The organism is Bordetella sputigena, assembly GCF_965137885.1.
Lineage (GTDB): Bacteria > Pseudomonadota > Gammaproteobacteria > Burkholderiales > Burkholderiaceae_B > Bordetella_C > Bordetella_C sputigena.
The window spans coordinates 57,672-113,197 of sequence record NZ_CBCSCA010000007.1 but is presented as its reverse complement, the minus strand read 5'-3'; the positions used below and the strand labels follow the sequence as shown (position 1 = coordinate 113,197).

Sequence of the window (55,526 nt, the reverse complement as noted above, 5' to 3'; positions counted from 1 at the left end):
ATTCGGTCGCTCGGGCGAAGCCGGACGGCCATACCCTGGTCATGGCGCAGACCGATAACGTGGTGCTGAACCCGTGGCTGTACAAGAAGCTGACCTACGACACCTTCAAGGACTTCAAGCCGGTGGTGCTGGTGGCGTCGTCGCCGAGTGTCTACGTGACGATTCCCAAGTCGCCGTATCGCACGATCGACGACATCGAGAAGTTCGCCAAGAAGAACCCCGGCCGTCTTTCCGTGGGCGTGCCGGGCGTGGGCTCCAGCGGCGACCTGATCAGCCAGCTGTGGCGCAAGGAAGCGGGCATCGATTTCACCACCGTGCCTTATCGCGGCTGGGCCCAGGCCTATCCTGACCTGTCCAGCGGACGGATCGACATCTACAACGGTTCGGTCGCCACGCTGCTGTCGCAGATCAAGGGCGGCGCCGTTCACGCGATCGGCGTCGTGGCGGACCAGCGTTCGCAATCCCTGCCCGACGTGCCGACCTTTGTCGAGAAGGGCTACAAGAAGATCGACCAGACCATCTGGTGGGGCTTGATGGTGCCTGGCCAGACGCCCGACGATGTGGTGCAGCAGTTGAACGCCGCGGTGAACAAGGCGATCGCCAAGCCCGAGTTCGTAGCGAAATTGCGCGAGGCGGGCTACCAGGTCCTGGGCGGCACGAGCGCGGAGTTCGCCAAGCGCTACAAGCAGGACTACGACGCTTTTGGCGCGGTCATCACCGAGTCCGGCATCGAGAAGCAATAAGGCCGGCAGGCCCTGCCCGGCTTTCCATCGAAAAGGAACAGACGCGATGATAGGTTTTGAGATCCATACCCGCCAACGTGCGGTCAGCGCCAAGACCGTGGCGGATTTTCGCGGCCTGCCGGTGGCCAACGTCAGCGACGTGATGTCGCGCATGGCGGCCGGCGGACCCACGCTGCGGCCCATGCACGACGGCGCCTACATGGCCGGTCCCGCGCTGACCGTGCGCTGCCGGCCCGGCGACAACCTGCTGGTGCACAAGGCGCTGGACCTGGCGCAGCCGGGCGACGTGATCGTCGTCGATGCCGGCGGCGACCTGACCAACGCCATCATCGGCGAGATCATGGTCGCCTATGCCACCCGGCGGGGGCTGGGCGGCATCGTCATCAACGGCGCCATACGCGACGCGGCCACGCTGCGGCGCGGCAGCTTCCCGGTATTCGCCGCCGGCGTGACGCACCGTGGCCCATATAAGGACGGGCCGGGCGTCATCAATGGACCCGTGGCCCTGGCCGGCATGGTGATAGAGCCCGGCGATCTGGTGATCGGCGACGAGGACGGCCTGCTGTGCGTGCCTTACGGACAGGTCGACCAGGTGCTGGCGGCGACCCGCGAAAAGCATCATGTCGAAGAAAAGATGATGGCCGACATCGCCGCCGACCGGCTGGATACCAGCTGGATCGACGCACGCCTGAAGGCCCTGGGCTGCGTGGGAGTCTGAGCGCGGCGCGGCGGGGAACGTCGGCGGCGGAGGCGCGCCGACCTTTCCCGGGGTTTCCCGCGCGCTTAAAGATCCGGTCATATAAGGCGCCTACAATCGCCGCTGCGCGACCCAGCGCAACGCGCCACGCCCCTGGGGGCGGCCGGCATTGTCCGCCTTTCCATCCCGTCCACCCATGACCGCCTCCGTCGTCGCCGTCAGCGCCAGCCCGGCTCACGCTTTCTCCAAGCAGGTTCTGACATCCATCACGCTGGTCGCCGGCCACGGCGTGCAAGGCGATGCGCATTGTGGCGTGACGGTGAAGCACCGGTCGCGCGTGGCGCAGGATCCCACGCAACCGAATCTGCGGCAGGTGCACCTGATCCACCGCGAGCTGTTTACGGAACTGGCCGGCAAGGGCTACGACATCGCGCCGGGGCAGCTCGGGGAAAACATCACGACGATGGGGATAAACCTGCTCGCCTTGCCCGTGGATACCGTGCTGTATATCGGCGAGCAAGTCAGCCTGCGCGTGACCGGGCTGCGCAATCCCTGCAAGCAGCTGGACGGTTATCGGCCGGGCCTGACCGCGGCGGTGCTGGATCGTACGCCCGACGGCAAGCTGGTGCGCAAGGCGGGGGTGATGAGCGTGGTGCTGACCGGCGGAACGGTGCGGGCGGGCGATGCGATCCGGGTGGCCTTGCCGGCCGAGCCTCATCGGGCCTTGGAACGCGTCTGACCTCGCGCTTGCCTGCCCTGTTCCTGCCGCATGCGGGCTTGCCGCCCTATGCGATCCTCGAAGAACTCGATCAAGGCCTGCACCCGCGCCGTGCGGCCGCTGCGCGTGGGCACCAGCAGCACGATGGGCGCGCTATCGAATTGCCAGTCCGCCAGGACGCGGACCAGCCTGCCTTGCGCCACCGCGTCCGCGGCATCCCATTCGGATCGCAGCACCAGCCCCAGGCCTTCTTCGGCCCATTGGCGCGCGACCACGCCATCGTTGGTGGAATAGGCTGGCGAGATCCTCAGGGTTTCCTGTTCGGCGCGCTGCTGCCCGCGTCCGGCGGCGCGCGGGCGGACATGCCATAGGGTCACGTCCTCGTTGTTTTCCCGTATGCAGATGCAGCTGTGCCTGACCACGTCGCGCGGCGTGCGCGGCAGGCCACGTGCTTGCAGATACGCCGGGCTGGCGCATAGCCAGCGTTCGTTGGCCGCCAGGGTGCGCGCGATCCAGGATGAATCGCGCACCGCGCCGATATGGATGATGGCGTCCGCATCGTGCTTGTCGGGCCACGGCGTTTCACGCAGTTCCAGCTCCAGGCGCAGGCCAGGATGCGTCCTGGCGAACTCCGCGATCAAGGGCGCGATGTGCTGGCGTCCGTAGCCGAAGGGCGCCGATACGCGCAGCGTGCCGGTGAGCTGGCGGGCATCCTGTTGCAGGGAGTCGCACAGGCCGTCCAGCTGGGCGAGCAGCGCGCTGGCCTCGCGGGCGAAGCGCTCGCCTTCGGCCGTCAGGCTCAGTCGCCGCGCGGTGCGCGACGCGAGCGTCACGCCCAGTGCGGCTTCCAGCTTCCGCAGCCGTATCGACAGGGCCGGCGGCGTCACATCCAGCGCGCGCGCCGCGGCGCTCAGCGACGTTCCGTTCAGCAGCGCGGCCGCCAGCCGCAGGTCCTCGATCTGGATCATCATTAAATCGGGTTTAACGATAGATGTCGAAGCATTAAAACACAGCGACAGTTCGTAAAGGTAGAGTGCCGCTCATGAACACGACCCCCACACCCACCTATCCGCGCGCCGTGCTGTTCGATCTGCTGACGGCATTGCTGGACTCCTGGACCGTCTGGAACGCCGCCGCCGGCTCGGCGGAAAAAGGCCGCGCGTGGCGCGCCCGGTATCTGCAGCTGACCTATGGGTGCGGCGCGTACGAGCCCTACGAGGACTTGGTCCGGCAGGCCGCCCGCGATACGGGCCTGCAGCCGTCGGCGCCCAACGCGCTGGAAGCGCGCTGGGACGAGCTGCCGCCCTGGGACGGCGCGCGCGAGCTGCTGCGGGCGCTGCGGCCGCATTGCAAACTGGCCGTGGTGACGAACTGCTCCCGCGGGCTGGGGACGCGGGCCGCGGCGCGCATGGGCGTCGATTGGGATGTGGTGGTGACCTCCGAGGAAGCCGGCTTCTACAAGCCCGATCCGCGTCCTTACCGCATGGCGCTGGAGCGATTGGGCGTCGAGGCGGAGGACGCGGCCTTCGTCGCGGGGTCGGGCTACGACATGTTCGGCACCGCGGCGGTGGGCCTGCGGACGTTCTGGCACAACCGCGTCGGGCTTGGGTTGCCGGCCGGCGCCAAGGAGCCGGAGATCCAGGCCGCGACATTGGAGCCCGCGCTGCCGTGGCTGCAATCCTTCCATGCCGCCCCCGCGGCGCCACGTTGATCTGGAGCCTGCCGTGCATCGTCGCCATTGCATCCGTTCATCGATAGTCACCGGTCTTTTCGCCGTCGCGGGCGCGCTGGGGGCGCCTGTGCAGGTCCAGGCCCAGGGCTCCAATGACGCCTTTCCGAAGCGCGCGGTGACCTTGATCGTGCCTTTCCCCGCGGGCGGCCCCAGCGATGCGCTCGCGCGCGGCTTCGCGCAGCAAATGGGCAAGCGGCTGGGCCAGGCCGTGGTGGTCGAGAACCTGGCCGGCGCCGGCGGCACCATCGGGCTGACGAAGGTGGTCCGGGCGGCGCCGGACGGCTATACCTTGGGCTTTGGAACGATAGGTACGCACGTGGCCAACGTCGCGCTTTACAAGAAGCTGCCCTACGATCCGATCGCCGATTTCCAGCCCGTCGGCCTGGCGGGCTCCGCGCCTATGCTGCTGCTGGGCAAGGCCAGCCTGCCCGCCAACAATCTGCGCGAGTTCGTGGCCTGGCTGGGCGCCAGCAAGGACGGCGCTTCCTATGGCAGCGCCGGCGTGGGATCGATTTCGCACTACGGTTGCGTGCTGCTGCTGGCGGCGCTGAAGGTCAGCGTGACGCATGTGCCCTATAAAGGCGTGGCGCCCGCGATGAATGACCTCATGGGTGGACAGACCGACTTCATGTGCGATCAGACCACGACGGCATTGCCGCAGGTCGCCGGCGGCAAAATCAAGGCCTTGGCGGTGCTGTCCTCATCGCGGCTGCCGCAATTGCCGAACGTCGCCACGGCGGGCGAGGCGGGCTATCCGCTGAACGTACAGGCCTGGAACGCGATCTTCGCGCCGCGCGGTACGCCGGCGCCCGTCATGGCGCGGCTGACCGCGGCGTTGACCGAGGCCGCCGCGGACCCGGATTTCCGCAAGCAGATGCAAGCGGTCGGCGTCGACCTGCCGAGCGGCGGCGGCGCCGCGCCCGCGGTCGTGACCGGACTGATTACGCGCGGCCTGCGCGACGACGTGCCCGCGCTCAAGGCCAAGGTCGACACGCTGGACTAACAACATCATGAAAGCTGATTTGCACCATATCGATACCCCCGCGGCCGTCATCGACCTGCCGCGCGCCCTGCGGAATATCCGCCGCATGCAGGACCGCATGAATTCACTCGGCGTCGCTTTCCGGCCTCATGTGAAAACCTCGAAGTGCGAGAACGTCGTCCGCGCGCAGCTCGAAGCGGGCGCGCGCGGTATCACCGTGTCCACGCTGAAGGAGGCCGATCAGTTCTTCGCCGCCGGAATCACGGACATCCTTTACGCGGTCGGCATGGCGGCGCATCGCCTGCCGCATGCCCTGGAACTGCGTCGCCGCGGATGCGATCTGACCATTATCACGGACAGCGTCGTTTCCGCCCGCGAGATCGCGGATTTCGGCCGGGCGCATGACGCGCGCTTTCCAGTGTTGATCGAGGTCGATACGGACGGCCACCGGTCGGGACTGCACCCCGACAGCGACGAGCTGGTGAAGGTCGCGGCCGTTCTGCATGAGGGCGGCATGCAGGTCAAGGGCGTGATGACCCATGCGGGATCCAGCTATGAGCTGAACACGCCGGATGCATTGGAAGCCTTGGCGGAGCAGGAACGCGCGGGGTGCGTGAGCGCGGCGGAAAGAATCCGCGCCGCCGGCATTCCTTGTCCCGTGGTCAGTGTCGGCTCGACGCCGACCGCGCTGAGCGCCAGGGACCTGCACGGCGTGACCGAGGTTCGCGCCGGCGTCTATGTGTTCTTCGATCTGGTCATGCACAACGTGGGCGTGTGCGCCATCGACGACATCGCGCTGAGCGTCCTCGCCACCGTGATCGGCCACCAGACGGAAAAAGGCTGGGCCATCGTCGACGCCGGCTGGATGGCCATGAGCCGCGATGTCGGGACATCGAAACAGCAGCACGACTACAAGTACGGCCAGATCTGCGATATCCACGGGCAGCCCATGGAAGGTTACCTGCTGGTCGGCGCCAACCAGGAGCATGGCATCGTCTCCCGCGCCGGCGGCGGGGCGAACGACACCGGCGACATCGCCGCCCGCTTTCCCATCGGCGCCCGCTTGCGCATCCTGCCCAACCACGCCTGCGCCACCGGCGCCCAATTCGAGCACTACCAGGCGCTGTCGGCGGATGGCGCATTGGCAGCCTGGCCGCGTTTCCACGGGTGGTGAGGAAGTCGGTTCAGGATCATCGATCGGGCGAGTTTGCCGGCCTGTCATTCCGGCCGCCGACTAAGCTCGTTAGCGCCGACTTAACGCCCCTGTTTTCTGCCCGTTGCCCGCTGCGTTGCATCGTCGAGCGGGAAATCGTGTAACTTTGCGGCCTTGCATGAGGGCCGCGGCATGGTGCACGGTCCACGGATAGGCAAGGCAGCGGTTTCAGCCATGGGTTCAATAAGTGGTCCGGGGCGCGCGAGCGCTCGGGCCGGCGCACGAATCGTCATCGTGGGCGCCGGTATCGTCGGCGCGTCGGCCGCCTATTTTCTGCGGCAGGCGGATTGCCAAGTGACGGTGCTGGATGCGGCGACGCCGGCGGCCGGGGCCTCGGGGGCGTCCGATGGGCTGGTGTCGGTGGGAAGCAAGAAGCCCGGCTTCCTGATGAATATCGCGCGGCATGCGCGGGATTTCTATGTCGAACTCGAAAGTGAAGGTCTGCTGCGGGGATTGTTCCAGCAGCGCCCGACTTTCCTGTTCGCGCGCAATGAGGCCGAGGCCGAGCTGATGGCCTTGCATGGCCAGGACCTGCAAAGCGCCGGCGTGCGCGTGGAAAGCCTGGGTGGCGCGGCCTTCGCGCGCGCGGTGCCGGGCGTGTCTTCCAAGGTGGTGGCGGCTTTGGCGGTGCCGGAAGATGGGCACGCGCTGGGCTACCAGATCGTCGACCGCATGCTGAAGCAATCCGCCGCGCGCGTGGTACGGCACGCGGCGGTACGCCGGATCAAGGTCGCCCACGGCCGGGCTGTCGGCGTGAGCACCGATGCCGGCGATCATGACGCCGATGCGGTACTGATCGCGGCCGGGCTGGGGTCGACCGCGCTGGCGGGGTTGGGGGAGATCCTGGTTCCGCGTAAAGGTCAGATCATCATCACCGATCGCGCCGCGGACAATGCCGCCGCCTTCGCCGGACCGCTGATGTCGGCCGCCTATCTCGCGGCCAAGCGCAACGCCGATGCCTCGCGGCGCGATCCGGTCAGCCTGGTGATCGATCCCCTGAACACCGGCCAGCTGCTGATCGGCGGCACCCGCGAAGACGGGCTGGCCGACCGGGAGACCACCGTGAACCACGTGGCCCGCATTCTGCGAGAGGCGCTCGCCGTGTATCCCCCGCTGGAACGGCGCCGCGTGATACGCACGTTTTCCGGCGTGCGCACCGCCAGCGTCGATGGACTGCCCATCGTCGGCCGTCATCCCGCCGTCGACGGGATGACGATTGCGACGGGCTTCGAAGGCGACGGCATCTGCCTGGGACCGTTGATGGGTCGGCTGGCGGCGCAAACCGTACTGGGCCAGCCATGCAGCCTGGATATCGAGGCACTGTCGCCGGCGCGTTTCGCCGCCGGCTCCACGGCGGCTGGAGCCGGAACATGAGCCACTTCTACTGGAACGACATGGCCATCTCTTTCCGCGATGGCGAAACGGTGGCGCTCGCCATGCGGCGCGCGCGGGTCGACGACTTCGGACAGGCGGCCGGCGCACAGCAGGGCCGCTATTTCTGCGGCATCGGGCAATGCCAGGGTTGCCTGGTTTCGATCAATGGCGGCGCCGCGGTCGAGGCCTGCCTGACGCCGGCCCGGCCCGATGCCGTGGTCACGCCAGGCGCATTCTGAGGGGAACGGAGTGTCACCGGACAAGGGCTTGTCATCGCGCAACAAGGGGTCGCCGGATCATGCGGGGCCAGGCGCCGGTGCGGCGGCGGGCATCGATGTACTCGTGGTGGGCGCCGGTCCCGCCGGTGTCGGCGCGGCGGTGGAAGCGGCACGGCGGGGGGCACGCGTGCTACTCGTGGAGCAGCGCCCCCATGCCGGCGGCGCCATCCATCGCGCGGCGCATGACGGTGGTCCCAGCGCCGTGCCCATGCCGGCGCGGCACAAGCGCAACTGGGCCCGGTTGCTGCGCGAGCTGGATGCGTTTTCGGCACGCATCCGCCTGCTGACATCCGCGGTGTTCCTGGGCATCGACGGCGATGGCGTCTGCATGATCGACAGCCGCGCCGATGGACCGGTGAAACTGGTCCGGGCGCGCGCCATCATCTACGCCATCGGCGCGACGGAGCGCGCGCCGCATATCCCCGGCTGGGAATTGCCCGGCGTCGTCACGGCCGGCGGCCTGCAGGTGCAGATGAAGGAAAGCGGCCAGGCCCCGCGGGGCCGCATCCTGGTGGCCGGCAATGGTCCCTTGCCGCTGGCCCTGGGCGCGCAGCTGGCGGCGCTGGGGAATGCGCCGGTGGCGGTATTGGAGGCCGCCGATCCCTATCGGGGCCTGTGGCGCCGGCCCGCGGCGGCCTTGGGCCTGGCGGCCGGTCCGAAGCAGTTGATCGAGGCGGCGGGCTACTTCCGCCAATTGCGCCCGGCGCGGGTGCCATACGTGACGGCCACGACCGTCAGCACGGTAAGCCGCCAGGATGACGGGTTGCGGGTGCGTACAGTGGGGCCGCGTGGCGATGCACGGGACTACCTGGTCGACCTGCTGGTGCTGCATGCCGGCCTGGCGTGCAATGACCGCGGCATCCCGTCCGGCGACGTGCATGGCGTCATCGTCGCCAAGGCCGGCGATTGCAATCGCGTGCTGGGCGCCGACGCCGCGCCCGGCGAGGGCCGTCGCGTGGCGGCGATGGTGATGGCCAGGCTCGATGGCGCGCCGTCGTCGCCGGCCGATCGGCCGTTGCCATGGGGCATACGGGCCGCGGCGGTTTTCCAGGCATCCCTGCGGCGCCTGTTCGCCAGCGCCCGTCCGCCCATGGACATGGATACCATCCTGTGCCGTTGCGAAGGCGTGACCGCGCGCGACCTCACCGTCCGGGACCTGCGTTCCGCGCGCGAGATCAGGCTGGTGGGGCGTGTCGGCATGGGGCTGTGCCAGGGACGCTACTGCGCGCATGCGGCGACCATGGCCGCCGATGGCGATGCGGGCGCCCTGACCCTGGCCGATATCGACGGCCCGATCCCGCGCTGGCCGATTCGCCCGGTGTCGGTAAAAGCACTGGCGGATGCCCAGGAGCTGTGAACGAATGAGCAATAGCGCTACGCTCCCTTAACCGATCAATAACCGATCAAATCATCATCCGGTTCGCCATGACTTCCAATCCCTCTTCCCGCCCCGTCGTCCACGGCCTGACGCTGGGCGTGCTGATGCTCGATACCCGCTTCATGCGCTTTCCTGGCGAAATCGGCAATGGCGCGACGTGGTCCGTGCCGCTGCAATACAAGATCGTGCGCGGCGCGACGCCGGAGCGGGTGATCCAGGACCAGGGTCGGGGCCTGCTCGACCCCTTCGTCGACGCCGCGCGGGAGTTGATAGACCTGGGCGTGCGCGGCATCACCACCAGCTGCGGTTTCCTGGCCCTGTTCCAGCGGGAGCTGAGCGAGCGGCTGCCGGTGCCGGTGGCGACCAGTTCGCTGCTGCAGGTGCCCATGGTCGAGTGCATGCTGCCGGCCGGCAAGCGCGTCGGCATACTCACCATCGACCGCGGCGCCCTGACCGCCGCGCATCTCGCCGCCGTCGGCGTGGATCCGGCCACGCCCATCGTGGGCATGCCGGAGGACAGCCTGTTCCGCCGCGTCTTCACCGACCGCGCCGGCCCCGAGGACGCGGACTTCGCCGTCCTGGAAAGGGAAATGGTGACGGCCGCGCGGGCACTGCGGGATCGGCATCCGGACGTGGGCGCCATCGTCTTCGAATGCACCAATATGCCGCCCTTCGCCGCGGCCGTGCGCGCGGCCACCGGGGTGCCGGTGTTCGATGTGGTCGGCATGCTGAAGTGGTTCATCGACTCGCTGCGGTAGCCGGCGGGTATTCAGGGTTTGCCCGCATGGATGCGAGGAAGGGATGGGCGCGATTAGAATGCCTTCCGGTGGACAGGGCCGGGCTTGAGCGCCGGACCGTCCTTAACGTTTCCAGGCTCTTTACGCATTCAGGAGAATCCCGTGATTACACGCAGAAGTTTCGTATCGGCCACCTGCGCCTTCGGCCTGGGCTCGATGATTTCGATGCCGGCGCTGGCGCAGACCGAATCGACGATGGCGCGCATCAAGCGCACCAAGGTATTGCGCACCGGTTTCGTCGCGGGCGCCGCGCCGTACTTCGTCAAGTCGGTCGCGACTGGCCAATGGCAGGGCTTCTGCGTCGACTTCGCCAATCAGTTGGCCGAGTCCATGGGCGTCAAGCTGCAGCCCATCGATACCACGTGGGGCAATGCGGTGCTGGATCTGCAATCCAACAAGATAGACTGCATGTTCGGCCTGGCCCCCACGGAACAGCGCAAGAAGACCGTCGGTTTCACCGATCCGCTGTTCCAGAACACCTTCACGCTGGTGGCCAAGAAGAGCTTCGATCCCAAGACCTGGGACGACGTCAATAAGCCGGAAGTGCGCCTGTCCGTGGACCAGGGTTCCAACCAGGATACCTTCGCGACACAGGCGCTGGCCAAGGCGACGCTGAATCGCTTCGAGACCTCCGGCGACGCCACGCTGGCCTTACAGACCGGGCGGGTGGATGCGCAGGTGCTGGTTATCCTGCTGGCCGTGACCGTGCTGTCGAAATCGCCGCAGCTGGGCCACCTGGTGATACCCACGCCGGCCGCCACCGCGCCCACCGCCATCGGCGTGCAGAAGGAGCCGGACCAGGCCTTCACCGAATACGTCAATCAGTGGCTGAACACCGAGCGTTCCAAGGGCCTGATCAAGCAGACCATCGTCGACAACATGCAGAAGCTCGCGGGTGTCGATCCCAAGCTGTTCCCCAAGGAAGCCACGTTCTGAACCTGGGGCGGGCGCCACGGCGGCCCCGCCCCCAAGCACTGGCCGCGCCGTGCCCGGGGCGCGGCTCACCATAGCGGGAATATCAAGGAGTCGTTGTGTACCACTGGGACTTTGGCGCCGTCTGGGTCTACCACAAGCTGTTGTTGAGCGGCCTGGCCTATACCGTCGTGTATACGGTCATCGTCGTGGTGGCCGGCCTGGCCGTCGGATTGCTTGTCGGCATTGGCCGGGTTCGCGCGCCGCGCTTCATCGCGGGCATCCTGCGCGCCTATGTGGAGGTCTTCCGCTGCACGCCGGTGCTGGTGCAGCTGATCTGGTTCTACTACGCCCTGCCCATCCTGACGAATATCGAAATGTCGCCGACCAGCGCGGCGGCGCTTTCCCTGACCTTGTACGGCGGCGCCTTCTATTCGGAAATCGTGCGCGCCGGCATCCTGAGCGTGGAGTGGGGCCAGACCGAAGCGGGGCTGGCCATGGGCATGCGGAATAAGCAGGTCATGCGTCGCATCATCCTGCCGCAGGCCTTTCGCAGCATGGTGCCGCCCTTGATGAGCCAATCCATCATGCAGTTGAAGAACACCTCGCTGTTGTCGGTGATCGCGGTGCCGGATCTGCTGTACCAGGCGCAAACCGCGGCGCATGATTCCTATCGCCCGCTGGAGATTTATACGATCGCGGCGGTGTGCTATTTCATTGTGCTGTTCCCCGCCACGTTGTGGTCCAAGCGCATCGAGACCCGGCTCGCCAGGCAGGACAGGAGCGCGGCATGAGCGACGCGATGATCGAGGTCAGCAATCTCAGCAAGCGCTTTGGCGATCATGTCGTGCTGAAGGATATTTCGCTGCGGGTGCCCAAGGGCACGGCGGTGGCGATGATAGGGCCGTCGGGGTCGGGCAAGTCGACCCTGCTACGCTGCATCAACCTGCTTACCATGCCGGACGGCGGCACGATACGCGTGGGCGAGCGCAGCATGGACTTCAACAGCGGCCAGGGTCGCCGCATGCATGAGAAGGAGCTGGCCAGCTACCGTGCGACCACGGGCATGGTGTTCCAGCACTTCAACCTGTTCCCCCACATGACGGTGGTGCAGAACGTCATGGAAGGCCCGGTGACGGTAAAGAAGGTGCCCAAGGCACAGGCCCGCGCGCAGGCCATGGATCTGCTTACGCGGGTGGGGCTCGCGGCCAAGGCCGACAGCTATCCCGATATGCTGTCCGGCGGCCAGAAGCAGCGCGTGGCGATCGCGCGGGCCTTGGCGCTGCGGCCCGAAGTCATGCTGTTCGACGAGGCCACGTCCGCGCTGGATCCCGAACTGGTGGGCGAAGTGCTGGCCGTCATCAAGGCGCTGGCGGAAGATGGCATGACCATGATCCTGGTCACGCACGAGATCGCCTTCGCGCGCGAAGTCGCCGACCAGGTGGTCTTCATGCGCGACGGCGTCGTGGTGGAAGCGGGGCCCGCGCGGCAGGTCATCGACAATCCGGCGCAGCCGGCCACGCAGGCTTTCCTGGCGCGCTTCAACAAGTCCTGAAGACCGGGCTCCGAGCCCGGCGGGTAAGGTCGGCGGGTGTCATGCCATGCGGCGCGGCGGACACCTGGCCCCGCGACGGCGTGGACGCGGGCGAAGGCGCGGGGATTTCCGGCGTGCCAGGAACGCGGTTCTTGTCCGGGTCAGTTGTCGTCATCGTCGGCCTGGCTCAGTCCCAGATAGCGGCGCACGTCCCGTGTCTTCACGCCGGCCACGCCGACCGCGGCGCGCAGCTGTTCCGGCACCACATTCAAGGCGGCACACCAATAGGCGAACTCGCGCGGATCGCCGGGATTGATGCGCGTCCGATCGGCGGGCTCACGCAAGCTCAACTCGACGGGCATGGTGTTTCTCCTGTGTGCGGATAGTGTTGTAGAGGCGCCAAAGGCCACGCGCGCGCGGCATCGGATTCTTCGACCATGCTGATGCTCCAGGCATGGGAAACATGCGGAACAGCGCCGGCAGCAATCGCTGTACCGGCCTTCCACCGCTTCAAATTCCAGCATTTATTGTCCCGGCAAGCACGCGTGGCGCGGCCTGCCCCGCGTCCTGCGAGCATGCCGGCTGGCATGTCCCGTGCTGACTCGCGCGCTCGAACCCGACTATCCCGGAGCCAAAGACCATGAAACTCTACCGTGCTGTTTTGCTGTGTTCCTTCGTCGCCGTCGCCGGCCTGGCCGGCTGCGCCATGCACGACAATGGCGGTCGACAGACCATGCTGTCCAGCAGCGACCAGACCTTCCTGGAAAACGCCGCGCAAGGCAACCAGGCGGAAATCCAGGGCAGCCAGATGGCGCTGGACAAGGCCAGCAGCCCCGAGGTGCGCGCTTTCGCGCAGGCGATGATCAAGGACCATACCGCCGCCAACCAGAAGCTCACCGCCCTGGCCACGCGCAAGGGCTATAACCCGCCCACCGCGCCATCGGTGCTACAGGCTACCGAACTGAAAGGATTGAACCTGTTCTCCGGCAATGCCTTCGACAAGGCCTACGTCGATCGTATCGGCGTGGCGGCGCACGAAGCCACCATCAAGCAATACGAAACCGCCGCCCAGAGCGCCGACGACGCGGACATCCGCAGCTTCGCGCAAAGCATGCTGCCGGCTTTGCGCCACCATCTGGAAATGGCGCAGCTGCTGAACCAGCAGCAGAAGTCGCAATAAGCCGGCGACGGCGCGCAAGCCCGCGGCCGCCACGCGCGATGCCGGCTAAACGACGTCCTCGGCCAGTTCCAGGCGATTGCCACCCAGCGATTTCGCGCGATACAGGGCGCGGTCCGCGGCGGCGAGCGCCTCCGCCAGCGCGGGGCCTATGCCGCCGCCTTGTCCAGGGCCGCGCGGATCGCGGTCGCATCGCGCCAGCCCTATGCTGACCGTGGCCGGGATGCACAAGGTGGTGATGCGGTCGGAGATCGTCTCCGCGAAACGCCGCGCGACGGCTTCACCCAGGGCTTGCGCGCGCAACGCATCCTTGCCCGCCAGCAAGGCGGCGAATTCCTCGCCGCCGATGCGCGCCAGTATGACGTCCGGACCCATCACGCCGCGCGCGATCGCAGCGAAGAACTTCAGTACTTCGTCGCCGGTCTGGTGGCCATGCAGATCGTTGATCGCCTTGAAGTGATCCATGTCGAATGCCAGTATGGAAAGCGGCTCCTGACTATCGCCGCTGGCGACGATGCGCGCGCTTTCTTCGAAAAACCAGCGGCGGTTGCCCAGCCGCGTCAGATAGTCCGTGCGCGACTCGCGCAGCAGCAGGCTGTGGGATTCCTCCCGGATGAGCTTCAGCAGGCTCATGGGCAGCAGAACCGAATACAGCACGCCTTCGTACATCGTGATCTTGCTGGCCAGCAACTGTATCGCCGGGCCATGGTCGGTCACCACCCATGGCAGGACGACCGCCCTGGCCGCGTAGGCGACGGCATGGATGCCCGCCACGGCGGCGACGATGTAGCGCGACGGCAGGGACTTCATCGCGGGGCATCGCAGCATCTCCCACGCCGTCATTGCGCTGACGGCGGCGATGGGCAGCGCGCTCACGTAATTCCATATGATGTCCTGCCAGCGCGTGCCGCCGGCCAGCCATACCAGCGCCATGCCGGCCAACAAGCCGGCCGACGTGATGCGGTAGCGGCGGCCGCTCAATGAAGCGACGCCTTCCAGTACGAGCAGATATCCAGCCAGGATGACGAGGTTGCTGATGGCCGAGCCGGCCACGCCGGGCAGGTCGCGGCGAAACAGCGCGGCGGCGCAGCCGATCGCGATCACCGCGAAGGCGGCGGCCAGGGTCCGCAGCGTGTCGCCGCGAGCGGGATTGCCCCGGTGCTCCCAGAACATCATCCCGGCGCTTGCCAGGAGCGTTCCCACGGCGAGCAGATAAAGAGTCAGAAGGTCGAGGTGCATCCGGGGTGTAGAGGCAATGCGGCGGGTTGGCACATGACGGGGTGAGTCCGACGAAGTGGCGAAAACGCCTGGGCCGCTGTGCAAGGCTTGAAGCGGGGCAAGTGCCCGGGCCGGAAATCGGCAACTTCTTATTATTGCTCGTAAACAATGTAATTATTTGCACTGCCGTAATTTTTGACGGCATGTTGGTGGCGTTCGGCGCTATGGCCTTGTGGATGAGCATCGTGGCCCGAACATGCTGGCCGAGGCGCCTTGTGCGCCGGCGCGGCCACCGCCCCCGGGCGGTTAACTGCGCGAAACATCTGAAACGGGCCCCCGGCTAGGAATAGGACGGATGCCAGTTACCCTGGGGGCGTTCATCCCAAGGCTTAAAACATGGCACGCAGGTTGTCTCCTAAGCGCTACACCCACGCCGATCGTTCACCCGCGCCGGACATGAGCGGGGCGCGGCCCGCAGGGGCCTGGCGGAGCCTGCGGTCGCCGCCGGCCGGCTGGTCCGCGGCCGCCCTGGCCCTGGCATGCGCGGCCCTGGCCGGCTGCGCCACTAGCGCCAAGCAGGCCTACCCGGAAACCTTCCGGGATACGGACACCTATTCGCGCGCCTTTCCGGCGAGCGATGCGGCCACCTGCGAGGCCGCGCGGCGCGCGCTGCTCAGCCAGGGCTACACCATAGGCAAGGCGCAGAAGGACGGTGTGGAGGGCCAGAAGAACTTCCAGGTGAAGGACGACGATCAGCAGCACCAGGTGATTTCCTTTCATGTGGTCTGCACATCGGATCAGCAGGCATCGCCTCATACCACCGTGTTCGTGAACGCGGTGCAGGACCGCTACATCATCAAGAAGACCAGCGCGTCGGCGGGCGTCGGACTCAGTGTGCTGGGCTCGGTGTCGATGCCCTTCGGCTCCTACGACGATTCGCTGGCCAAGGTGAGCAGCGAGACCATATCCGCGCCCGGCTTCTACGAGGGATTCTTCGATCTCGTGCAGCGCTATCTGCCACAGGCCGCCGCCAGCGGGCCGGCCACGCCGGCGGCGCCCGCGGCGCCCGCGGGGAAGGATGCGGCATCTTCCCGAAAGGACGCCGGCGTGCCGGCCAGCGGCGGCGCGTCGGGAGCAACCGACGCAGCCCAGGCGCCGGCCGCGAATGATGCTGCCCAGGCCACGCCGGCCGCGAATGACGCTGCCCGGACGACGCCAGCCGGCAGCAGCCCCGACCGCCCCGCACCGGCCGCCAATGGCGCCAGCAGTCCCGCCCCGGCGGATGCCGCACCGCCGGACCGGGACCAGGACCAGGACCCGGACGCGGGCAAACTCCCCGCCCAGTAACTACGCTGCGATGGTGGCGGCGCGGATCCGCGCCACGATCGCATCGGCGATGCGCCGGGCGGCCGGTACGGGTGGCGTTGCGCGCGCGCCCTTGCCCGCTTCGATGCTGCCGTCGCGCCGCAGCACCGCGATCCCGCTTTCCGCCGCGATGGCATCCGCCGCGCGCCTTTGGCTGTCGCCCATCGATGCCGTTTCGTCGATCACCATGGCGCCGGGAAGCATGGACGCGACTTCGCTCACCATCGATACCGAATCGCCGGGCACATGAATACGGCCGGTAGGACCGGATGCCTGCCGGTATGCATGCAGCAGCGGCCGGTAGGCGCTCGGCGATTCGTCGTGCTGGAAGTCGAACACATCCACCCGCACATCGGGATAAGCGCGCAGCGTGTCCTCGAAAGCCTGCGTGACGGCGTCGCGCGTCCGCGTACGGTGCGGATTGGGCGATGCCTCGGAGCCATCGGCCAGGAACTTTCCGCTGCGCGGACTGCTGACGATCAGAAAGTGGCAACGCTTGCGGCCCGCCAGCTCCATATCGGCGATCAGGCGGGCTTGCCGGCGCGCGTCGCGCGGCGCCAGGCGGCGCAAGGTGCGGACATCCGTGGCTTCGTCGCGTTCGACAACATCGCCGCCGACCAGAATCGTCACCGTGTCGCCGTCGATGGCCGGCAAGGGCTTGTAGCCCTTGGCCTGATAGTCGCGCGCGGCGGCGGCGACGGATTCCGCGCTCATGTCGTGCGCCACGCCCGGCGTGAGCACCAGCGTGCTCTTGTCTTCGAGCGTATGGCGATCGGGGCCCGTTACTTCGGACGCGGGCAAGGCCACGACCGCGGGCAGCCGCCGGGCATGCTTCATATCGGCGGTCAGTTTGTGGCCGGTGAACGCCGTCATGATGACGTCATCCACCGGCACGGCGCCCAGTGTCGGCGCCAGGCCATAATCCGAACCGGCCAGGATGAAGATCAGGCGTTGGTACTCGCCGTCGTCCATGCGCGCCACCCAGGCCTCCAGCATGGTGGACAGGGTGCGCCGCACGCTGGCGGGATCGCGGCCGCCGATCGACACGGTGTCGCAAGAGAGCTCGCCAGGTTCATGGATTCCCGCCTCGTAAAGCGCGCGCATGGTTTCCGCGGCGATGGCCTGCGCCTGCCTGCGGTCTCCCACATGTTCGTGCGGGCCCGCCGCGATCAGCTTGACCTGCCTGGCTGGCGCGGTGTTCGCGTCGCGGCGCGCCTGCGCGCAAGCCGCCGCCGCGCGGCCGGCATCGGGCTTGTCGCGCGTCGCGTTCAGTGGATGGGGACCGACCGCGCCCGGGGGCGCCGTGGGCACGATAGCGTCGGTCGAGGAACCGGTGGATCCGGAAACCAGCATATGAATATCCTTGCAGGCAGGGGCGCGCGGCGGCGCGCGAGGCGCCGTGACGATAGGCGGCGCCTCGCCCCCTGCCCAGGCCGCGGGCGTCAATTCGGACGGATTCGAAGCGCCGTGCCCTGCGTGTCCAGGTCCTGCACTTCCTCTACCGAGGCCCGCGTGCCGGGAATCTCCGAACCCCGTATCGAATGCCCGGCGGTTTCGACCACGTGCCGGAGCGCCCAGGCGCCGATGACGCAGGCACCCATCATGTAGTACGCCGGCACCAGGTTGCTGCCGGTACGCGAGATCAACCAATCGTTGATCGCCGGCGCGGTGCCGCCGAACAGCGACGTCGACACGTTGTACGCGATGGCGAAACCGGCGAAGCGCACATGGGTGGGGAACATGGCGGGGAAGGTCGCCGAGATAGTCGCCAGCTGCGGCACATAGAACAGGCCCAGTACCGCATACCCGATAACGGCGCCGGCCAGGCCCGCGGCCATCAGATGGAACATGGGTATTGCCAGTACGAACAAGCCTATCAGCGATGCCCACCATACCGGCTTGCGGCCGATCCGGTCCGATAGCCTGCCAATGAAGGGCAGGCAGACCATCATGAATATCATGCCGATGATGGGCACGATCAGCGCTTCCTGCGTGCTCAGGCCCAGCTGGTTGGCGAAGTAAGTAGGCGCGAAACTGAGCAGCGTGTAGTTGACGACATTCAGCGCGACCACCAGTCCCGCCATCGACAATACCTGGCCCTTGTAGTCGGTGCATACCTCCTTGACGCCGCCCTTCTGCTGCTCGGCTTGCGGGGTCAGGGTCTCTTCCGCTTCGCGGAAGACCGGTGTTTCCTTCAGGCGCGAACGCAGGTACATGCCGACCATGCCCATGGGCAGCGCCATGAAAAACGGAATGCGCCAGCCCCAGGCATGCATGGCCGCATCGTCCAGCGCCACGGAAAAGCCCAGCATCAAGAGCGCGCCCAGCGAAAAGCCGCCCAGCGTGCCCAGCTCCAGAAAGCTGCCGCAGAAGCCGCGCTTATTGTCGGGCGCGTATTCCGCCATGAAGGTCGCGGCGCCGCCGTATTCGCCGCCGGTGGAAAAGCCCTGCACCATGCGCAGCAGGATCAGCAGTGCCGGCGCCCACAGGCCTATGGTTTCATGCGAGGGTATCAGGCCGATGCACACCGTGGCGCCGGACATCAACAGGATGGTCAGCGCCAGAACCGCCTTGCGTCCCAGACGGTCGCCGAGCGGGCCCCAGAACAGGCCGCCGAAGGGCCGCATCAGGAACGAGATCGCGAAGGTGGCCAGCGCGAACAGCGTGGCCTCTTGCACATTGCCCGGGAAGAAAGCGGCGGAGATGTATGACACGCCGTAGGCATAGATACCGTAGTCGAACCATTCGGTGGCGTTGCCGATCGCCGACGCGGCGATGGCGCGCTTCAATACGTGTTTCGATGGATGATGCAGGGCTTGGGATGTCGCCATCGATTCTCCTGTTGTTATCGTGGGATTTGCCGCAGGATGGCCTGGTCTGGCCTTACGATCGATGGGCTTGTTAACCGGACCGCCCTGCAAAAGTACGACAGCGTATCCAGGTGCAACCGCATGGACAAGCGCGCGGCCGGTGAAATGAAAATGTATGTTTCGCGGTTCCGCGGCCACCCATGAGTCACGCCCCAGGTATTACGGCCAATCGCCGGCTGATGGCGTTACAAGAACTTTTACGCTTGCGGGGCAGCTCCGCGGCGCGCCGCGGCTCATGCACGCGTGGCATATGCCCTGCCTTTATGCGCTCGGCGCGAAGGAGAAACCGCTATGAAGCCCGTCAAAACGCCCGGCCCCGATCATCCCATCGTCATCGAGCACAATCCGAGGCGCGTGGTGGTATCGCTGGCGGGACGCGTGATCGCCGACACGCGCGAGGCGCTGACCTTGCGTGAGGCCAATTACCCCGCGGTGCAGTACATCCCGCGCAAGGACGTCGACATGGCCAGCCTGGAACGCACCGACCATGCCACGTATTGCCCCTACAAGGGCGATTGCTCGTACTACAGCATTCCGCACGGCGGCGAGCGCGCGACGAATGCGGTGTGGACATATGAGCACCCGTATCCGGCGGTGGCGCGGATCGCCGGCCATCTTGCTTTCTATCCGGATCGCGTCGACGCCATAGAGGAACAGGACTGAGCTACTCGTACCTCTTGCCCAGCGCCAGCAGTTCCGGCGTGCCGATCAGCGCGTTGAGCTGATCGAAGTCCAGCATCGAATCGCGCCATGGCGCCGTGGTGCCGTGTTCGCGCAGGCTGCCGTAATAGCGCTGCAGCATGTGCGACACGGCGCGCGCGGTGCCGCCGGGGAAGATAACGATCGAAAAGCCCTTCGCGGCCAGTTCCGCGGCGCTTTTGACCGGCGTCATCCCGCCTTCCACCATATTGGCCAGCAGCGGCACGCGTTTGGCGAAGCGCTTGCAGGCGGCCTCCATCTGTTCGTCGGTGCGCAGCGCTTCGACGAAGATGGCGTCGACGCCGCATTCCAGATACTGCCCGGCGCGGTCCAGGGCCGCGTCCAGGCCTTCCACCGCGACGGCGTCGGTGCGCGCCAGGATCAAGGTATCGGCGTGGTGGCGCGCATCCAGCGCGGCGCGCAGCTTGCCGCACATCTCCGCCGCCGGTACGACGCTCTTGCCGTTCAGGTGGCCGCAACGCTTGGGGAAGCCCTGGTCTTCGAGCTGGATCATCGCGGCCCCGGCGCGTTCGAAACCGCGCACCGTGCGCTGGGTGTTCAGGGCATTGCCGAAGCCGGTGTCGCCGTCGACGATGACGGGGCAGGCGACGCGTTCGGTGATGCGAGCCAGGGTCTGTTCCACTTCGGTATAGGTGGTCAGGCCCACGTCGGAACGGCCCAGTCGCGTGTAGGCGATGGAGGCGCCCGACAGGTAGAGCGCATCGAAGCCGGCTTGTTCGGCGATCAGGGCCGACAGCGCGTCGTAGATGCCAGGGGCGAGAACGGCCTGGCCGGCGGCGAGTTTCTGTTTCAGGGTATTCGGCATCATGCCCTCATTGGGTGGCGCTTCAGCGTGCCGTCGGCCAGCCGGCGTTTCAGCAGATTCAGCAGGCCGCCGGCGCGCACCATGTCGCGCAGGAAATCGGGAATAGGTTCGCAGTCCAGGGTCGAGCCGTCGGCGCGCACGATGCGGCAGGCATCCAGGTCGATGGCGACGGCTTCGCCTTCCTGGATGGCCTCGGCGCCGCGGCAGGTCAGCAGCAGCAGCCCGACGTTGTAGGCATTGCGGAAATAAAGGCCGCTGAAGCTGGGCGCGATGACGGCGCGCAGGCCCAGCGCGACCAGCGCCGACGCCGCCTGCTCGCGCGAAGAACCGATGCCGAAGTTGGGACCGGCGACGATGACGTCGCCAGGTCGGACGGCGGCGGCGAAGTCGGGCCGCACGCGCTCCAGACAATGACGGGCGATGTCGTCGATACCGAACTTCATGTAGGCGCCGGGCGCCAGTTGGTCGGTGTCGATGTCGGCGCCGAGGCGCCAGACGCGGTGCGTGGTCATTGCAGCATCTCCCGGGGATCGACGAGGTGGCCCGCCACGGCGGCCGCGGCCACGGTGTAGGGGGAGGCCAGGTAAACCTGCGCGGTGCGCGCGCCCATGCGGCCCTGGAAGTTGCGCGCGGTGGTGGCGATGACGTTGACGCCTTCCGGGATGGAGCCGCCATAGCCCGAACAGGCGCCGCAGGAGTTGGGCAGCACGGTCGCTCCCGCATCCACCAGCGCGGCCATGACGCCTTCGCGTTCGGCCTGGCGCTGGTCGCGCAGGCTGGCTGGCGCCACCATCAGCGACAGGCCCGGCGCGAGCTGCCTGCCGCGCAGCACGCTGGCGGCGGCGCGCAGGTCTTCCAGCTTGGCGCCGGTACAGGCGCCGATGTAGGCGACGTGGATGGGCGTGGCTTCGTATTCGCCGATCGGACGCGAGTTGGCCGGGCTGTGCGGCGCGGCGACGTGCGGCGCCAGCGTCGATGCATCGAAGCGATATCGTTCGGCTTGCGCGTCCTCATCCGACTGCCAGCGCGCGATGTCGACGGGCGCGGCCACGCCCGCCTGCGCCAGATAGGCGGCGGTTTTGTCGTCCGGCGCGACCAGGCCGACCTGCGAGCCGATCTCCGCCGACATGTTGGACAGGGTCATGCGTTCCTGCATGGACAGGGCGCGCACGGCGTCGCCGCGGAACTCCACCGCCTGATAGCGGCCGCCGTTCATGCCGAAGCGGCCGATCATATGGAGCATCATGTCCTTGGCCGTGACGCCGGGCGACAGCGCGCCGTCCCATTGCATCATCAGTGTCCGCGGGACCTGGATCCAGATCTCGCCGCTGGCGACGACGCCCAGCATTTCGGTGCTGCCCACGCCGAACATGTAGGCGCCGAAGGCGCCGCCGGTCGGCGAGTGCGAATCGCCGCCCACGCACAGCATGCCGGGCCGGATGTGGCCGTGTTCCGGCACGACCACGTGGCAGATGCCCACGGAATCGTAGACATGCGGTAGCGCCTGCTCCGCGGCCCAGTCGCGGGCGATGCGGACGATCTTGCGGGATTCGTCGTCGGCCTCGGGCACGTAGTGGTCCATGACCAGCACGACCTTGTCGCGGTCCCAGATACCCGTGCCGAGCGCTTCCAGCATGGGCTTGAGGCGGCGCGGGCCGCTGGAGTCGTGGAACATCGCCAGGTCGACACGGCAGGTGACGATGTCGCCGACCGCGACGGCGGGGCGTCCGCTGGCGGCGGCTAGGAGTTTCTGCGCCAAGGTCTGGGCGGGCATGGGAGTCTCTTCGATGTCATGACAGGCGACGCGTCATCACGCGCCGGGGCCGGCCGGAAGCCACACCGGCGTACCGGCGGTTTCGTGGGCCGCCATATCGAGGCGATATTCGAAACGGTCGGGTCGATAGCGGGCGTCCAGGTATTCCACCGGCTTGCCGTCGGCGTCGCGCACCAGACGCCTGATGTTCAGCAGCGCGGAAGCCACCGGCACGCCCAGCGCTTCGGCTTCCGTCGGATCGGCCAGCACCGCGCTGATGGCCTGCTCCGCGCCCGATACGCGTATGCCGAGTTCGCCGAAGATCTGCAGCAGTGGCTTGCTGCCCAGGGCCTTGCGCGAGATGCGGCGGCCGATGGCGTCGGGCACGTAGGTGCGCAGGTAGGAGAAAGGCTCGCCCTGGTGGCTGCGCACGCGCACGGAGCGATGGACGAGGGCGCCGGGCGGGATTTCCAGGCGCGCGGCCACGGCGGGCGGGGCGGCCTCGGCGGCCATTTCGAGCAGCTTGACCTGCGTGCTCATGCCCATGCGGGCCAGATGCGCCATCAGTGCGTCGACGGTGCCGCCCTGCTGGGGCGCCGACAGCCCGGACCGCGCCTGGGCGAAGGTGCCGCGACCCTGGCGCCGGGCGATCAGGCCTTCCGAGGCCAGGGTGTCGAGCGCGCGCCGCATGGTCAGGCGTGATACGCCGTATTCCTGGGCCAGGGTGTGCTCGCCGGGCAGCGGCTGGTCGGCCTGGTATACGCCGTCCAGCAGGCGCTGGCGCAGCAGCAGATAGACCTTGTGGTAGAGCGGCAGGGGGCTGTTCATTTGTCCTTCGGTTCATGCGTGCGTGCAATGGAAGCATGCGCGCGGCGGTCGGTATCATCGGCGCGCCTGGCCGGCCGCGCCTTGCCGGCCGCGCCTGGCTGGCCGCGGTGGCGCGGGGCGGACTTTATTCGACCGTCGCGCCGGTGAATTTCACGACTTCCGCATAGCGGTCGATGTCTTCATTGACGAACTTGCCCAGCTCCTGCGGCGTGCTGCTGACGGCCGTGGCGGATTCCCGTTCCAGCAGCTGGCGGAAATCCGGGGCGGCCACGGCCTTGCGCGCGGCATCGTTCAGTTTCGCCAGCGTATCGGCCGGCAGCCTGGCCGGCCCGAACAGCGCGAACCAGGCGTTGGATTCGAAGCCCTTGATGGTATCGCCGATCGGCGGCACGCCGGGCAGCGACGCCAGCGGCTTGGCGCTGCTGACGCCCAGCGCCTTCAAGGCGCCGCTCTTGACGTGCGGGATGACGTTCAGGGTGCTGCCGAACATCATGTCCACCTGTCCGCCCAGCAGGTCGGTGACCGCCGGCGTCGTGCCCTTGTAGGGGACGTTGATGATGTCCAGGCCCGCCATCATCTTCATGCGTTCGCCCGCCATATGCAGCGATGAACCGATGCCGCCCAAGGCCATGGTGTACTTGCCCGGGTTGGCCTTGGCCAGCTTGATCAGGTCGGCCATGTTGGCGGCGGGGAAGTCCTTGCGGGCGACCAGCACGCTCGGAACGCTGGCCAGCATGCTGATCGGCGTGAAATCCTTGCGGGGGTCGAAAGGCAGGTTCTTGTACAGGCTGGCGTTGATGGAAAAGCTATTGAAACTGACCAGCAAGGTGTTGCCGTCGGCCGCGCTCTTGGCGACGTAGTCCGCGGCAATGTTGCCGCCGGCGCCGGGGCGGTTTTCGACGATCACGGTGCGGCCAAGCTCCTTGCCCATGGTGGCGCCTATGCTGCGCGCGACGGTATCGGTGGTGCCCCCCGGGGGCGCTCCCACGACCAGCTTGATGGGCGGCGTTGACTGGGCGAAGGCGGGAATGGCGGTAAGGGCGGGAATGGCGGTAAGTGCCGCGAAGGCGAACGCGCGGGCACGACGGGAAGGTCGCATGGTTGTCTCCTATGGTTATTGTCTGGTTGTATTGATAAGAAGACAACCAGCATACCGCGCGCCGGGCGCGCGGGCAACTCAGGGGTGGCCGGCGGCTCGATTGTGCGTTCACAGCGGGGAGGCGCGGATTGGCAGGAATTGACGGTTTGTTGTCCCGCGCGCGCGCCGCCGCGCCGATAGTCTTGTTCGTCACAGGCGCCATGCCGGCGCCGGAAGCGAACGGAATGAATCGACGATGTCCACGATGGCCACCGCGGGCGGGCGCAATGCACGCGTCCTGGCGCTATGCCAGGGCTTGTACACCTGCGCGATATCCATAGATCTGACCCTGACCGGACTGACCGGGTACCAGCTGGCGCCCGACAAGTCGCTGGCCACCCTGCCCTTCGCCTTGATCACGGTGGCCGGCGCCGTGACGACCTGGTTCGCCTCTTTCCTGCTGCAGCGCTGGGGCCGGCGCGCGGGTTTCGCGCTCGGCGCCCTGACCTGCGGGGTGGGCGGCCTGGTGTCGGTGTGGGCCGTGTTCCATGCCGATTTCTGGATCTTCTGCGCCGGCACGGCGGCGGTCGGCGTGTTCCAGGCATTCGCGCAGTACTACCGCCTGGCGGCCGCCGACGCCGTCCAGGATGCCTTCAAGAGCCGCGCCATTTCGCTGGTGCTGGCCGGCGGCGTGGTGGCGGCGATACTGGGTCCGGCGCTGGCGAACTGGGCCAAGGATCTGTTTCCCGCCGTGCTGTTCGCGGGTGCTTATCTGATGGTGGCCTTGCTGGGCTTCACCTCGGCGGCGATCCTGTGGGCGGCCTACCGCGATGGCCTCGATCCGCACGCCGCCGCTCAGGCCACGGCCGCTAAAGACCCGCGGGTAGATGCTTGCGCCCCGCCGGTGCGGCCGCTGGGCCAGATTGCGCGGCAGCCGGTGTTCGTGGCGGCCATCGCCAATAACGTCGTCGGCTCGGTGTCCATGATGGCCGTGATGACGGCCGCTCCCTTGGCTGCCGTCGCTTGCTCGCACACGATGGACCAGGGCGCCGGCATCATCCAATGGCACCTGGTGGGCATGTATGCCCCCTCGTTCTTCGCCGGCGCGCTGATCGCGCGCTTCGGACTGGCGGCCGTGCTCTACGCGGGCATGGCGCTGAACGTGACCAGCGCCCTGGCGGCCATGGCTTCGACCAGCCTGGGCGCGTTCTATGTCTCGCTGTTCGCGCTGGGCGTGGGCTGGAATTTCATGTTCGTGGGCGGCACGACCTTGCTGGCGCGCAGCTACCGTCCGGCGGAGCGCGCCGCCACGCAGGGCTGCGCGGAGCTGCTGCGCTATGTCGCGACGGCGCTCGCGACCCTGGCGGCCGGGCCGGTGCTGGAGCGCTTCGGCTGGTTCGCGCTGAACGCGGCTATGCTGCCGGTCGTAGCGCTGGCCGCCGCCATGACCCTGTGGTGGCATTGGAATACACCGAGGATGCAATGACGCGTACAAGCCTGGACGTATTCGAGGAGGCATTGCCCGCGCGGCGACGCCTGGTCGTGATGTTGAGCTATCGCGGCGTCAACCTGCTCGACATCAGCGGTCCGGTGCAGGCCTTCGAAACGGCGAACCGGCAGGCCATGGCGTCGGGCGAGCCGCGCGTGCCGCCCTACGAGGTCGTGGTCGCCTCCGAAAGCGGCGGCGCGATCCTGACCGGCGCCGGCGTGGCGATCGCCACGCAGCCGCTGGAGGCGCTGGAGGGCCGGGCGATAGACACCCTGATCGCGCCGGGCGGCAGTCCCGATGGCCAGGTGGTGGCGGAACCCGGCCTGTCGCGCTGGATCGCGCGGCGGGCCGGGCAGGCGCGCCGGGTGTGCTCGGTTTGCACAGGGACCTTCCTGCTGGCGGAAGCCGGCTTGCTGCAGGGCCTGCGCGTGACCACGCACTGGCGCTGGGCGGACCGCCTGCAGGCCATGTATCCGGGTCTGCGGGTCGATGCCGAGCCTATCTTCATCCAGCAGGACACGATCTGGACGTCGGCCGGGGTGACCGCGGGCATAGACCTGACGCTGGCCCTCATCGAGGACGACCTGGGCCATCGCATCGCGCTGGGCACGGCGCGCGATATGGTGATGTTCATCAAGCGCCCGGGCGGGCAATCGCAGTTCAGCGTGCCTTTGCTGGCGCAGCAGGAGTCCGGGCAGGCGCAGTTCGCCGACCTGCATGCCTGGATGGCGGCCCATCTGCATGAAGATCTGCGTGTGGAGCGCCTGGCCGAACAGGCCGGCATGGCGCCGCGCACCTTCGCCCGCGCCTACGTGGCGGCGGTCGGCCGCACGCCCGCGAAGACGGTGGAATGCATGCGTTTCGAGGCCGCGTGCAGGGCATTGGAGGGCAGCGTCGCGCCGCTCAAGCGCATCGCCGTCGATACCGGCCATGGCAACGAACAGAATCTGCGCCGCCTGTTCCTGCGCCGGCTGCGTGTCACGCCGCAGCAGTACCGGGCGCGCTTCGCGCCGAACCATCCTGTGCATGCATGACCGCGCCGGAGACGGCATAAGGGTATGTCCACCGGCTATAAGGCGGCGTGATAAATTTCACGGCCGCCGGCGCGCCGCGCTCTTCTCATATCGATGGGCGCCGGCCTGGAGACACCGTGTTGAGCTGGTTCAAGCAAGGCCTTAGCGTGTTCGCGCCGGCGCCCATCGGCGCCAGCACGCGCGACAAATTCCTGGGCGCCGTGGGTGCCTTGCTGGGCCTGTTGTGCACGGAGTGGATCGCCCGCCATGCGCTGGGCGAGGCCAATCCCTGGTTTATCGCGCCGATGGGCGCGTCGGCCGTGCTGGCCTTCGCGGCGCCCGCCAGCCCGCTGGCCCAGCCCTGGCCCTTGATGGCCGGCAACGTCAGCGCCGCGCTGGTCGGCGTATTTTTCGCGCGCCTGATTCCGGAGCCCGGGCTGGCCGCGGCTGGCGGCGCGGCCGCGGCCATCGCGGTGATGTTCTCGCTGCGCTGCCTGCATCCGCCCAGCGGCGCCGTGGCGCTGACCGCGGTGCTGGGCGGTCCGTCCATCGCGCAGCTCGGCTATGCCTATGCGCTGTATCCCGTGGCGCTGAATTCGGCGGTGTTGCTGTGCATCGCCGTGGTCTTCAATGGGGTGCTCAAGCGCAACTACCCGCACCGCCACGCGCAGCCCGCGGCGGCCGCATTGAACGGCGCCGCGCCCTTGGGTTTCACCGGCACGGACCTGGACGAAGCCCTGCGCGCGCATGACCAGTTGCTGGACATCAGCAGGGAAGACCTGGCCGACATTGTGCTGGAGGCGGAACGCCGTGCCAGCCTGCGCCGTTTCGGCGGGATGGCCTGCGGGCAGGTCATGGCGCGCGATGCCGTCGCGGTGCGCGACGACGAGTCGCTGGACCGGGCGGTGCGGCTGCTCGATCGGCGGCGGCTTGCGGCGCTGCCGGTCGTCGATGATGAAGGACGCCTGCTGGGATTGTTGTCGCATGCGGACGCCGTCGCCCGCGGACTGCGCCTGGAGCTGGCGCCGCCGCCGGGTGAAGCGCCGTCCACCTTGATGGTGCGCGATTGCATGCGATCGGAGGTGGCCTTCGCCACGCCCGCCATGCCGGCGATCGAGCTGGCCAAGCCGATGGCCTCGGGCATCGCCTGCGTGCCGGTGGTGGACGAGGCCCGGAGGCTGGTGGGCGTGATCTATCCTTCGCATCTGATCGACGCGCTGTACCAGCTGGCCCTGGCGGCGGGCGTTCCCGCGGCGGGCGCCCCCGAGGCAAGACGTTCCTTCGACGTGGCTGCCTGACCGCGCGGCTACGGATGCCGCATTCGCCGGGGGCTCGCCATGTCCTGCGACCGTCGCCGCATATCGGCGACGGCCCGGGCGCCGCTATTGCAGCACTTCGCCGTGCACGCCGGCGGCCAGCGTTTCGCTTTCCCAGCGCTTGCGCGGCACCACTTCCGCCACCGGTCCGCCGGGCGAGCGGAACTTGACCGGCAGATGGCCGGGTTCGGTCAGGATCTCCCCACCGTTTTTCTCGATCGCCTTGATGAAGGCGTCCAGGTCGTCGACCTCCATGCCGATATGGTGGATGCATGGAGACGGGCCGGCGAATTCCGCCTCGTCCGCATCCGCCGATTCATAGTGGATCAGCGTCAGGTCCATGTAGCCATCGGTCAGGTGGCGGGAAATATGGTCGCCGCGCTTGCCTTTGCGCCGCACGGTATTGACGTGGGTGTAGCCGAATACGTTCTCGTAGAACGCGCTTTCCTTGTCCAGGTCTTCCACCCGGAAGGCGATGTGTTTGATGGGATTGGGCATGTCAGTCCTCCTGATGGCGCATGCCGGCCGGCATGGCCTGCGGCGAGTGTAGGCGCGGCGACATGGGCAAGTCAATCGAATCATTCGAATGATTCGAATAGATACAATGGCAGCGGCCCGCTCGTCGGTCGCCGCGCCTGCCCGGCACGGTGGCCATCGCGATTGCCTATTGCCACTTCCGCTTTCCAGCCGCCATGCCCGCCACCGCGTCTTACGACCAGCCTCTTTATGAAATCGTCCGTGCCGGCATCGTCGAACGCCTGCGCACGGGTGTGTGGGCCGCCGGCGACCGGCTGCCGCCCGAACCCGAGCTGGCCAGGCTGTTCGGCGTCGGCATCGGCACCATACGAAGAGCCGTGGAATCGCTGGTGGCGGAGCGTCTGTTGACGCGCCGCGCCGGCCGCGGCACGGAGGTCGCCCGCTTCACCGACGACCATGCCTTCGATCTGTATTTCAACTACGTGGACCCGGCGGGGGCGGCCATCAAGGTGACGGCGGAATTACTGTCCTTCGCCAGGGAGCGCGCCACCGCGCGCTTCGCCACGCTGTTCGGCATCGAGCGCGGCGGCGCGATCGCGCACGTGGAAAACCTGCGCAGGATGGACGGCGTACCCGTCATGCTGGATCGCCTGTGGATTCCCTTGAACGTGTTCCCCAATCTATCGGGCCAGGAATTCGCGGCGCGGCGCGGCTCGATCTACGGGTACTACCAGGAACGCTACGGCGTATCGGTGGTGCGCGTGGAGGAGGACGTCACGGCGGCGGACGCCGACGCCGGAGTCGCCGCCGCCTTCGGGCTCAAGCCCGGCGCGTCGGTACTGCAGGTCGAGCGCACCGCCTATACCTTCCAGGACAAGCCGGTCGAATTCCGCCGCCGCTACGTGGATACACGGCGCTGCGCCTATCGCAACGTGCGCGGCCTGCAGGATTGACCGGCGCGAACTCAGGATCGGCTCTTACGCTGCGCGCGCCAGGCCTGGTAGCGCGCCTGGTTCTCGGCGTCGGGCGGATACAGCCCGGGCAGCCGCGCGCCGCCTTGCACCTGTTCCATGATCCAGGCTTCCTGCTGTTCCTGTTCGACCGCGGCCTGCACGACTTCATCCAGCAACGCGGCGGGGATCAGGACGGCGCCATCGGCGTCGAGCACGATGATGTCGTTGGGGAACACCGCGACCCCGCCGCAGCTGACGGGCTCCTGCCAGCCGACGAAGGTCAGGCCGGCGACGGAGGGCGGCGCCGCCGCGCCGCGGCACCATACCGGCAGTTGCGTGCCCAGCACGCCCGCCAGGTCCCGCACCACGCCGTCCGTGACCAGCGCTGCCACGCCCCGTTTGCGCATGCGCGCGCACAGGATGTCGCCGAAGATGCCCGCATCGGTGACCCCCAGCGCATCGACCACCGCGATGCAGCCATCGGGCATCGCCTCGATGGCGGCGCGGGTGGAAATCGGCGAAGCCCATGACGCCGGCGTCGCCAGGTCTTCCCGTGCCGGGACGAAGCGCAGGGTGAAGGCTCGCCCCACGATGCGCGGGCTGTCCGACCGCAAGGGCGCGGCGCCGCGGATCCAGACATTGCGCAGGCCTTTCTTCAATAGCACTGTGGTGAGCGTGGCCGTCGTGACGTCGGACAGGGCCTGGACAATACGAGGGTCGAGGGATTCGGGCTGTGTGGTCATCTGGGGTCCGGTATGCATATCGCCTGCGGGTGTCGCGCATCGCGCGCCCTGGATCAGGGCGCGCGCGATGATGATGGTGAAAACGTGGCCGCGGCGTCAACCCTTCAGGCAGGTACTCATGAACGCCTTGCGCTGATCGCCTTTCAGCGCCTGCTTGCTGGCCTGCGCATTGCAGTCCTTCATTTTCTGCTGCTGGGGCGTCAGGGTGGACGCGGGTTGCTCCCCTTTCAGGCAGGCACTCATGGCCGATTTGTAGGTGTCGCCGGTCTTGCCTTTGTTGGCGGCGCTGCATTTCGCCATGCGTTCTTGTTGTGGCGTGGGAGACTTGGCGGGCGCGGCGGTCTGCGCCATGGAGACGGAGGCGGCCAGGGTCATTGCCGTGGCTGCCATGATCAAGGTGCGATGTCGAAAAAGCATGATGTCCTCTCGATAAGAGGGCCGGCTGCGTGCCGTCTTGCATGCTCGCGCGACCGCCTTGCCGCCCCTGCACACGCCGGCGCGCTTCGCCGGTGCGGCGATCATGTTCCAAAGCCGCGCCGCTCGCAAGTGGTCGGATGCCATGGCGCCGGAAACGGCAACAGCGGCGAGCGCGGCAAACGCGGGATGTCCCTAGGTTGCCGCTGGGAACGGCTCGCCACTAGCATTGAAAATTGCAAGATCGTGAAAATTTCATGTTCATGTCCCTGTCGACCGCCCACCGCAAGCCACGCGCAGCCGCGGACACGCGCACCGCGGTCCGGCCGCGCGCCGTGCGCCGCGCGCACTCGCTGGTCGATCTTTGGCTGGGCGAACAGCTGCGCCAGCTACGCAAGGACCAGGGCCGCTCGCTGGCCGACGTGGCCCAGGCCTGCGGCATGTCACTGGGCCTGCTTAGCCAGATCGAACGGGGGCTGAGTTCAATATCGGTCAAGACGCTGCGCGCGCTGGCGCGCGAGCTGCGCGTCTCGCCCGACGCCTTGCTGCGCAACGCCGAATACGACGACACGGCTTCCGGGGACAACATCGAGCGGGCTGGCGCCCACCGCATGCTGCGCCTGGACGAAAAAGGCATCGCCAAGGAAGTGGTCACGCCGCCGGCCGCGCGGACCCTGGACCTGTGCCGTATCTCCATTGCCCCCGGCGGCTCCACCGGCGACGATCTGTTCGTCACCGACAAAGGCGAGCAGGTGGGCATGGTCTTGAGCGGCCTGCTGGAATTACGTATCCAAGACCGCGTCATGCTGCTGCGCGCGGGCGACAGCTTCTGCTATGCCAGCCGCACGCCGCGGCGCTGGCGCAATCCGGGCGATACCCGCACGGAAGTGATCTGGGCCATCAGCAATATCGCGGCTGATGCGGACAGCGATGCCGATGCAGCGCCGTCCCGGCCTCGGGAAGGACGGCGCCGGCGAGCCTAGCGCAGCTTGACCGAGGAGATTGCCTCCGACCGTCAACAGGCCTTGGCCCGCCGCCGCCGCGTATCAACGTCACGCGATTCCACTTCACGCACCAAAGGACGACCCATGAAGCTCAGATCCATCGCCGTATCCGCGTTCGCCGCGATCTCGCTGGCCGCCGCCGCCATGGCCGGCGCGCAGACCGTCGTGAAGGTCGGCTCCACGCCCACCGGCAGTCCGTTCACTTTCCTGGACACCAAAACCAATACCATCGAAGGCGTGATGGTGGACATCATGAAGGCGGTCGGCAAAGAGGCCGGCTTCCAGGTGCAGATCGAACCCATGGCGTTTTCCGCCCTGATCGGTTCGCTGCAGTCCAAGCGTATCGACGTGATCTCGGCGGCGATGTTCATCACGCCGGAGCGGCAGAAGGTCGTGTCCTTTTCCGACCCGGTCTACACCTATGGCGAAGGCCTGATGGTGCCCAAGAGCGATACCAAGGAGTACACCAGCTTCGCCGACATGAAGGGCATGACCGTGGGCGTGCAGGTTGGCACGGCCTTCGTCAAGCCTATCCAGGACAGCGGCGTGTTCAAGGAGGTCAAGCTTTATGACAATCCGCCCGATATGATGCGCGACGTCAATGCCGGCCGCATCCAGGGCGGCTTCATGGACTATCCGATCGCCGCCTATACGATCAACCAGAACGCCAGCGGCGCTTTCAGCAATCTGCGCATGGTCAAGAGCTACAAGCCCGCGGTCACCGGCAGCGTCGGCATCGCCACGCGCAAGGACGACACCGAGTTGCTGAAAAAGATCGACACGGCCCTGAAGAAGCTGAAGGCCGACGGCACCGTCGACGCCATCCTGAAGAAGTGGGGCCTGGCCTGAGGCCTGAAGCACCCAGGCAGCGGGGGATAAAACGATGATGGAATTTTTCCAGGATGCGCGGGAATACCTGCCCATTCTGTTGCAGGGCGCCAAACTGACCATACTGGTCACGGTGGGGTCGTTGGCCTTGTCGACGGTGCTGGGCCTGGTCTGGGCCTTGATGCGCGTATCCGGCATCAAGCCGCTGGCCAGGTTCAGCGCCGGCCTGATCAATGTCCTGCGCGGCATCCCCATCATCGTGCTGCTGTTCTACATCTACTTCGTGATGCCGGATGCCGGTATCGCGCTGACGGCGGTGCAGGCGGCCATCATCGGCCTGGGCATTGCCTACTCGGCATATCAGGCCGAGAATTTCCGCGCCGGCATCGAGGCCATCGACCGCGGGCAGGTGGAGGCGGCCATGGCCATGGGCATGAGCTGGAGCCTGACCATGCGGCGGGTGGTGCTGCCGCAGGCGGTGCGCATCGTGCTGCCGCCCTACGGCAATATCATGATCATGATGCTGAAGGACTCGTCGCAGGCATCCACCATCACGGTGGCGGAGCTGGCGCTGCAGGGCAAGCTGATCGCCGTATCCACCTTCAAGAACGCGACCGTGTTCACGCTGGTCGCGTTGATGTACCTGGTGATGTGCGTGCCGCTCATCCTGCTGGTCCGGCATCTGGAAAAAAGGAGCGCCGCCAAATGATCGCCATGCGAGGCGTGCACAAGCGGTTCGGCAGCCTGGAAGTGCTCAAGGGCATCGATGCCGAAATCGGCCAGGGCGAAGTGGTGTGCATCATCGGGCCGTCCGGATCGGGCAAATCGACCATCCTGCGCTGCATCAACGGCCTGGAGCGCTACGACCAGGGCGAGATCACCGTCGATGGGCAACGCGTCGATTGCGACGCGGCGTCCATCGTGTCGATCCGCACCCAGGTCTCCATGGTGTTCCAGCGCTTCAACCTGTTCCCCCATCGCACCGCGCTGGAGAACGTGATCGAAGGCCCGATCTACGTCAAGGGCGAACCGCGCGCGCAGGCCACCGAACGCGGGCGCGAACTGCTGGCCAGCGTCGGCCTGGCCGACAAGGCCAACGCGCATCCGCCGCAGTTGTCCGGCGGCCAGCAGCAGCGCGTGGCCATCGCGCGGGCGCTGGCCATGCAGCCCAAGGCCATCCTGTTCGACGAGCCGACCTCCGCGCTGGATCCCGAGCTGGTGGGCGACGTGCTGGGCGTCATGCGCAAGCTGGCCGACGACGGCATGACCATGGTCGTCGTTACCCATGAAATCAGTTTCGCCCGCGAAGTGGCCGATCGCGTGCTGTTCTTCGACGGCGGCGTGGTGGTCGAGCAAGGCGTCGCGCGTGAAGTGCTGAATCATCCCACCCATCCACGCACGCAGGATTTCCTGCGCCGCGTGCTGCATCCCATGTAAGGATCGCTCCATCATGCCGCAAGCCCAGAGCCGCAGCGCCGACTACGCCCACGGCGGTGGAAAGGGGCCCTTTCCCCTATCGCCTTCCCTGTGGGCGGCCACCGCCGCCGCCGCGCCGCCCACCGAAGCGCTGGCGGGCGCGGCGCGCGCCGACGTGCTGGTGATCGGCGGCGGCTACGCCGGCCTGAGCACGGCGCTGCATCTGGCCGAACGAGGCGCCAACGCCGTCGTGCTGGAGGCCCGCGAGATCGGCTTCGGCGGTTCGGGCCGCAATGGCGGGCAGGTCATCCCAGGCCTGAAATACGACCCTGACGAACTGCTGGCGCGGTACGGGCCCGAACGCGGCGAGCAGGTCATCGACTTCGCCGGGCGCACGGCCGATATCGTCTTCGACCTGATAGAACGGCACGGCATGGACGTGCCGCGCCAGCGCGCGGGCTGGATCCAGGGCGCCCATACCCCGCAGGCCCTGGAGGTCGCGCATCGCCGCGCGGCGCAATGGGCGCGGCGCGGCGTCGACGCCCGCCCCCTGGACCGCGCCCAGGTCGGCGAGCTGCTTGGCACCGACAAGTACCTGGGTGGCTGGATCGATACGCGCGCCGGCGCCATACAGCCCCTGAGCTACGTGCGCGGGCTGGCGCGGGCGGCGATGAACGCGGGCGCCCGCGTGCATACGGCCAGCCCGGTGATCGGCCTGCGGCGCGATGGCGGCAAATGGACCGCCACCACCGCGGCCGGCGCGACCGTCATGGCCGACCGCGTGGTGATGTGCACCAATGCCTACGGCGCCGGCTTGTGGCCGGGCCTGAAGCCGACCATCATCGATGCCAACACTTTCCAGGTGGCCACCCGGCCGCTGCCGGAAGACGTGCGCGCCGGCATCCTGCCGCAGGGCCGGGTGTGTTCGGATACCCGCAACCTGCTGCTGTATTTCCGCCTGGACCACCAGGGCCGTTTGCTGATGGGCGGCCGCGGGCCATTCCGCGAACCGCGCGGCGTCGCGGACTGGCGCCACCTGGAACGGGTCATGGTCAAGATGTTCCCGCGCGTCGCGGGCGTGCCCTTCGAATTCCGCTGGTGCGGCCGGGTCGCCATCACGCGCGATTATCTGCCGCACTTGCATGAGCCCGAACCCGGCCTGTTGATCGACATCGGCTGCCAGGGCCGCGGGGTCGGCCTGCAGACCGCCATGGGCAAGGCCATGGCCGAGTACGTGGCCACGGGCGCCGCGACCGCGCTGCCGGTGCCCTTGTCGCCCATCAGGCCCTTTCCCTTGTACGGCTTGCGGCGGGTATATGTGAACGCCGTCGTGACCTGGTATCGCCTGACCGACGGCGGGGTGTGACTCATCGCTTGACCGGCGTCAATGCGGTATCGCGGTAAGACCTTGTAGCATCGTGGTACGTAACGGCCGGCGGCGAGGTGTTTGCGGCCGCGCCGCCTGCGGTTAGAGTTGTCTGCGCTTATCTCCCGGACTAAGACCGTGGCCTTCGGGCTGGCACGGTAAAGGATCTTCGGATGACGCTGTCCCTGGCCTTGAACGGTGCGTTGGAAAACCTCAGCACGCTTTCGGGTGCGCCTTTCGCGGTGCGGCTGCCCGGTGGCGCGAAACATGCGATGGGCAGGGGCGATCCTGCCTTTACCTTGAGCTTCCACACGCGCGGCGCCGTGCTCGCCACTGCCCTGCGTGGACATATGGGATTGCTCGAAGCCTATTTCGATCAGCAGGTCGACGTGGACAACCTGGGCGCGGCGCTGGCGGCCGCCATGTCCGGCGGTTTCGAAACCCGGCCCAGGATCGCCAACATCGCCGAAAACCGGCTGCACGAATGGCGGCATTCCAATAGCGACCTGGCGCGCGCCAAGGCGAACGCGCGCTTCCATTACGGGCTGGGCACGCCGTTCTACAAGCCCTGGCTGGACCAGGAGCTGATGATGTACACCTGCGGCTACTGGGACGAACACACGCGTACCCTGGAAGAGGCGCAGCGCAACAAGGTCGAACACGTCTGCCGCAAAATCCTGCTGTCGCCGGGCGAACGCTTCATCGACATCGGCTGCGGATTCGGCGGCTTCATGTTCCACGCGGCGGAACATCACCAGGCCAGCGGCGTGGGACTGAACACCACCACCGAGCAGGTCGACTGGCTGCGCGATGAGATCGGCCGGCGCCAGCTCGGCGACCGGCTGGCGGTGCGCGAGGCCGACTTCCGCGAGGTCGACGGGCAATACGACAAGGTGGTGTCCATCGGCGTGCTCGAACATGCCGGCCGCGATCAGCTGGGTGAAGTGGTGCGCGCGCACGCGGACTTCCTGAAGCCCGGCGGGCTGGGCATGCTGCACTTCATCGGCCACGTCGGCCGCTTCGAAACCGAGCTGTTCATACGCAAGCATGTGTTCCCCGGCGGCTGGATACCCAGCCTGGCCGACGTGATCGTGGAGATGGAGCGCGCGGGTCTGGAGGTCGTCGACATCGAGAACCTGCGCCGCCACTACGCGCCTACCCTGGATGCCTGGGCCAGCCGTTTCGAGAGCAGCTGGGACGCCATCCATGCGCTGGATCCCCAACGTTTCGACGAGCGCTTCCGGCGGGTCTGGATGACCTACCTGACGGGCTGCGCGGAGATGTTCCGGCTATCCAACGGTTATACACATTTGTTCCAGATCGTATTCAGCAAAGGCAACATCACGCGCGCGAACTATCCCATGTCGCGCGCGCATCTCTATGGCCGCTGACAGCTACGCGCAGCGCGTCGACGCCCTGCGGGCCGCGCTGCGGCGGCAGGCGGCGGGCGCCGCCCCCGGCGTTCAGGCGAACCCGGGAACGCCGCTGGGCCTGGCCAAGCGCACGTCCAATCTGTTCCGCGACCGCGCGGAAGGCGCGAAGCGGCGCCTGGACCTGGACGCCTTCCATCATGTCATCGGCGTCGATACGGCCGCGGGAACCGTGGAGGTGGAAGGCCTGGCAACCTACGAGGCGCTGGTGGATGCAACGCTGCCGCACGGCGTCATGCCGGCGGTCGTGCCGCAGTTGAAGACCATCACCGTGGGCGGCGCGGTGGCCGGCGTGGGCATCGAGGCGACGTCGTTCCGCCAGGGGCTGGTGCATGACAGCATGCTGTCGCTCGACGTGCTGCTGCCGGGCGGCGATATCGTGACCTGCACGCCCGACAACGAGCATCGCGACCTGTTCTACGGCTTTCCGAATTCCTACGGGACGCTGGGCTACGCGCTTCGTATGGTGATGCGGACCTCGCCGGTGCGGCCTTACGTACGCGTCGAGCATAGCCGCTGCGGTTCGCCGCGCGAGTTCTTCGACCTGCTGGCGCGGGCCTGCGACGGGGAAGCGGACTTCGTGGATGGCGTGGTGTTCGGCGCCGATACCATGGTGCTCAGCGAGGGCCGTTTCGTCGCGGAAGCCGCAACGGTCAGCGACTATACCTACGAACATATCTACTACCGCTCGCTGCTCGAAAAGCCGGTCGACCATCTGACCGCGTATGGCTATCTCTGGCGCTGGGATACGGATTGGTTCTGGTGCTCGAAGAACCTCGGCGCGCAGCATCCGCTGCTGCGGCGCCTGTACGGACGGGCGCGCCTGAACTCGCGTACCTACACGCGGCTGATGCGCCTGAATTCGCGCTGGGGCCTGACGCGCCGCCTGGCGCGCTGGCGGGGATTGCATCCGGAATCGGTGATCCAGGACGTGGATATTCCCATCGAACGCGCCGCGGGCTTCCTGGAGTTCCTGCTGCGGGAGATCGGCGTGTTGCCCATCTGGATCTGCCCGATCCGGGTGCCGGCATCGCAACGCGGCTTCACGCTATACCCCGTGCGCGCGGGTGAGCTGTATGTGAACTTCGGTTTCTGGGATGTCGTGCAAAGCCCCGAAGCCCATGCCGAGGGTTACTTCAACCGCATGATCGAGCAGGAGGTCTTGCGATGCGAGGGCATCAAGTCCCTGTACTCGGACGTGTACTTCACGCGCGCGGAATTCGACGCCGCCTATTCGATGCAGCAATATCGGGCGCTGAAGGATCGCTACGATCCCGGTCGGGCGATGCTGGGGCTTTATGAAAAATGCGTGGGGCGGCGATAGGCCCGCGTCCGGTTGCGCGATCGCCCGCCGGAAGCCGTCGTCGTCCGCCGCCATGCCTTCGCGCCCCATCGGTAGCACCGCTACCGTACGCCGGGTAGCTGCCGGCTCCTATTGAGGTTAACCATTATTCCAACCCGCGGCGCGGCTTCCTAAGATTCGGGTTCCACCATCGCGGCGTTGTTCTTCTAGCGGGGGCCTTCCCTGCCAACGACGCGATAACACGGAGGACAAGCTTCTTGGCCACCACAGTTACTCGCGCCGTGGGCGCGCCGGCCGCCGCTATCAAGCGGCGAGCGCGCTTCCCCTGGGCCAGGTTTCTGCATCGCGCATTCGTCGCGCTGATGTACGGCTTCATGCTGTTCCCGCTGGTCGTGGTGGTTTGGCTGAGCTTCTTCAAGGACGCCATCCTGTATTTCCCACCGTCCGGTTATACCGTGCAGTGGTACGTGAAAGCCTGGGCCAACGAGGCTTTCGCCAATGGCTTCGTCTTCAGCCTGCAGGTCGCCTTGCTGGCGGCGGCCTGCGGCGTGGTCCTGGGTGTCATGGCGGCGCTGGCCATCATGCGCTATCGCTTCACGGGCGCCGCGTGGGTCAACACCATGCTGCTGTCGCCCCTGCTGGTGCCGGGCATCGTCGCCGGCATCGCCATCTACCTGTTCTACCTGCGCGCGGAGAATCTGCTGGACCGCGACATCGTCGGCACCTACGGCGGATTGGTCGCCGCCCATGTGTGCCTGACGATTCCCTGGACCGTGCGGCTGGTGACGGCCAGCATGGCGGGGCTGGATCCGTCCATCGAAGAAGCGGCGCGCAACCTGGGCGCGAGCGGGCGCGTGGCGTTCATGCGCATCACGCTGCCCATGCTGCGGCCGGCCATCGTCGCCGCGGGCCTGTTCAGTTTCATCGTGTCGTTCGAGAACCTGGAGCTGTCGCTGTCGCTGGTCGGTCCGGGGCATACCACCCTGCCCATCGCCATCATGCAGTACCTGGAATTCAATCTCGATCCGACCATCGCCGCCGTGTCGTCCGTGCAGATCCTGCTGCTGGGGCTGATCATGCTGGTGACCGACCGCTTCGTCAAACTCAGCCAGGTGGTGTAGGGCCATGGCCAACGTATCTCTGGAAAATCTGCACAAGCAGTTCGGCGCGTCAGTGGCGGTGGCCGACTTTTCGCTGGACATCGCCGACGGCGAGCTGGTTGCCTTCCTGGGCCCCAGCGGCTGCGGCAAGACCACCACCCTGCGCATGATCGCCGGCTTCCTGGCGCCGTCGGCGGGCACGATCCGCATCGGCGGCAAGGACGTCACGGATCTCCCCGTCCACAAGCGCGATACGGGCATGGTGTTCCAGCGCTATGCCTTGTTCCCCCACATGACGGTGGCGCAGAACGTGGCGTTCGGACTGGAAATGCACAAGGTGCCGGCCGCCGAGCGCGACGGCCGCATCCGCGACGTGCTGGATATGGTGCGCATGACCGCGCTGCGCGATCGCTATCCACGCCAGCTCTCCGGCGGACAGCAGCAGCGCGTGGCGATCGCGCGCGCGCTGGCGATCCAGCCCAAGGTATTCCTGCTGGATGAGCCCCTGTCCAACCTGGACGCCAAGCTGCGGCTGGAGGTACGCGAGGAGATCCGCGCCTTGCAGCAGCGGCTGGGACTGACGACGATCTTCGTGACGCACGACCAGGAAGAGGCCCTGGCCGTTGCCGATCGCATGGCGATCATGCACGACGGCAAGGTGCAGCAGGTGGGAACGCCGGACGCGTTATACGAACGGCCCGCCAATCTATTCGTGGCGGACTTTCTCGGCAAGATGAATTTCTTTCGTGGCGGGCTGTCGGAAGCCGGCGTATTCGGCACGGACCAGGGGGCGCGCATTCACGTCGCCGGCGGGCCGTCCGACGCGCGGCATGTGGGCGTGCGTCCGGAACGCGTGCGGCTTGCGACACAGCCCGGTGGCGGCAACGCGCTGCCGGGCGTGATCGAGTCCACGGTGTATCTGGGCGCGCAGCTGGAAGTGCGGGTCAAATTGGAAAGCGGCGAGGCGATCGTCAGCCAGTTGCCTAACGACGCCGGCTGGAAGCCGGCCCTGCCTGTGGCCGCCGGTTCCGGTATGCCGGGCCCCGGCCAGGGCGCCCGCGTGTACGCCTGCTTCGACGCGGCGGACTGCGTGATGTTCGCGGACTGAGGCGGCGCCCATGAGTGCATCCGTATCCGTGCCGGCTTCCACCGCGACTCCCGCCGCGCGGGCATTGCCGCTGGGCGCGGGCCTGGCCTTTCCGGCATCGCTGGTGGTATTGCTGATCATCATGGTGCCGTTGCTGCAGCTGGTGCGCTACAGCTTCAATCATTTCGATCCGAACGAGATGATGCAGCAGGCGTTCACGCTGGAGAACTATGCCAGGTTCTTCGCCGACGCCTATTATCGCAACGTGTTCCTGACCACGGTCGGGGTGGCCGCGCTGTGCACCGTGCTGGCGCTGGTGCTGGGATTCCCGGTGGCCTACTTTCTCGCCCGGACCGAAAGCCGCTACAAAAGCCTGTTCGTCATCCTGCTGGTGTTTCCCCTGATGGTGGGCAACGTGGTGCGCGCGGCCGGCTGGATGGTGATCCTGGGCAATGCCGGCATCGTCAATGCGGTGCTGAAACGCCTGGGGCTGATCGAGCATTCAGTGCAGTTGATGTACACGCCGACGGCGGTGGTGATAGGCACCACCGCCGTGGTCATGCCCTATCTGATCCTGACGCTGCAAAGCGTGCTGGAAGGCATGGATTTCTCCGTGGAGGAAGCCGCCCGCAATCTGGGCGCGAGCTTCTTCACCACCTTTCGCCGCATCGTCCTGCCCATCGCCGCGCCGGGCGTGGCGGCCGGGACGATGCTGGTTTTCATCCTGTGCATGAATGCGTACGCCACGCCCGTGCTGCTGGGCGGGACCGGGCTGACCATGATGGCGCCGGCGCTGTATGACCAGATCACCCGCGCGTCGAACTGGCCCTTCGGGTCGGCCATGGCGCTGATACTGGTCTGCGCGACCCTATTGATGGCGCTGCTCTCCAACTGGCTGATCCATCGCCGCTATGTGAAGACCATGGCGTCCTGATCACGCCGATACCCCACGATCCACGACCCACGATACGCGCCGGGAGGCCGAGTATGACCGCAGTCCTGTTCGAGAATGCCAACCTGCTGGACCCCGACTCGCCGGAGCTGCGCGAAGGCATGCACGTGCTGGTGGAAGACGGCTTGATCAAGGAAGTCTCCGATCGCCCCATCGTCGCTCGATCCGCGCGCGCGATCGACGTGCGTGGCCGCACGCTGATGCCCGGGCTGATAGACCTGCATGCGCACGTCATGGCGACCCAGCTGAACCTGAGCACGCAGGGCATGCTCCCCGACGCCCTGGTCATGATGCGGGCCGTTCCCATCATGGCGGCCATGCTGCGCCGGGGCTTCACCACCGTGCGCGACGCCGGCGGGGCCGGCTGGGGCCTGAAGTGCGCGGTGGAAGAAGGCACGCTGGTCGGCCCGCGCCTGTTCATTTCCGGGCGCGCCATCAGCCAGACCGGCGGGCATGGCGATCCGCGCCCGCGTTCCGATCACCTGCGGCCCATGAGCTTCTGCGGCTGCTGCTTTCGCGCGGGGGATATAGGCCGCGTGGCCGACGGTGTCGACGAGGTGCGCAAGGCCGTGCGGCAGGAATTGCAGATGGGCGCCGACCAGATCAAGATCATGGCGTCCGGGGGCGTGGCCTCGCCCACCGATCCGATCGCGTCGTTCGGCTATTCCGAAGACGAGATCCGCGCCATCGTGGCGGAAGCGCGCGGCCGCCAGACCTATGTGCTGGCCCATGCCTATACCGCCGAAGCCATCAGTCGCGCGGTCAAGTGCGGCGTGCGCACCATCGAGCATGGCAATCTGATCGACGAGGATGCGGCCGCCGTCATGGCCGAACATGGCGCCTATGTGGTGCCGACGCTGGTCACCTACGAGGCGCTGGCCAACGAAGGCGCCGACTATGGCCTGCCGCCCGACAGCGTCGCCAAGATCGCCACGGTGCGCACCGCGGGGCTGCATTCGCTGGAGATCTACAAGCGGGCCGGGGTGAAGATGGGCTATGGATCCGACCTGCTCGGGCCGTCGCAACGCTTGCAGAGCGACGAGTTCCGCCTGCGGACCCAGGTGTTGTCCGCCCACGAAGTCATACAAAGCGCGACCACTGTCGCGGCCGAAGTGCTGCGCATGGAGAACCGGCTGGGCCGTATCGTGCCGGGAGCGATCGCCGATGCGCTGGTGGTGGACGGCAATCCGTACAAGGACGTCTCCTGCCTGTTGGGACAAGGCGATCACATCGATCTGGTCATGAAAGATGGCAAGATCTTCCACGGCGCGGCGGAGGCCTGAGTCATGGCAACCGATAACCCGTATGCCAATGTAGACGTCGGCGAAGAGTCGCGCGCGCTGAACGCGGCCAAGGGCTGGCATCCGCCCGCCGCGGCGACGTCGCGCGATCGCGGCGACGGCCCCTACAAGCGGCTGATACTGCGCGGTGCCACCATCATCGACGGCACCGGCGCACCGCCCTGGGGGCCCGTGGACATCGTGGTGGAAGACGACCGCATCGCCGCGCTGGTGCTGGTCGGCACGCCGCACAAGGCTATCAACCCGGACCGCCGCCCGGCCGCCGGCGACCATGAAATCGATTGCCACGGCAAGTTCGTGACGCCCGGCTTCGTCGATTCGCATGCGCACATCGGCACGCCTTACCACACCATGAGCGGCGTGGCGCCGCCGGCCGACTACATCTACAAGCTGTGGCTGGCGCATGGGGTGACGACCGTGCGCGAAATGGGCGCCATGAACGGCCTGGGCTACAACCTGGACCAGAAGGAGAAGTCCGAGCGCAACGAGATCGCGGCGCCGCGCATCGTGGCGCATGTGGTGTTTCCCGCGGTCAATGATCGCGTCAAGACCATTCATACGCCGGAGCAGGGCCGCGAATGGGTGCGCAAGATCAAGGCGCGCGGCGCCGACGGCATCAAGTTCTTCGGCGCGCCGCCCGCCATCATGCAGGCCGCGCTGGACGAAGCGCGCAAGGTCGGCCTGCGTTCGGGTTGCCATCATGCGCAGATGGCGGTCACGCGCGTCAATGCGCTGAAATCCGCGCAATGGGGGCTGACCAGTTCGGAGCACTACTACGGCTTGCCGGAAGCCCTGTTCGAAAACCGCGTGGTGCAGGACTTTCCCACCGATTACAACTACGGTGATGAGTATTTCCGCTTCGCGCTGGCCGGGCAGACCTTCATGCAGGCGGCGCAGCCGGGCAGCGCCAAATGGCGCGAGGTCATGGATCGCTTCCTGGAGCTGGACCATACCTTCGTGCCCACGTTCAATATCTATGACGCCAATCGCGACCTGATGCGGGCGCGGCGCGCCGACTGGCACGACGACTACACCTGGAATGCCATCTGGAAATACTTCCAGCCCCAGCGCGGCGGCCACGGCGCCTACTGGTATCGCTGGAGCACCACCAACGAGATCGAGTGGAAGCAGAACTACCGCCTGTGGATGCAGTTCATCAACGAATACAAAAACCTGGGCGGACGGGTGTGCGCCGGCAGCGATTCCGGATTCATCTTCCAGATCTATGGCTTCGGTTTCGTGCGCGAGCTGGAACTGCTGCAGGAAGCGGGCTTCCATCCGCTGGAAGTGCTGCGGGCCGCCACGTCGCTCGGTGCCGACCTGCTGGGAGTGGGAGACGATACCGGCTCGGTGGATGTGGGTAAACGCGCCGATCTGCTGGTCCATGACCAGAATCCGCTGGAGGATTTCAAGCTGTTGTACGGTACCGGCGCCATGCGCCTGAACGATGACAGCGGCAAGGTGGAGTGGAAGCGGTCATTGCGCTATACGGTGAAGGGCGGCGTGGTGTATGACACCGATCAGTTGCTCGCCGACGTGCGGGCGATGGTCAAGGGCAGCTGGGAAGGAGATCCGGATGGACCGCCCCACGCCCGTTGAACTGATCATCCTGTGCGGCTTCCTGGGCAGTGGCAAGACCAGCTTGCTGGTCGATTTCCTGCGCGCGGAGGACGCCGGCGATACCGCCGTGATCGTCAATGAAGCCGGCGAAATCGGCGTTGACGGCGCCATCGTGGCCGATGGCGGCGGCGGCGTGCCCATGACCCTGCTGGCCAACGGTTGCGTCTGCTGCTCCTTGCGCAGCGGGCTGGTGGATACGGTGCATGCGCTGCTGAATGCGCCGCGTCCCGATGGCAGGCCGCTTGCGCGCATCATCCTGGAAACCAGCGGCTTGTCGCGGCCGGGGCCCATCATCGCGTCCTTGGCCGATCCTGAATTGATGGGGCGCGGTCTGCGGCTTTGCGTGGTGACGACCTACGACTGCGCGCGCGGCCCGCTGGGCGACGAGCAGTTCGAGGAAGCCGCGGCGCAGTTCGCCGCGGCGCAGCGGATCGTGCTGACCAAGACGGATCTGGCGTCGCCCGGCGAGGCGTCCTCAGGCGAAGGCGGCGTGCTTGCCTTGCACGCGGCGCGCGCCCGGGCCTTGAATCCCCTGGCGGACATCGTCGCCGAAACCGATCGGACGCTGGCCGTGGAACGCGCATTCGCGCCCTTGGCCGCGGTGACCGCCACGGATATGGCGCTGGCCGCATTGAACGCGGCGGGCGCCGCCGCCATCGCGGCGCGGAACGCCGTCATCGATCATCCACGCATACGCGTATGGCGCGGCACGGTGCGCCAGCCCGTCGCCTGGTCGGCTTTTTCGACCTGGCTCGATGACCTGGCGGGCTTGTGCGGGGACCGCCTGCTGCGGTTGAAGGCCTTGCTACGGGTGAGCGACTGCGCCGAGCCGGTACTGATACAGAGCGTGGGCACGACCTTCGGCATGCCGCGCCGCATGGCGACCTTGGCGCCGGACCAGGATGTATTGATCGTCATCACGCGTGACCTGGACGGGCAGGCCCTGCGCGACTTGCCTGCCGATGCACCCGTCTCGCTGCAGGCGCTTGCATGAGCGTCGCCTTGGCCTTGGCCGCGCGAAGCGCGCGGGTGCGGGCAGCCGGCGCAGCCGTCTCTACTTATTTATCGCTGTCCTTGTCGTCAATCCACTTCCTGGATGGGGGTCGTTCATGAACCAAGAGAACCCGCGGCGCCGCCGCTTTCTGAAAACCGCCGGCGGACTGGCGCTGGCGCCCGCGCTACCGCTGCTGCCCGGCATGGCCCAGGCGGCCGGCAAGGAAGTGATCGTCGGCACCTGGGGCGGCGATTACCAGAACCTGCTGCAGCAATACATCAGTCCCCTGGTAGCCAAGCAGGACATCAACGTGGTGTTCGACACCGGCAACGCGGTGCCGCGCCTGACCAAGCTGCGCTCCGAACGCAATTCCCGCCGCGGCAGCATGGACGTCGCGCTGCTGGGCGAGAACGACATGTACGACGCGTCGCGCTCCGGCGCCCTGTCGCCCATCCAGGAGCACCAGGCCGCGCTGCCCAACCTGGCCAACGTATACGACCAGTTCAAGACGCCGTATTCCATTCCGCATATCTTCAGCGCGATGACGCTGGTCTACAACACGCAGCAGTTTTCCTCGCCGCCGGATTCGGTGCAGATCATGCTGGATCCCCGGTACAAGGGCCGCGTCGGTTTCTCCGATATCCTGTACCTGTACAACGGCCTGTTCCTGGGCGCCGGCCAGAGCGGCGGCCGCTTTGAAAGCTTCGAGCCCGGCAAGAAGTTCCTGGAGCAGCTGGCCAAGAACAAGCCGCGCGTCTATCCCTCCAATGAAGCGGTGGCGACTGCCTTCAAATCCGGCGAGATCTGGATGGCGTGCATGTGGAAGGCGCGCGCGCTGCAATGGCGCGACGCCGGCCTGCCGCTGGGGTTCACCATCCCGAAGGAAGGCACCATACCGGTGACCTTCGAAGGCGCCGTTCCCAAGAACGCCCGCAATCCGGACCCGGCCTGGACGTATATGAACGCGCTGCTGGAGCCCGAGGGGCAGGTGCACTTCGCGCGCGCCATGGGCTATGCGCCCACCGTACGCAACGCGCCGCTGCCGCCGGACCTGCAACAGCGCGTCGGGTTCACCGACGAAGAGCTCAAGCGCATCTATCCTTACGAGCTGGAAAAGCTGGTGGCCACCAAGGCCGAGTTCCTGGACTACTGGACCAAGTCGTTCAAGGGCGCGCTGTAGGGCGTGCTGCAGGGCGGGCATCGCGGGCCACGCCGCCGCGGCGGACGGCGGATGGGCAAGGCGCGCCGCTAGCGCGACTTCGCCCTTTCCGCCTCCTGCAGTTGGCGCCATGCGATCTTCCCGGTCGCCAGCCTGGGAAGATCGTCAACGAATTCGACCAGTCGCGGATATTTGTAGGCCGCCATCCTGGCCTTGCACCAGTCGATGATAGCGGTCTCTGAAACACGATCCGCCGTACCCTCTTTCAGGACGATAACGGCTTTCACGGTTTCGCCGCGATAAGGGTCGAGCGCGGCAATTACGCAGGCTTCCCGCACATCCGGGTGTTCGTGCAGCAATGCTTCGATTTCCGTGGGCCACACTTTGTAGCCCGACGCATTGACCATGCGCTTCAGGCGGTCGACGATGAAGAAATAGCCTTCGTCATCCGCGTATCCCAAGTCTCCGGTACGGAAAAAGCGCCGGCCGTCGAGCGTCACGAACGCGTCCTGCGTGGCTTGTTCGTTCTTCCAATAGCCGGCAAACAGCTTGTCGCTGCATATGACTATTTCACCCACTTCGTTTGCCGGGAGTTCACGCAGCGTCCCGGGGTCGACGATGCGGGCATCGGTGTCGAACAAAGGGATGCCCAGGCATTGGCGCTTGAAGTGGATGGCGGGATTGCCCATGAACGGCATGCCCTCGGACAAGCCATATCCTTCCAGGAAATCGACGTCGAGCAGGGCCTTGATACGTTCGCCCACGGCCTGCGGCATCCCCGCGCCGCCGCCGCCCAGCCGCCTGAGCGAACGCAGGTCGTAGCTGGCAAGCTGCTCGCTCGCCAGGAAGTCGATCATCACCGTAGGCATCGTGTTCCAGTGGGTGACCTTGTGCCTGGCGATAAGCTCGGCCGCCTTGTCCCGATTCCATCGCGGCAGCAGTACGAGCGTGCCGCCCACGTAGATCGGCGTATTCATCATGTTCTGCATGCCGGTGACATGGAAAAACGGCAGTGCCGCCAGAACCACCGTATCGACGCGCATGGACATCCAGTGGGCGACCGCGTTGACGCTGGCCATCATCGATCGGTGCGTATGCATGCAGCCCTTCGGCTTGCCCGTGGTCCCGGAGCTATACAGAATGACCGCGAGCCGATCAGGATCATGATCGACAGGCGCGACGGGCCCGGCCGGCGTGGTCGCGGCCGCGAGGGCGGCGTCGAATCCGTGTATCGCGGCCTCGCCTGACGTGGCCCGGACGTGTACGCCCGCGGCATCGGCGCCCGTGAGGATGATGCCCGCGAGTTCGGATGCGCTTTCCATTGCCAGCAACTCACCCGACAGCGCGCTATCGCAGAACGCGACGCGCGCCTGCGTGTCTGTTCGATAATGGTCGAGTTCGGCCCGCTTGTTCATCGGGTTGACCGGTACCACCACCGCGTTGAGCCGCAGGATCGCGTAGTACGCAATGACGAATTCGCGCGAGTTCTGCATGTAGATCATGACGGGATCCAAACTGCGTATCCCCAGTTCCCGTTCCAGGAAGGCCGCCGTGCGTCCCACGGCCGCCAGCAGGTCGCGATAGGTCAGCGTCCCACGCTCGTCGATCAATACAGCCTTTTCCGGAAACCGGGTCGCTGAAACAAGCAGGTTGAAGTAGAGATTCGTTGCCGGCGTCGTCAGCCGATGGGGGAGATGCGTCGGCCAACGACCGATGTCTTGCGGTGTCATGGGCGGGCCTGCTCAACGGGGCGGGGCGGTTAATCAAGGGTGATGTGAAGGTCGGATATCGCCTTGGCCCAAGTCTGCCTGTCTTGCGCGACGCGCTGGGCGAAGACTTCGGCGTCGCTGCCCGTCGGCTCCTGCCCGGTGACGAGAATGCGCTGCGCGATATCTTCTCGATGGACGACGTTGAGGATGGCTTGCGACAGCTTCCCGATGATGGCCTTCGGCGTCCCGGCGGGTGCGAACACGCCACACCATCCGCTTGCGTTCATTTCGGGATAGCCGGCCTCGATGAAAGTAGGAATATCGGGCAGCACTTTCGACCGGACGGGATTGGCGACCGCGAGTATGCGGATCTTATGGGCATCGGCGTACTGCCTGTAGGTTCCCACCGCGCCCCAGGCGCTCGTGATGCGGCCTGCGAGCAGATCCTGCAACGCGGGGATTTCGCCGCCGTACGGAACATGGATCAGCTTGATTCCTGCGCGCTGCGAAAACTGCTCCGCCCATATATGGGCGGACGTTCCCTTTCCATATGAGCCGTAGCTCAATTGGTCAGGCTGTTTCTTCGCGAGCGCGACGAAGGACTCCAGGTTCGTGACAGGCACCTGCATGCCGACGCCAAACACGACGGGCGTGTTGGCGATCTCCGCCACCGGGGCCAGGTCGCTCAGGCGGTAGGATGAATTCTTGTGGAGCAGATCAGCCTGCAGCACGCCGGTGTGGGTGACCAGCAGTGTGTAGCCGTCGGGCGTGGACTGCGCGACGGCGGACGCGGCGATCATTCCGCTCGCACCTGTCCTGTTCTCGATGATGACGGGCTGCCTGAACTGATTCGATAGCTCCGCGCCCACAATGCGCGCAACCGTATCGATACTGCCGCCGGGATTGGTCGGCACGATCAGCCTGATGGGCTTTTCGGGGAAACCGGCGGCCGACGGGGCCGCCGCCGCCCGGGAAGCGAGCCCGGCGGCGATGCATGCGTTCCCGCACACCGAGAAGAAAACACGACGATTCATGATGACTCCAGTATGGGACGAGGAACGGCAAGGGAACGGCGTGGATAGGATGCGGCCCGCGGGTGGGCCGCCGGCGTGCTCAGGCGACGGCTTCCTCGCCCAATTCGTGGGAGAGGGCCGCGAAGCGCGCCAGGTGGTGATCGGTGTCGCCCAGCATCGACTCCATGACTGTCAGCCGCTTCACGTAGTGGGATACGGGAAGTTCATCCGACAGGCCCATCCCGCCGTGCAGCTGCACGGCCTGTTGGGCAATGAATCTCATGGCCTGGCCTACGCGGGCCTTCGCCGCGGAAGACATCCGGCGTCGATCGTCCGGACCCGGCGCGGCGGAAAGCCTGGCTGCCGCCAGCGTGGCCACGGCGCGGGCCTGCGCAAGATGGATGGCCATGTCCACCATGCGATGCTGCAGAACCTGGAAGCTGCCTATCGGCACGCCGAATTGCTCGCGCGTCTTCAGGTATTCCAGCGTCGCCTGGTTCAGCGCCTCCATGGCGCCGATCGCCTCGCCACAGAGCAGCACGATGCCGTGGTCGGTCGCGGCTTCGAGCATCTCCAGGCCTTCGCCCGCGGGACAAAGCAGCGAATCACGGCGGACACGCACATCCGAAAGATGGATATCCGCCGCGCGCAGGCCGTCGATGGTCCTGTAGTCGCGCCTGGCCAGGCCTGCCACATCCGCGGGGACAAGGAACAACGAGATTCCCGTGCTATCCCGGCGAGCGCCCGAAGTACGCGCGGATATGATGAGATAGTCCGCCTGTGCGCCATGCGGGACCACAGTCTTGAGTCCGTCCAGGACGTAGCCGTCATCGGCGAGCGTGGCCGAAGTGGTGATGTCGAACAGATCGTATCTCGACTCCCGTTCGCCCAGCGCGCAGGCCAGCGTCAATTGACCTGCCGCGATGCCTTCGAGCTGCCCGGGATGGTGGCCGGACAAGCGCAGGAACCCGGCGCCCATGGCCGTGGCCAGGACGGGTTCCACGATCAATCCGCGGCCCAGCTCCTCCATCACGATGAACATATCCAGCAGGGAACCGTCCAATCCTCCCATCGACTCGGGCAGCGGCAGCGCGGGAATCCCAAGCTCGGCCAGCGCCTGCCAGGCCTGCTCCGAGACGCCCGTTTCAGACCGGATGATGGCCCGGCGCGTCTCGAAGCCATAGTCCTTCCCGATCCAGCGCCTTAACGCGTCGGCGAATTGCTGCTGGTCCTGCGTGTAGTTGAAATCCACGATCCTGCTCCTTACAGACCAAGCACGAGTTTGGCGATGACGTTCTTCTGGATTTCGTTGGATCCACCGTAGATCGCGATCTTTCTCGAGTTGAGGTATAGCGAGGCCAGCGGGGCGGCATCGTCATTGCCGGCAATCGAGTGGGCGCGTTCTCCGGCGATGAACGCCGGGTCGAAAGGCGCGCCGTAGGGGCCGACGGCTTCCAGCATCAATTCGGCAATACCCAGCTGGATTTCGCTGCCCTTGACCTTGAGCATGGACGCTTCGGGGGCCGGGGACTTCCGGTGGCTTTCCTGGGAGATCGTCTTCTGGACCAGCATTTCCAGGCCCATCAGCTCGATCTCCAGAGAGGCGACCTTAGCGGCGAATACCGGGTCCCGCAGCAGCGGCTGGCCGTTCTTGTCCTGCCGCATGGCCAGGCGCTTGAGCGAGCGCAGTTCTCTTTTGGAGCGGCCGACCGCCGCGATGTTGGTGCGTTCGTGGCCCAGCAGATACTTGGCGTAGGTCCAGCCTTTGTTTTCTTCGCCGACCAGGTTCTCCACCGGGACCCTGACGTTATCGAAGAACACCTCGTTGACCTCATGCTCCTCGTCCAGCATGATGATCGGCCGCACGGTGATGCCGGGCGAATTCATGTCCATCAGCAGGAAGGATATGCCCTCCTGCTTGCGCGCCCCCGGATCGGTCCGCACCAGGCAGAAGATCATGTTGGCGTACTGCGCCCAGGTGGTCCAGGTCTTCTGCCCGTTCACGATATAGTGGTCGCCGACGCGTTCGGCGCGCGTCTTCACGGCGGCCAGGTCGGAACCGGCGCCGGGCTCCGAATAGCCTTGGCACCACCAGTCATCGCAGTTCAGGATGCGGGGCAGGTAATGCTGTTTCTGCGCTTCGCTGCCGAAAGCCATGATGACCGGCGCCACCATGTTGACGCCGAAGGGCATGATGATGGGCGCGCCGGCGGCGGCGCAGGCTTCGTCCCAGATGTGGCGCTGCACGGTGCTCCAGCCGGTCCCGCCGTGTTCGACCGGCCAGCTCGCGCCGACCCATCCCCGGGCCGCCACGATTTTGTGCCAGCGTACGAAGTCTTCCTTGTCCAGGCGCTTGTGATTGAGCACCTTGGCGCGCAGGTCCTCTGGCAGGTTCTCGCGCAGCCATGCGACCACGGTGTTGCGAAACTCCAGATCCTGCGGACTGTAATTCAGATCCACGATTTCTCCAGCTGTACCGATTAGCGGCGGGGATTGGTGGCCAGGCCAGGGCGGCGGCGTCGAGCCGGGCTCAGATGTGCGCTCAGATGGGCGCTCAGATGGGCGGCCAGTTGAATACGTCCGCGGTTTCCTCCAGCGGCGTGAGCGCGCCCCGCATGGCTGGCAAGGCGTATTCGGCGATGCCTTCGGGTGTCCAGCCTTCGGACAAGTGCACGGACTTCACCGGGCGCGGCTGGCTCATCAGCATGATTTCATTGCCGCGCACCGCGAAAATCTGCCCGTTTACCTCTCGCGCGAGGTCGCTGCCCAGATAGACTGCGAGCGGCGCGACCTTGGCGGGCGTCATCAGAAGCTGCTTGCGCTCGGCCGCCTGCGCTTGTTCTTCCGTGGTGATCGGTACGGAGGCGACCATGCGCCCCCAGGCAAACGGCGCAATGCAATTGGAACGCACGCCGGCGCGCTGCATGTCGATGGCGATGGTGCGGGAGAGGCCGACGATGCCCATCTTCGCGGCGGCATAGTTGGCCTGCGCGCGGTTGCCTACCAGCCCCGAGGTCGACGTCATGTGCACATAGGAACCGCTGCCTTGTTCCTTGAAGAAAGGCGCGGCGGCGCTGCTGGTATAGAAAGAGCCATACAAATGCACTTTCAGCACCGTGTCCCATTCTTCATCGCTCATTTTGTGAAAGAAGCGGTCGCGCAGAATGCCGGCGTTATTGACGACGCAATCTATCCGGCCGTAAGTGTCCACTGCCTGCCGGACGAGACGTTGGGCGCCGGCCCGCGTCGCGATGGAGTCGGTGTTCGGCGTGGCTTCGCCGCCGGCCGTCCGGATTTCGCGGACAACGGCGGACGCGGGGCCGTCGTCGTGGCCTTCGCCGCTCAACGACACACCGATGTCGTTGACCACCACGCGGGCGCCGGCCTGCGCGAGCTGCAATGCGATGTCGCGGCCGATGCCGCCCCCGGCGCCGGTGACGATGGCTACCTTGCCCGACATGGGTTGCTTCATGATCTGTCTCCCGATGGTTTGAAACAGGCTCGGGCATGGCTGATGACGACGGCGTCGCGCGCGGCGACATAGCCTTCGAGCGCTACATGGCTGCCTTCATCCCACATCCGGAATTCGATCTCGTCGGACGGGTAGACCGGCGCGGAGAACCGCGCGTCGAAACTCGTCAGCTGTGCTGCATCGCCTTGCGCAAAGGCCCGGATAACCGCCACGGCGGCGTAGCCATAAGTGGCCAGGCCATGTAGAACGGGGCGCGGAAAACCGGCTTGCCGGGCGGTCGCCGGGTCGATGTGCAATCGGTTGTTATCCCCGCAAAGCCGGTAGAGCAGCGCGGCATCGTCGCGGACCTGATAGGCGGCGCGCTTGTCCGGCGCGCGCGCGGGCGCGGGTTGCAGCGGCTCGGGAACGCCGTCCGCCAGGAGGATGTCGTCCGCGCCGCTGGCCGAGAAGCCGCCGTCGCCGCGACAATAGAACAGCTGCCAGGCCCTTCCGTATACGTCTCCGTCCTCGGACTGCAAGGTCTTGCATACGGTGATCAGCGCGCCCTTGCCCTTGCCTTTGTCCGTGACGCGGCACACTCGCGAAATGCCGGCGACGCGGCCCTGGGCCGGCAGGGGCCGGTCCAATGCGATACGTTGTTCCCCCTGGATCAGCCGTGTCGCATCGATACCCATGGACTTGTCGTCGCGGGCCCAGAATCCCGGTGATGCGAGCACGGCGGCGATGGTCGGCACCACGACCTGGTCGGCCTCATCCACCAGGCGCAGCTGGCGGGGATCCAACGGATCGGACACGGCGCCGACCGCCAGCGCATAAAGCGCCGAATCGCGGGTGGTGTACTCGTGAACGACGGTTCGGGTCCATGTTCTGACGGCGTCGAGATTCATGCGACTCGCTCCGCGTCGTCCATAACGAAAACGGGCACTCGTACTGCGCCGGCGCGGCCGAAGGCCACCCGTACCCTGGCGCCCACGGCCAGTTGCGCGGACGACGCGCCGACAATGTTGCTGAGCATGCGGACGCCTTCTTCCAGTTCGATGAATGCAAGGACCTGCCGGTCCGCTTCGCTACCCATGACGGTGTACGTATGGATATGCCCGCGCCCGCTCGCTTCTACCCAATCCACCGCGGCCGAAAAGCAATGCGGGCAGCTTCGACGGGGGTAGTAGTGGGCCCGCCCGCAGGCGACGCAATGGCCGTAGAGCAGCTTGCCTTGCGCGGCGGCGGTGAAGAACGCTTCGTTTTCAGGGTTGGTGGCAGGCGCGGGCCACTCCCGGTTGTCCACGAACATTCGGTCAACTCCTTCCCAAGATGAGGGTGGCGCTTCCGTGGCGGGCGCCCAGATTGCCGCCCGTTCCCTGGGCCAGGGCGATTTCGCAGTTCGGCACCTGGACGGCGGGGTGGGCTTCGCCGCGCAGCTGGCGGACTGCCTCGATCACTTTGGTGATGCCGCCGCGATTGGCCGGGTGGTTGTTGCACAAGCCGCCGCCATCGGTGTTGAAGGGCAGGCGGCCGACGCCGGAAATAAGGTTGCCGTCCTGTACGAAAGGGCCGCCTTCGCCCTTGCGGCAGAAACCCAGGTCTTCCAGCTGCAAAAGAACGGTGATGGTGAAGCTGTCGTAAATCGACGCGTACTGAATGTCGGCCGGCGTTACGCCGGCTTCCGCGTAGGCCCGCGCGCCCGATTGCGCGGCGCCGGTAACGAGCAGGTCACCGCTCCCGCCGTAAACGCCACGCGTGGCTTCTCCGGCGCCCAGGATGCTGACGACCGGGCGCGCCAGGCTGCGCGCGATCTCAGGCCGCGTCACGATCAAGGCCCCGCCGCCGTCGCTGACGACGCAGCAATCCAGGCGATGAAGGGGATCCGCCACGAGCGGCGAATGGATGACTTCTTCCACCGTCACGGGCTTGCGGAGCATTGCGTGGGGGTTGTGCTGCGCGTGGCTGGAGGCGGCAACCTTGATCCAGGCCAGCTGTTCGGCCGTGGTCCCGTATTCGTGCATGTGACGCCGCGCGACCATGGCGTACCCGGCCAGCGTATTCATCCCGAATGGCAGCTCGAATGCGGAGTCGGGCGAGGTCGCCCCGTATTCGCGCGGCTTGGCCGTCGACGGGTCGGTGCGCGGCTTGCCCGCCAGGGTGATCAAGGCGACGTTGCACTTGCCCGCGGCAATCGCCTGGGCCGCGTGCGCGACGTGAATGAGGTACGAAGACCCGCCGGTCTCCGTCGTGTCCACGTGCCTGACCGTGAGTCCCAGGTAGTCGAGCATGGACAAGGGGCCCAGCCCGGGAGCGTCGCCGGCGCAGAAGTAGGCGTCCACGTCGCGGGCGGTGAGTCCGGCGTCGGCCAGGGCGCCGCGCGCGCACTCCGCGTGCAGCTGCGCGACGGAATGCTGTTCGGCCTTGCGTAAAGGGTGTTCGAACACGCCCGCGATACAGGCTCGTCCCTTGATCGTCATAAGTACTTCCCTGCTGATGGTTCGCCTTGCTGCCCGCCCGGCGTTCTGCCTAAGAGAATACCGTTCTGTATTCAGGTCTGAATTCTGGTCTAAGTTCAGGAGCTTGGCAATAGGGTTAACATGTAGGCGCCGTAACCCGACAGCCGGCGGCCGCCGGCGAGCGCGCCGTGGCGCACACGGCGGACACAGCCGCGCATATCGCTGAAACCACATGTCTACTGCTGATCAGATGGACCCGTCGGCGCTGGCCGAGAACATCGCCGCGACGGTGTATGCCGCCGTGCGGGCGAAGGCGGTGACGCATGCCTTCCTGCCGGGGGAGCGGTTGAATGAGGGAGAGCTTGCGCGGGAGTTGAATGTTTCCCGCACGCCTTTGCGCGAAGCACTGCATCGCCTTACGACGGAAGGCTTCCTGCGCTCCGTGCCGGGAAAAGGCTTCTTCTTCAGGAACCTGGATCCCAAGGAGCTGTTCGACCTATACGAACTGCGGGCCTCGCTGGAAGTGGCGGCGGCGCAGCTGGCCGTGGAGCGCGCCAGCGATGAACAGATCGCCGCGGTGGCGAGCATGGTAAGAGAGGACGTTGCCGAGAGCGGCTGTTCGCAATTGGAGTTGATCGCGCAGGACGAGGCATTCCATCAGCGCTTCGTCGCGCTCGCGGGCAATCTCGAAATGTCGCGCGTCCTGGACAACATCAATGCACGCATACAGTTCGTGCGTTGGATCGACGTGGGCGCG

At 66.6% G+C, this 55,526-nt stretch carries 56 protein-coding genes (2 of these 56 cut by a window edge); 35 read left to right on the top strand and 21 right to left on the bottom strand.

Annotated elements, in window-relative coordinates; genetic code table 11:
* The 3 genes from ACNA0R_RS15215 to ACNA0R_RS15205 all read left to right on the top strand — a co-directional run.
* Positions 1-743 carry the 3' portion of a Bug family tripartite tricarboxylate transporter substrate binding protein gene (locus tag ACNA0R_RS15215; protein ID WP_415826865.1) on the top strand. Its footprint begins 226 nt before the window's first position, so the window shows 743 of its 969 coding nt (coding positions 227-969); the start codon falls outside the window, past its left edge; its stop codon occupies positions 741-743.
* 46 nt (positions 744-789) lie between these two features.
* Positions 790-1,461 carry an RraA family protein gene (locus tag ACNA0R_RS15210; protein ID WP_415826864.1) on the top strand — a complete coding sequence of 224 codons (672 nt, stop codon included), beginning with the start codon at positions 790-792 and terminating at the stop codon, positions 1,459-1,461.
* A gap of 175 nt (positions 1,462-1,636) precedes the next feature.
* Entirely contained in the window at positions 1,637-2,179 is a 543-nt protein-coding gene (locus tag ACNA0R_RS15205) for an MOSC domain-containing protein (RefSeq protein WP_415826863.1), read from the top strand.
* Here ACNA0R_RS15205 and ACNA0R_RS15200 read toward each other — a convergent pair.
* The gene (locus ACNA0R_RS15200) at positions 2,155-3,126 is read right to left on the bottom strand and encodes a LysR family transcriptional regulator (RefSeq protein ID WP_415827049.1); all 972 of its coding nucleotides are present in this window, start codon (positions 3,124-3,126) and stop codon (positions 2,155-2,157) included. The two genes, ACNA0R_RS15205 and ACNA0R_RS15200, sit on opposite strands and share 25 nt — an antisense overlap.
* Before the next feature lie 74 nt (positions 3,127-3,200).
* On the opposite strand from ACNA0R_RS15200, the gene ACNA0R_RS15195 reads away from it, so the two are divergent.
* From ACNA0R_RS15195 to ACNA0R_RS15150, 10 genes are all read left to right on the top strand, one after another.
* Positions 3,201-3,869 carry an HAD family hydrolase gene (locus tag ACNA0R_RS15195; protein ID WP_415826862.1) on the top strand — a complete coding sequence of 223 codons (669 nt, stop codon included), beginning with the start codon at positions 3,201-3,203 and terminating at the stop codon, positions 3,867-3,869.
* A 13-nt stretch (positions 3,870-3,882) separates the two neighbouring features.
* Entirely contained in the window at positions 3,883-4,893 is a 1,011-nt protein-coding gene (locus ACNA0R_RS15190; RefSeq protein ID WP_415826861.1) for a tripartite tricarboxylate transporter substrate-binding protein, read from the top strand.
* 7 nt (positions 4,894-4,900) lie between these two features.
* Complete coding sequence (locus tag ACNA0R_RS15185; protein WP_415826860.1) at positions 4,901-6,046, top strand: DSD1 family PLP-dependent enzyme; 1,146 nt, start codon at positions 4,901-4,903, stop codon at positions 6,044-6,046.
* Positions 6,047-6,319: 273 nt separating this feature from the next.
* The gene (locus ACNA0R_RS15180; RefSeq protein WP_415826859.1) at positions 6,320-7,459 is read left to right on the top strand and encodes an NAD(P)/FAD-dependent oxidoreductase; all 1,140 of its coding nucleotides are present in this window, start codon (positions 6,320-6,322) and stop codon (positions 7,457-7,459) included.
* Positions 7,456-7,698 (top strand): 2Fe-2S iron-sulfur cluster-binding protein, encoded by a 243-nt coding sequence (locus ACNA0R_RS15175; RefSeq protein WP_415826858.1) that lies wholly within the window; start codon positions 7,456-7,458, stop codon positions 7,696-7,698. Before ACNA0R_RS15180 ends, ACNA0R_RS15175 begins: the two co-directional genes overlap by 4 nt.
* Positions 7,699-7,708: 10 nt before the next feature.
* Positions 7,709-9,094, top strand: coding sequence for an FAD-dependent oxidoreductase (locus tag ACNA0R_RS15170; protein WP_415826857.1), 1,386 nt, complete (start codon positions 7,709-7,711; stop codon positions 9,092-9,094).
* Positions 9,095-9,162: 68 nt separating this feature from the next.
* Complete coding sequence (locus tag ACNA0R_RS15165; RefSeq protein WP_415826856.1) at positions 9,163-9,873, top strand: aspartate/glutamate racemase family protein; 711 nt, start codon at positions 9,163-9,165, stop codon at positions 9,871-9,873.
* Positions 9,874-10,014: 141 nt separating this feature from the next.
* Complete coding sequence (locus ACNA0R_RS15160) at positions 10,015-10,848, top strand: transporter substrate-binding domain-containing protein (RefSeq protein ID WP_415826855.1); 834 nt, start codon at positions 10,015-10,017, stop codon at positions 10,846-10,848.
* A gap of 95 nt (positions 10,849-10,943) precedes the next feature.
* On the top strand, positions 10,944-11,618 hold the full coding sequence (locus ACNA0R_RS15155; RefSeq protein ID WP_415826854.1) for an amino acid ABC transporter permease: 675 nt from the start codon (positions 10,944-10,946) through the stop codon (positions 11,616-11,618).
* Entirely contained in the window at positions 11,615-12,379 is a 765-nt protein-coding gene (locus ACNA0R_RS15150; protein ID WP_415826853.1) for an amino acid ABC transporter ATP-binding protein, read from the top strand. Before ACNA0R_RS15155 ends, ACNA0R_RS15150 begins: the two co-directional genes overlap by 4 nt.
* Before the next feature lie 140 nt (positions 12,380-12,519).
* Here ACNA0R_RS15150 and ACNA0R_RS15145 read toward each other — a convergent pair whose 3' ends face one another.
* A complete protein-coding gene (locus tag ACNA0R_RS15145; protein WP_415826852.1) occupies positions 12,520-12,720 on the bottom strand; it encodes a DUF3606 domain-containing protein in 201 nt (66 codons plus the stop codon).
* A 278-nt stretch (positions 12,721-12,998) separates the two neighbouring features.
* Here ACNA0R_RS15145 and ACNA0R_RS15140 point away from each other — a divergent pair, with 278 nt between their 5' ends.
* Complete coding sequence (locus ACNA0R_RS15140) at positions 12,999-13,538, top strand: DUF4142 domain-containing protein (RefSeq protein WP_415826851.1); 540 nt, start codon at positions 12,999-13,001, stop codon at positions 13,536-13,538.
* Between the two features lie 45 nt (positions 13,539-13,583).
* Here ACNA0R_RS15140 and ACNA0R_RS15135 read toward each other — a convergent pair whose 3' ends face one another.
* The gene (locus ACNA0R_RS15135; RefSeq protein ID WP_415826850.1) at positions 13,584-14,774 is read right to left on the bottom strand and encodes a GGDEF domain-containing protein; all 1,191 of its coding nucleotides are present in this window, start codon (positions 14,772-14,774) and stop codon (positions 13,584-13,586) included.
* Between the two features lie 375 nt (positions 14,775-15,149).
* Here ACNA0R_RS15135 and ACNA0R_RS15130 point away from each other — a divergent pair, with 375 nt between their 5' ends.
* Positions 15,150-16,100, top strand: coding sequence for a DUF2242 domain-containing protein (locus ACNA0R_RS15130; protein ID WP_415826849.1), 951 nt, complete (start codon positions 15,150-15,152; stop codon positions 16,098-16,100).
* Here ACNA0R_RS15130 and ACNA0R_RS15125 read toward each other — a convergent pair whose 3' ends face one another.
* Together ACNA0R_RS15125 and ACNA0R_RS15120 are read right to left on the bottom strand one after the other, a co-directional pair.
* Positions 16,101-17,471: a hypothetical protein gene (locus ACNA0R_RS15125; RefSeq protein WP_415826848.1), complete on the bottom strand. Its 1,371-nt coding sequence runs from the start codon at positions 17,469-17,471 to the stop codon at positions 16,101-16,103. It lies immediately after the preceding gene.
* Positions 17,472-17,560: 89 nt separating this feature from the next.
* The gene (locus tag ACNA0R_RS15120) at positions 17,561-18,949 is read right to left on the bottom strand and encodes an MFS transporter (protein WP_415826847.1); all 1,389 of its coding nucleotides are present in this window, start codon (positions 18,947-18,949) and stop codon (positions 17,561-17,563) included.
* A gap of 330 nt (positions 18,950-19,279) precedes the next feature.
* On the opposite strand from ACNA0R_RS15120, the gene ACNA0R_RS15115 reads away from it, so the two are divergent.
* A complete protein-coding gene (locus ACNA0R_RS15115) occupies positions 19,280-19,651 on the top strand; it encodes a DUF427 domain-containing protein (protein ID WP_415826846.1) in 372 nt (123 codons plus the stop codon).
* 1 nt (position 19,652) lies between these two features.
* Here ACNA0R_RS15115 and ACNA0R_RS15110 read toward each other — a convergent pair whose 3' ends face one another.
* From ACNA0R_RS15110 to ACNA0R_RS15090, 5 genes are all read right to left on the bottom strand, one after another.
* Positions 19,653-20,516 (bottom strand): isocitrate lyase/PEP mutase family protein, encoded by an 864-nt coding sequence (locus ACNA0R_RS15110; protein WP_415826845.1) that lies wholly within the window; start codon positions 20,514-20,516, stop codon positions 19,653-19,655.
* Complete coding sequence (locus ACNA0R_RS15105) at positions 20,513-21,025, bottom strand: LeuD/DmdB family oxidoreductase small subunit (RefSeq protein WP_415826844.1); 513 nt, start codon at positions 21,023-21,025, stop codon at positions 20,513-20,515. Before ACNA0R_RS15105 ends, ACNA0R_RS15110 begins: the two co-directional genes overlap by 4 nt.
* Complete coding sequence (locus tag ACNA0R_RS15100; RefSeq protein WP_415826843.1) at positions 21,022-22,287, bottom strand: 3-isopropylmalate dehydratase large subunit; 1,266 nt, start codon at positions 22,285-22,287, stop codon at positions 21,022-21,024. The genes ACNA0R_RS15105 and ACNA0R_RS15100 overlap by 4 nt, the downstream gene beginning before the upstream one ends.
* Positions 22,288-22,323: 36 nt before the next feature.
* Positions 22,324-23,094 carry a GntR family transcriptional regulator gene (locus tag ACNA0R_RS15095; RefSeq protein ID WP_415826842.1) on the bottom strand — a complete coding sequence of 257 codons (771 nt, stop codon included), beginning with the start codon at positions 23,092-23,094 and terminating at the stop codon, positions 22,324-22,326.
* A 124-nt stretch (positions 23,095-23,218) separates the two neighbouring features.
* Complete coding sequence (locus tag ACNA0R_RS15090) at positions 23,219-24,193, bottom strand: tripartite tricarboxylate transporter substrate binding protein (RefSeq protein ID WP_415826841.1); 975 nt, start codon at positions 24,191-24,193, stop codon at positions 23,219-23,221.
* Positions 24,194-24,428: 235 nt separating this feature from the next.
* On the opposite strand from ACNA0R_RS15090, the gene ACNA0R_RS15085 reads away from it, so the two are divergent.
* The 3 genes from ACNA0R_RS15085 (at position 24,429) to ACNA0R_RS15075 (ending at position 27,972) form a co-directional block, all read left to right on the top strand.
* Positions 24,429-25,658, top strand: a complete 1,230-nt coding sequence (locus tag ACNA0R_RS15085) for an MFS transporter (RefSeq protein WP_415826840.1) — start codon at positions 24,429-24,431, stop codon at positions 25,656-25,658.
* A complete protein-coding gene (locus tag ACNA0R_RS15080; protein WP_415826839.1) occupies positions 25,655-26,695 on the top strand; it encodes a GlxA family transcriptional regulator in 1,041 nt (346 codons plus the stop codon). Before ACNA0R_RS15085 ends, ACNA0R_RS15080 begins: the two co-directional genes overlap by 4 nt.
* Positions 26,696-26,811: 116 nt before the next feature.
* The gene (locus ACNA0R_RS15075) at positions 26,812-27,972 is read left to right on the top strand and encodes an HPP family protein (RefSeq protein ID WP_415826838.1); all 1,161 of its coding nucleotides are present in this window, start codon (positions 26,812-26,814) and stop codon (positions 27,970-27,972) included.
* An 84-nt stretch (positions 27,973-28,056) separates the two neighbouring features.
* On the opposite strand, the gene ACNA0R_RS15070 is transcribed toward ACNA0R_RS15075, so the two are convergent.
* Positions 28,057-28,488 carry a VOC family protein gene (locus ACNA0R_RS15070; protein ID WP_415826837.1) on the bottom strand — a complete coding sequence of 144 codons (432 nt, stop codon included), beginning with the start codon at positions 28,486-28,488 and terminating at the stop codon, positions 28,057-28,059.
* A gap of 194 nt (positions 28,489-28,682) precedes the next feature.
* On the opposite strand from ACNA0R_RS15070, the gene ACNA0R_RS15065 reads away from it, so the two are divergent.
* Positions 28,683-29,420, top strand: a complete 738-nt coding sequence (locus ACNA0R_RS15065) for a GntR family transcriptional regulator (protein ID WP_415826836.1) — start codon at positions 28,683-28,685, stop codon at positions 29,418-29,420.
* Positions 29,421-29,431: 11 nt separating this feature from the next.
* Here ACNA0R_RS15065 and ACNA0R_RS15060 read toward each other — a convergent pair whose 3' ends face one another.
* Together ACNA0R_RS15060 and ACNA0R_RS15055 are read right to left on the bottom strand one after the other, a co-directional pair.
* A complete protein-coding gene (locus tag ACNA0R_RS15060; RefSeq protein WP_415826835.1) occupies positions 29,432-30,163 on the bottom strand; it encodes a ribonuclease activity regulator RraA in 732 nt (243 codons plus the stop codon).
* A gap of 96 nt (positions 30,164-30,259) precedes the next feature.
* Positions 30,260-30,538 carry a PsiF family protein gene (locus tag ACNA0R_RS15055; protein ID WP_415827048.1) on the bottom strand — a complete coding sequence of 93 codons (279 nt, stop codon included), beginning with the start codon at positions 30,536-30,538 and terminating at the stop codon, positions 30,260-30,262.
* Positions 30,539-30,834: 296 nt separating this feature from the next.
* Here ACNA0R_RS15055 and ACNA0R_RS15050 point away from each other — a divergent pair, with 296 nt between their 5' ends.
* The 14 genes from ACNA0R_RS15050 (at position 30,835) to ACNA0R_RS14985 (ending at position 46,158) form a co-directional block, all read left to right on the top strand.
* The gene (locus ACNA0R_RS15050) at positions 30,835-31,560 is read left to right on the top strand and encodes a helix-turn-helix domain-containing protein (RefSeq protein ID WP_415826834.1); all 726 of its coding nucleotides are present in this window, start codon (positions 30,835-30,837) and stop codon (positions 31,558-31,560) included.
* Positions 31,561-31,665: 105 nt separating this feature from the next.
* Positions 31,666-32,430: an ABC transporter substrate-binding protein gene (locus ACNA0R_RS15045; protein WP_415826833.1), complete on the top strand. Its 765-nt coding sequence runs from the start codon at positions 31,666-31,668 to the stop codon at positions 32,428-32,430.
* 34 nt (positions 32,431-32,464) lie between these two features.
* A complete protein-coding gene (locus tag ACNA0R_RS15040) occupies positions 32,465-33,118 on the top strand; it encodes an amino acid ABC transporter permease (RefSeq protein ID WP_415826832.1) in 654 nt (217 codons plus the stop codon).
* Positions 33,115-33,846: an amino acid ABC transporter ATP-binding protein gene (locus ACNA0R_RS15035; protein WP_415826831.1), complete on the top strand. Its 732-nt coding sequence runs from the start codon at positions 33,115-33,117 to the stop codon at positions 33,844-33,846. The genes ACNA0R_RS15040 and ACNA0R_RS15035 overlap by 4 nt, the downstream gene beginning before the upstream one ends.
* Before the next feature lie 13 nt (positions 33,847-33,859).
* The gene (locus ACNA0R_RS15030; RefSeq protein ID WP_415826830.1) at positions 33,860-35,191 is read left to right on the top strand and encodes an NAD(P)/FAD-dependent oxidoreductase; all 1,332 of its coding nucleotides are present in this window, start codon (positions 33,860-33,862) and stop codon (positions 35,189-35,191) included.
* A 173-nt stretch (positions 35,192-35,364) separates the two neighbouring features.
* Positions 35,365-36,582, top strand: coding sequence for a class I SAM-dependent methyltransferase (locus ACNA0R_RS15025; protein ID WP_415826829.1), 1,218 nt, complete (start codon positions 35,365-35,367; stop codon positions 36,580-36,582).
* Complete coding sequence (locus tag ACNA0R_RS15020) at positions 36,572-37,945, top strand: FAD-binding oxidoreductase (RefSeq protein WP_415826828.1); 1,374 nt, start codon at positions 36,572-36,574, stop codon at positions 37,943-37,945. Before ACNA0R_RS15025 ends, ACNA0R_RS15020 begins: the two co-directional genes overlap by 11 nt.
* A gap of 236 nt (positions 37,946-38,181) precedes the next feature.
* A complete protein-coding gene (locus tag ACNA0R_RS15015) occupies positions 38,182-39,045 on the top strand; it encodes an ABC transporter permease (protein ID WP_415826827.1) in 864 nt (287 codons plus the stop codon).
* 4 nt (positions 39,046-39,049) lie between these two features.
* A complete protein-coding gene (locus tag ACNA0R_RS15010) occupies positions 39,050-40,132 on the top strand; it encodes an ABC transporter ATP-binding protein (protein ID WP_415826826.1) in 1,083 nt (360 codons plus the stop codon).
* A 10-nt stretch (positions 40,133-40,142) separates the two neighbouring features.
* Positions 40,143-41,045 carry an ABC transporter permease gene (locus ACNA0R_RS15005; RefSeq protein ID WP_415826825.1) on the top strand — a complete coding sequence of 301 codons (903 nt, stop codon included), beginning with the start codon at positions 40,143-40,145 and terminating at the stop codon, positions 41,043-41,045.
* 53 nt (positions 41,046-41,098) lie between these two features.
* On the top strand, positions 41,099-42,346 hold the full coding sequence (locus tag ACNA0R_RS15000; RefSeq protein WP_415826824.1) for a metal-dependent hydrolase family protein: 1,248 nt from the start codon (positions 41,099-41,101) through the stop codon (positions 42,344-42,346).
* A 3-nt stretch (positions 42,347-42,349) separates the two neighbouring features.
* Positions 42,350-43,963, top strand: a complete 1,614-nt coding sequence (locus ACNA0R_RS14995) for an amidohydrolase family protein (protein ID WP_415826823.1) — start codon at positions 42,350-42,352, stop codon at positions 43,961-43,963.
* Complete coding sequence (locus ACNA0R_RS14990) at positions 43,941-44,978, top strand: CobW family GTP-binding protein (protein WP_415826822.1); 1,038 nt, start codon at positions 43,941-43,943, stop codon at positions 44,976-44,978. The genes ACNA0R_RS14995 and ACNA0R_RS14990 overlap by 23 nt, the downstream gene beginning before the upstream one ends.
* Positions 44,979-45,093: 115 nt before the next feature.
* Positions 45,094-46,158, top strand: coding sequence for an extracellular solute-binding protein (locus ACNA0R_RS14985; RefSeq protein WP_415826821.1), 1,065 nt, complete (start codon positions 45,094-45,096; stop codon positions 46,156-46,158).
* 68 nt (positions 46,159-46,226) lie between these two features.
* Here the strand turns inward: ACNA0R_RS14985 and ACNA0R_RS14980 are convergent, their stop codons facing one another.
* The 8 genes from ACNA0R_RS14980 to ACNA0R_RS14945 form a co-directional block, all read right to left on the bottom strand.
* Complete coding sequence (locus tag ACNA0R_RS14980) at positions 46,227-47,867, bottom strand: long-chain-fatty-acid--CoA ligase (protein ID WP_415826820.1); 1,641 nt, start codon at positions 47,865-47,867, stop codon at positions 46,227-46,229.
* 29 nt (positions 47,868-47,896) lie between these two features.
* Entirely contained in the window at positions 47,897-48,760 is an 864-nt protein-coding gene (locus ACNA0R_RS14975) for a tripartite tricarboxylate transporter substrate binding protein (protein WP_415826819.1), read from the bottom strand.
* Between the two features lie 199 nt (positions 48,761-48,959).
* Positions 48,960-50,111, bottom strand: a complete 1,152-nt coding sequence (locus tag ACNA0R_RS14970) for an acyl-CoA dehydrogenase family protein (protein WP_415826818.1) — start codon at positions 50,109-50,111, stop codon at positions 48,960-48,962.
* Between the two features lie 11 nt (positions 50,112-50,122).
* Positions 50,123-51,319 carry an acyl-CoA dehydrogenase family protein gene (locus ACNA0R_RS14965; RefSeq protein WP_415826817.1) on the bottom strand — a complete coding sequence of 399 codons (1,197 nt, stop codon included), beginning with the start codon at positions 51,317-51,319 and terminating at the stop codon, positions 50,123-50,125.
* A gap of 94 nt (positions 51,320-51,413) precedes the next feature.
* The gene (locus ACNA0R_RS14960; RefSeq protein ID WP_415826816.1) at positions 51,414-52,331 is read right to left on the bottom strand and encodes an SDR family NAD(P)-dependent oxidoreductase; all 918 of its coding nucleotides are present in this window, start codon (positions 52,329-52,331) and stop codon (positions 51,414-51,416) included.
* The gene (locus ACNA0R_RS14955; protein WP_415826815.1) at positions 52,328-53,218 is read right to left on the bottom strand and encodes a MaoC/PaaZ C-terminal domain-containing protein; all 891 of its coding nucleotides are present in this window, start codon (positions 53,216-53,218) and stop codon (positions 52,328-52,330) included. The genes ACNA0R_RS14960 and ACNA0R_RS14955 overlap by 4 nt, the downstream gene beginning before the upstream one ends.
* Positions 53,215-53,622, bottom strand: a complete 408-nt coding sequence (locus tag ACNA0R_RS14950; RefSeq protein WP_415826814.1) for a Zn-ribbon domain-containing OB-fold protein — start codon at positions 53,620-53,622, stop codon at positions 53,215-53,217. The genes ACNA0R_RS14955 and ACNA0R_RS14950 overlap by 4 nt, the downstream gene beginning before the upstream one ends.
* A 4-nt stretch (positions 53,623-53,626) precedes the next feature.
* Positions 53,627-54,790 (bottom strand): thiolase domain-containing protein, encoded by a 1,164-nt coding sequence (locus ACNA0R_RS14945; protein ID WP_415826813.1) that lies wholly within the window; start codon positions 54,788-54,790, stop codon positions 53,627-53,629.
* Between the two features lie 211 nt (positions 54,791-55,001).
* On the opposite strand from ACNA0R_RS14945, the gene ACNA0R_RS14940 reads away from it, so the two are divergent.
* A protein-coding gene (locus ACNA0R_RS14940) for a GntR family transcriptional regulator (RefSeq protein ID WP_415826812.1) crosses the window boundary here: on the top strand, positions 55,002-55,526 show its 5' portion. The gene runs 186 nt beyond the window's last position; the window shows 525 of its 711 coding nt (coding positions 1-525); the start codon lies at positions 55,002-55,004; its stop codon lies beyond the right edge, outside the window.

Excerpts from the sequence above, each read along its gene's own strand:
- ACNA0R_RS15145 (WP_415826852.1), bottom strand. The coding sequence starts at position 12,720 with ATGCCCGTCGAGTTGAGCTTGCGTGAGCCCGCCGATCGGACGCGCATC.
- ACNA0R_RS15035 (WP_415826831.1), top strand. The coding sequence starts at position 33,115 with ATGATCGCCATGCGAGGCGTGCACAAGCGGTTCGGCAGCCTGGAAGTG.
- ACNA0R_RS15085 (WP_415826840.1), top strand. The coding sequence starts at position 24,429 with ATGTCCACGATGGCCACCGCGGGCGGGCGCAATGCACGCGTCCTGGCG.
- ACNA0R_RS15200 (WP_415827049.1), bottom strand. The coding sequence starts at position 3,126 with ATGATCCAGATCGAGGACCTGCGGCTGGCGGCCGCGCTGCTGAACGGA.
- ACNA0R_RS15125 (WP_415826848.1), bottom strand. The coding sequence starts at position 17,471 with ATGCTGGTTTCCGGATCCACCGGTTCCTCGACCGACGCTATCGTGCCC.
- ACNA0R_RS15055 (WP_415827048.1), bottom strand. The coding sequence starts at position 30,538 with ATGACCCTGGCCGCCTCCGTCTCCATGGCGCAGACCGCCGCGCCCGCC.
- ACNA0R_RS15095 (WP_415826842.1), bottom strand. The coding sequence starts at position 23,094 with ATGAACAGCCCCCTGCCGCTCTACCACAAGGTCTATCTGCTGCTGCGC.
- ACNA0R_RS14985 (WP_415826821.1), top strand. The coding sequence starts at position 45,094 with ATGAACCAAGAGAACCCGCGGCGCCGCCGCTTTCTGAAAACCGCCGGC.
- ACNA0R_RS15040 (WP_415826832.1), top strand. The coding sequence starts at position 32,465 with ATGATGGAATTTTTCCAGGATGCGCGGGAATACCTGCCCATTCTGTTG.
- ACNA0R_RS15195 (WP_415826862.1), top strand. The coding sequence starts at position 3,201 with ATGAACACGACCCCCACACCCACCTATCCGCGCGCCGTGCTGTTCGAT.
- ACNA0R_RS15105 (WP_415826844.1), bottom strand. The coding sequence starts at position 21,025 with ATGACCACGCACCGCGTCTGGCGCCTCGGCGCCGACATCGACACCGAC.
- ACNA0R_RS15205 (WP_415826863.1), top strand. The coding sequence starts at position 1,637 with ATGACCGCCTCCGTCGTCGCCGTCAGCGCCAGCCCGGCTCACGCTTTC.
- ACNA0R_RS15110 (WP_415826845.1), bottom strand. The coding sequence starts at position 20,516 with ATGATGCCGAATACCCTGAAACAGAAACTCGCCGCCGGCCAGGCCGTT.
- ACNA0R_RS15020 (WP_415826828.1), top strand. The coding sequence starts at position 36,572 with ATGGCCGCTGACAGCTACGCGCAGCGCGTCGACGCCCTGCGGGCCGCG.
- ACNA0R_RS15080 (WP_415826839.1), top strand. The coding sequence starts at position 25,655 with ATGACGCGTACAAGCCTGGACGTATTCGAGGAGGCATTGCCCGCGCGG.
- ACNA0R_RS14955 (WP_415826815.1), bottom strand. The coding sequence starts at position 53,218 with ATGAATCTCGACGCCGTCAGAACATGGACCCGAACCGTCGTTCACGAG.
- ACNA0R_RS15030 (WP_415826830.1), top strand. The coding sequence starts at position 33,860 with ATGCCGCAAGCCCAGAGCCGCAGCGCCGACTACGCCCACGGCGGTGGA.
- ACNA0R_RS14945 (WP_415826813.1), bottom strand. The coding sequence starts at position 54,790 with ATGACGATCAAGGGACGAGCCTGTATCGCGGGCGTGTTCGAACACCCT.
- ACNA0R_RS15150 (WP_415826853.1), top strand. The coding sequence starts at position 11,615 with ATGAGCGACGCGATGATCGAGGTCAGCAATCTCAGCAAGCGCTTTGGC.
- ACNA0R_RS15100 (WP_415826843.1), bottom strand. The coding sequence starts at position 22,287 with ATGCCCGCCCAGACCTTGGCGCAGAAACTCCTAGCCGCCGCCAGCGGA.
- ACNA0R_RS15050 (WP_415826834.1), top strand. The coding sequence starts at position 30,835 with ATGTTCATGTCCCTGTCGACCGCCCACCGCAAGCCACGCGCAGCCGCG.
- ACNA0R_RS15070 (WP_415826837.1), bottom strand. The coding sequence starts at position 28,488 with ATGCCCAATCCCATCAAACACATCGCCTTCCGGGTGGAAGACCTGGAC.
- ACNA0R_RS15025 (WP_415826829.1), top strand. The coding sequence starts at position 35,365 with ATGACGCTGTCCCTGGCCTTGAACGGTGCGTTGGAAAACCTCAGCACG.
- ACNA0R_RS15060 (WP_415826835.1), bottom strand. The coding sequence starts at position 30,163 with ATGACCACACAGCCCGAATCCCTCGACCCTCGTATTGTCCAGGCCCTG.
- ACNA0R_RS15000 (WP_415826824.1), top strand. The coding sequence starts at position 41,099 with ATGACCGCAGTCCTGTTCGAGAATGCCAACCTGCTGGACCCCGACTCG.
- ACNA0R_RS14990 (WP_415826822.1), top strand. The coding sequence starts at position 43,941 with ATGGACCGCCCCACGCCCGTTGAACTGATCATCCTGTGCGGCTTCCTG.
- ACNA0R_RS14995 (WP_415826823.1), top strand. The coding sequence starts at position 42,350 with ATGGCAACCGATAACCCGTATGCCAATGTAGACGTCGGCGAAGAGTCG.
- ACNA0R_RS14950 (WP_415826814.1), bottom strand. The coding sequence starts at position 53,622 with ATGTTCGTGGACAACCGGGAGTGGCCCGCGCCTGCCACCAACCCTGAA.
- ACNA0R_RS15120 (WP_415826847.1), bottom strand. The coding sequence starts at position 18,949 with ATGGCGACATCCCAAGCCCTGCATCATCCATCGAAACACGTATTGAAG.
- ACNA0R_RS15090 (WP_415826841.1), bottom strand. The coding sequence starts at position 24,193 with ATGCGACCTTCCCGTCGTGCCCGCGCGTTCGCCTTCGCGGCACTTACC.
- ACNA0R_RS15045 (WP_415826833.1), top strand. The coding sequence starts at position 31,666 with ATGAAGCTCAGATCCATCGCCGTATCCGCGTTCGCCGCGATCTCGCTG.
- ACNA0R_RS15210 (WP_415826864.1), top strand. The coding sequence starts at position 790 with ATGATAGGTTTTGAGATCCATACCCGCCAACGTGCGGTCAGCGCCAAG.
- ACNA0R_RS15175 (WP_415826858.1), top strand. The coding sequence starts at position 7,456 with ATGAGCCACTTCTACTGGAACGACATGGCCATCTCTTTCCGCGATGGC.
- ACNA0R_RS15065 (WP_415826836.1), top strand. The coding sequence starts at position 28,683 with ATGCCCGCCACCGCGTCTTACGACCAGCCTCTTTATGAAATCGTCCGT.
- ACNA0R_RS15135 (WP_415826850.1), bottom strand. The coding sequence starts at position 14,774 with ATGCACCTCGACCTTCTGACTCTTTATCTGCTCGCCGTGGGAACGCTC.
- ACNA0R_RS15140 (WP_415826851.1), top strand. The coding sequence starts at position 12,999 with ATGAAACTCTACCGTGCTGTTTTGCTGTGTTCCTTCGTCGCCGTCGCC.
- ACNA0R_RS15165 (WP_415826856.1), top strand. The coding sequence starts at position 9,163 with ATGACTTCCAATCCCTCTTCCCGCCCCGTCGTCCACGGCCTGACGCTG.
- ACNA0R_RS14980 (WP_415826820.1), bottom strand. The coding sequence starts at position 47,867 with ATGACACCGCAAGACATCGGTCGTTGGCCGACGCATCTCCCCCATCGG.
- ACNA0R_RS15185 (WP_415826860.1), top strand. The coding sequence starts at position 4,901 with ATGAAAGCTGATTTGCACCATATCGATACCCCCGCGGCCGTCATCGAC.
- ACNA0R_RS15130 (WP_415826849.1), top strand. The coding sequence starts at position 15,150 with ATGGCACGCAGGTTGTCTCCTAAGCGCTACACCCACGCCGATCGTTCA.
- ACNA0R_RS15010 (WP_415826826.1), top strand. The coding sequence starts at position 39,050 with ATGGCCAACGTATCTCTGGAAAATCTGCACAAGCAGTTCGGCGCGTCA.
- ACNA0R_RS14960 (WP_415826816.1), bottom strand. The coding sequence starts at position 52,331 with ATGAAGCAACCCATGTCGGGCAAGGTAGCCATCGTCACCGGCGCCGGG.
- ACNA0R_RS15115 (WP_415826846.1), top strand. The coding sequence starts at position 19,280 with ATGAAGCCCGTCAAAACGCCCGGCCCCGATCATCCCATCGTCATCGAG.
- ACNA0R_RS15005 (WP_415826825.1), top strand. The coding sequence starts at position 40,143 with ATGAGTGCATCCGTATCCGTGCCGGCTTCCACCGCGACTCCCGCCGCG.